The organism is Mucilaginibacter puniceus (genome assembly GCF_054783175.1).
On record NZ_BAAGRB010000001.1, the window covers coordinates 403,701 to 461,371 of the forward strand.

A 57,671-nucleotide genomic window follows, 5' to 3' on the forward strand; every position below is an offset into this window, starting at 1 on the left:
TAATGTTTTGCTGCTGCCGCCGGTAGTGTTTTGGGGCATTAACAAGGCGATGGTTTCGGCCAGATCACCAACTACATGGTAGCTTTCTTCAAATAACCATATAGGTATATTGGTTACCTCGGTTGCCCAGGTGCGTACTTGTGTGGCATTGATCACCCGCTTAGGTTTGCGCCCGGTAAACAGGGCCAGCATGTGCATTTTATCGGTATCTGGCACACTGGTAAAATACTCTTTTAATACCCTAACCTTTTCATTGGTTTTGTTGGTTTCGTCCAGCGAGAGGAAGAGTTGGGCAAATGCTCTCATATCGATTCCTCCGTATTAGTTACTGCTGTTTCTTCGGGGGCACCATCCGCTTCATCATTGCCATATAAAGTATGTACTTCGTGCGCATCAAAGCCAATCTCTTTTAGGTAGCGGGTAAATGTGGCGGTATAGCCATGCGTAAGGTAAACGCTTTCACATCCGGTTGCATCTATGGCACTTACTAGACCATCCCAATCAGCATGGTCTGACATGATGAATCCACGGTCTGCCGCACGTCTTCTTTTCGCTCCGCGGATAGCCATCCAACCTGAGCAATAGCCAAAGCTATAAGGATTAAACTTGCGCATCCAAGGTGTGCCGACGGATGATGGCGGTGCTATAATTATACCTTTACGGACTTCTTCTTTTGAAGTTTCGGGTGTAATTCTGGTGGTCGGGTTAAGTATTATGCCATTACGACGCAAAGCCTCGTTGGTGTTTTCAATTACGCCATGGGTATAAACTTTGCCGATGGATAAGTCCAGGTTTTGTAAAATGCGTTGCGCCTTACCTAACGAATAACCTACAATAACCGTAGCCAATCCGTTGCTCACATTGCTGCGCCACCAGTTATTTATCTCATCAAAAATTTGCACCTGTGGCTTCCATTGGTAAACCGGCATGCCAAACGTACACTCGGATATAAAGTGATGGCATTTTACCGGTTCAAATGGGGTTGATATACCATCATCTTCAGTTTTATAGTCGCCGGATACTACCCAAACTTCGCCCTGGTATTCTACCCGTATTTGTGCCGAACCAATTACATGTCCGGCAGGAAATAAAGAAATAGCTACGCCATTTTTTATAACGGTTTCACCATATGCTACCGTTTGCAGTTGTATATCGCCTAAGCGATACAATAATACCTCTTTGGATAAATGGTGGGCCAGGTAACGCTTATGCCCCCAGTAAGCATGATCTGAATGGGCGTGGGTTATTACCGCATCATCAACCGGTTTCCAGGGATCGATATAAAAATTGCCCTTTGCACAGTATATGCCCCTGTCGGTAAATTCAAGCAACGGTTGTTTAGCCATACTTAATAAACCGTTATAAAATGAATTGGTTTTAAATGCAAAAATCCCGGACTAAGCCGGGATTTTTTTGCTATATTAATTTAATATTTAAAACGAACGTTTAACAGGATTGTCCACTAAAGGCGCCTTTTCAATACGGGTATATTTATCACCCAAATTCATGTAATCTATCAATATTTGTCCTGCTTCAACCTTTAAAAAGTCAAGATCTTTTTTGGTCTTTACCTTTACATTTTTGGGCGGTACATCAAAACCAGAAGCTGCAAGTTTTAATTTTTCACGTTCAGAAGATTTTTTTTCATCTGCTTCGCGTTGTTTTTTTAGTTGTTGTTCGTTTAAGGTGACACTGGTTTCATTCTCGCTCTTTTTATAATCAGCAATATCCTGAAGCAAAAGTTTATAGTTGGTGCTTTCATTCATGCGTTGCTGATGCATTTTGGTTAGCTGAGGAATAGCCGCCGAAAGATCACCAACTTTTACAAAGTCGCTTTTTGGAATAACGTCATATGGCAAAGCTGATGGTTCCGTGTCCTCTCCATATTTATCCAAAGGTATAACTGATGGAAACTGGATATCAGGTATAACCCCTTTATGCTGGGTTGAGCCACCGTTAACGCGGTAAAATTTTGCTATGGTTAAGTTTAATTGACCATAAATACTTTCGCCATTACCTACTCTTACACTTGGGCCTCCACTTCCACCGCCTGCAATTGAAGCGATCTTGTCGACTAGTGAGCGTTGAACCACACGGTCCAGAGCAATAGGGCTTTGAACAGTGCCTTTGCCATAAGTTTGGGTACCAACCACAATACCACGGCCATAATCTTGTATGGCCCCGGCAAATATTTCGGATGCTGAAGCGCTAAAACGATCAGTTAATACAGCTAATGGGCCACTATAATAAACAGTAGGGTCGTCATCGGTATCAACTTCTATGCGCCCCCTGTCATCACGTACCTGCACAACCGGGCCTGATTTAATGAATAAGCCGGTCAATGAAATAGCTTCTGATAATGAGCCGCCTCCGTTTTCGCGCAGGTCAACTACAATGCCGTCTACATTTTCGCGCCTTAATGAATCTAATACCATTTTCATATCACGTGTTGTGCTATGATAATTAGCTTCACCTGCTCTTGAAGCGGCTATATCAGTATAAAAAGCAGGCACATTAATAATACCTATTTTATAGGTTTTGCCATTGCTGTTATAAGTACGGGTTTCCTTTTTTACTAACTGATCTTGCAATACAATTTTCTCGCGTATAATTTCAACTATGTTAGGTTTGTCTGCGGCAGTTTTATTTTGTGGTAAAAGTTTTAGTCGTACTAAAGTGCCTTTAGCACCACGTATTAATTTAATAGCATTATCAGTTCGCCAGCCTACAATATCTTGAAACTCTCCTTCTTTACCCTGTGCAACACCAATTATCCGGTCGCCAACATTAACCTGGTGGCTCTTATCAGCCGGACCTCCAGGTACTAAAGATAAAATACTTATATATTCATTTTTTGATGTCAAAGTTGCACCAATACCTTCCAACGCACGCGACATTTCAATGTTAAATTGTGCCGCGTTTGATGAATTCAGGTATGCAGTATGTGGGTCAATAGCCTCGGTAAATGCACTCATGAATAACTGAAATACATCATCATTTTGTGTCTGGTTGATCTGTTGTAAACGGGTTTGGTAGCGTTTGCTTAATGTTTCCTTGTTTTTAGCCATATCAGGAGTGGCCAGTTTTAAATTAAGCAATTCATACTTCACGCGTTTGGTCCAATCAGTATTTAACTCGTCAACCGTTTTTGACCAGGGTAAATTTTTACGGTCATAAGTAAAAGTTTCGTTCTTGGTAAAATCAAAAGCGTTATTTATTTGCGATACGGCATAATTTGTTCTTTCCAGTTGTCTTTTTTGAAAAACATTGAAAATGTAAAACACATTATTCAGGTTGCCATTTTTAATGTCATCATCTAAAGTGGTTTTGTATTTTTCAAAATCAGCAATATCTGATGCTAATAAATAATTGCGGTTTTCGTCCAGGCTTTTGATAAAACGATCGTAAATTACCACTGATAATGAATCATTAAGCGGAACTCTTTTATAGTTACTCGATAAAATTAAAGTGGCTACCGCTTTACAAGCGGTGCTTTGTTGTTCGGTAGGTACCAGGTTGGTTACGCCATCAACTAAAATGGGTTTTGACGGGGCAGCGCTGCAGGCAAGTGCGGCACCAAGTACCAACACAAAATAAAATCGCTTAAACATATTTTTAACTGTCTTTAAATCAGGGGTGAAAATAAACATCAATTTTGGGTATACAATAATCTACTAATGTAATAAAAACAACACGCAAAAAGCTTGCCTTATTGTTTAGAAATAATAATATTACAATAATATTTCATTGTTTAATGGTAAATTATTGTGCTTTTGCCTTTTTGTCTGCTTCGATAGCCGCGGCGTATTTTACCTCGGTTTTTGCAAAAGATGCGCTACCGTTTTTTAACTCTATCTCGCGGGTCAATTTCTCAATTTCAGCCAGGTCGGTACTCATGCCTTTTAAACTGGCCAGGTCATGTGCTTCCTTCAGGTCGGTGCGTGCTAAAGCCAATTCGCCTATGGCGGCTTTAATGGTAGCCAGGTCCAATAAGTTAGTTATGGTTAATTGATCGTTGCTTTCGCGTTTGGATATGGCGTTGCTTTGCAATAAAAACCATTGAGCTTCTGAGAAGCGTTTGGCTACCGTGTATAATTTAGCCAGCGTATTAAAATCAGTACTGGCTGTAGTATATTGCCTGTAACGCATATGGTGCTTGGCCTCTTTAAGTAATAAGGCTTCGGCTATATCAAGCGAGTAGGCGCGCTGGTTTAATACAGCCGCTACAACATTAGGCAAATATACTTTGGTAGCTGCCGAAATAGTGGTAGCTGATGTATGATTAGCCTCATCTAATTGCGGATAGCGTGTTTTATTCTTTTTTTGCCAAAACTGGGCAGATGCTGTAATACTTAAGGTACAAAAAGCAAGTAATAGTATAAATCTCATTTAATGTATTTACGGTAAAGTTAATTTAGTAGCAAATGTAAATATATGTTTTTGAAGTATATGTATCAAATTGGATGGGCTTAACACGCATAATGAACGTAATAAGTTGCTGAATAATATACAACGCGGAAAATACTACACTCATGTTGTTAAACATGGTTTACACAACTTAACACATTTTTGATAATTTTTTACGTAAAATATTGATAATTAATTAGTTATAAAAATTACACCCTAAAAAGTGTAAACCATGATTTTGATTGGTAGGATATATGAAGTAATACGTTGATTTTAAGGTGCTTGTTGGTAACAACAACAGGGGCAATGGGCATAAGTAGCCTTGCCCACATGCCGCCCGACATACTTGCGCCAGCGAGGGGAGTATTGCGACGCTACGTAGGTTTGGCTAAAGCCGTGCCTGTTTAATTTTTTATTCCGCCCCATAAATGGGACGGCAATGAATTGATGCAGCAATTGGAATGGATGTGATTAACATAGCAAAAATTAAAACTTATTGCCGTTGGTTTTAACCAACGGACCATAAGCATAACATTGAGTGGCTTTAGCCAAATTAATAGTAGGCACAAGTAGCATTTACCCACATGCCCGCCCCATATACTTGCGCCAACGGGGGGTAGTCGCCAAACGGGGGGGTAGTCCCCGCAGGGTCTCTCGTAGAGGACCCTGCGGAGTAATCGAAACGAAGTTATATATTTATGCATGATCAGAACCCGTCACGATTTAACCTGTAAAATTTGGTTTATAACCTTTACTTGTTATAAGTGGTTACCCTTGTTTGAAAAAACCGGTTCGTATAGTTTAGTATATAACTGGCTCAACCTCATAAATGAGCAATATCAAATCGAAACGATTGCCTTTGTTATCATGCCCAATCATGTTCACTTGATTTTACAACTTCCGGAATCGGTTAATAATTTAAATACCATTATAAGTAACGGCAAGCGGTTTATGGCGTATGCGTTAGTCAAAAAACTAACGGCGCAAAAAGAACAATCCATTTTACATTTGCTTGCAAGCGGATGTTCAGACAAAGAAAAGGCCAAGGGACAAAGGCATAAAGTTTTTGAGCCTTCCTTTGATGCTAAGCCGATTTACACTGTTGAGTTTCTAAATCAAAAGTTAGATTATATCCATCATAATCCCGTAACGGGCAAATGGAATTTATGTATGCAGTTTACCGATTACCCACATAGTAGTGCTGCATTTTACTATGATAATAAACCCCACTTGTTTATTAATATCACAAATTATAGTGAAGTCTTCGGTGCATCGCAGGGTCCTCTATGAGAGACCCTGCGGGGACGGGAAAGCATAACATTGAGTGGCTTTAGCCAAATTATAGTAGGCACAAGTAGCCTTGCGCACATGCCCGCCCGACATACTTGCGCCAACGGAGGAGATATATTAGTCTATTTATTATTGATTATATTAATTAGTTTCCAAAGTTTTCGAGATTTGATTTATAAACTTTAATAGCCTTTTTGTCAGCAATCTTAAAATCGAATATCTGATGTATATGGACTATCATAGAAGCCATTAGTTCATGTATAGATAAGTTTTCACCATCCTGTTCTTGACGTTCAGCTATCATTTGATTAGCCTGATCTAAAGTGATTTCATTTATTTCGATTTTTAAATTCTTATTGTAGTTGTTTTCCTCTTGCCTTTGCTGCATTAGTAAAGCTTGAGGTAGCGATACTACCGCTACCAACTTATTAAAATCAAAACTTCTTAGAACTACAATAGGTATTTCATTATCATAAAATCCAGCGATTTCAAATGGGTACGGATTATTATGGTTTACAGAAGAACTATACCTACCTGTAGCAGATAAAGCAAGTTCATTTGCATAAAATAGCCCCATATCAATGATTATTAGATTTGCCTTATGTCCATTAGTACTAAGTTCTTGAATGCCCTTTTCAAAAATTTTGTCAAGGCTTGTTTCAGTACTTTCCTTAGCTATTTCTTTGATAACTTCCGCAAATCGACTATCAACCCCCCTATTCACAGATTTCCCCCATTCTATTCCATAAATGAATTGATACAGCTCCCCATCAACAAACATTGTCCTACCTTTATTCATTTTTATATTAGGACCAGTATCTTTCAAAATTGTCTCAGGATTCGTTTCTACAGCACCAAAATGTTCAAATATTTTTGAGAGATCCCTCGTTGCTTCCCATTGTTGGGCAATTAAGTGTCTAAATGCTGAAACTTTTGTATCGGATAACGCTGTCGCAGCTAGACGCTGAGAAAAGTCATTTTCAATATTTTCGTCTACACGGTCAATATTTGCTAAAACATTGTCAATCCTAACTAAAAACGACTCATTATCCCAGTCAAAAAAGTGTGGCCATGCTCCAGGATTTAAACGTACTCTTTGCAAATTTGTCTTTACGCGATTAAGCAAGTATTTTAAATTCTGAAAATCGCTGACAGCATGATGGCTGAGATTTATTTCTGGGTGTTTCAATAAAGTTATGGCAAATCCAACCCCGAACATATCCAAGGCAGTTGCCACTGTATAAACTTTGCCGTCTAGTCGTTCTTCTCCATGCCAAATCCATTCTTCCCATCCCCAACGTTCATCTTCTCTGATAAATATGTCAACTATAACTTGAAGTGATTCGTTATAGTCGATTTGTGTATCTAAGGTAGTTAAGACTTCCTTTAAGTGAGGGAATTCCGCCGATTGTAAATTGCCATTAAATTGTTGAAACAATAACCAATAGAGATTACCTATCACAATTAAGTTAGTGTCATTTATAGCCTTTTTTAAAATCAGATAGTTGGCGTATTCATTCTGACCAAATCCAGTATCTACTGGTTGTTGCCTTGCAAGATTATTAGCGATAATATTGGTATTTCTGCGATAATGCTTTAATTTAAAAGTTTCACGTATTTGCGAAACCCTATTGGTAACGATTAGTAATGTTTTTAAATCACCATTCTGAGCAACATGCTTTATTAGTTCACTAATTTCAATATAAATACTAATCAAATTCTCAAAACTGGCACCGGTTTTAAGATGCTCATTTTCCATAGCCATGTATACACTTTTTTGTGCTATTTCTTTAAGCCGTAAAGCAAAAGCGTCTGCGATCGCTGTTCTGGCACTCGTGTCTTTTTCTGCCATACGGTATGCCAATAAAGGAACACGATCTATATTACTAAAAGCAAAAGTCATTTTACCCTCGATTTTAATGGTTAGATGTGTACGCCAAAATTCAATAAATGCGCCAAACATAACGTTTGAGGTACCACGCATGCTGGCTAATGTCCAACGCGCTAAACTTTTATTAAAATCTGTTATATAATTCGAAGAAGGATTTAGGGTTAAGGTGTGCGCAAAAGACTTTAAGTACTTTAAAACTATAATTGTGTCATCTTTCCGGATAGCATCAGCAATTTCAGAGTAAACTTCTTTACTTTTTTGACGAAGACTTTGAGCATCAAAAGTAGGATTTCCTTTTTTTTCTTTATTGAGCTGCCCATAAATATCAATAATAAAATCGTCGGTGATATATGTATAATCGAGGTATCTGAAGCAACGAAATAATGTGAATAATAATCCAGCTACTAAGACTATTAAGTTATAAGAAAGACAAACTAGTAACCGAATGATATTGTAGGAACTAAAAGTGTCAGAAACAAGCTGTATGATAACTAATAAGATAATATTGATTAAAGACCAATAGACAAGCGGGATTATATAGCTATTTTGAAAAACCATTTCAATAATTGTTATTTTTCTGTTTGAAACCTGTAATATGGCAAACAAAATAGCTGATATAGCTAGTACGGTGCTTGGAATAGCAATGAAACCAGTTAATATATTCGATAAAATTCTATTCTGTGCATCTGGTTGATAATCAAAAAACTCGAAACATTGTGGCGTAAAAAAGCCAGCGAGTATCAAAATAACAAACAGTGGAATTAAGAAGATATAAGAGTGTTTGGATTTAATAAGTTCCTTAAAGGTTAGGTCTTTCATTTTGTTTAACACTTGTGTGTCAAACAAATATACTAAAGGTTCACATACAAAATGTTCTTAACAATTCAGCTTTCAGTAAAATAAGAAACACGCGTGCCATAGAATCTTATAAACAAAATAGCCGCCCTGAAATTCAGCGCGGCTATTAACTTTATACTCCCCCTTTAGGGGGTTGGAGGTCTTAATAATTCAAATTCGGCCCTAACCACCTTTCAGCAGTTTCAACCGACATGTTTTTACGTTTGGCGTAATCTTCTATCTGGTCCTTGCTTATTTTATTCAAACCAAAATAGCGCGATTGCTTGTGCGCAAAGTAAAAGCCACTAACGGATGCGGCAGGCATCATGGCCAGGCTTTCGGTAAGGTGCATGTGCGCGTTATCCTCTGCTTTTAATAGGTTAAACAAAGTTGTCTTTTCGGTATGTTCCGGGCAGGCAGGGTAGCCCGGTGCCGGGCGTATACCATCGTATTCTTCTTTAACCAGTTCTTCAACAGTTAGGTGCTCCTCTTGTGCATAACCCCAGTATTCTTTACGTACCAGTTCGTGCATTTTTTCGGCAAAAGCCTCGGCTAACCTATCCGCAATGGCTTTGGCCATAATGCTGTTATAGTCGTCATGATCTTTTTCAAACTCGGCAACCAATTCATCGCAACCAATACCGGTTGTAACGGCAAACCCGCCAAAGTAATCGGCCACGCCGCTTTCTTTTGGCGCTATAAAATCTGACAAGGCATAATAAGGCTCACCTTTTACTTTTTCTGATTGCTGGCGAAGGGTATGTATACGGCTCAGTACCTGCGTACGGGTTTCATCGGTATACAATTCAATATCATCACCAACCGCGTTAGCCGGCCAAAAACCGATTACGCCGTTTGCCTGTAGCAAATTCTCTTTAACCACTTTATTTAATAATGCCTGGGCATCATCAAACAGCTTTTTAGCCTCAACACCCACAAACTTATCATCAAATATTTTTGGATAGCTGCCACGCAACTCCCAGGTATGGAAGAAAGGTGTCCAGTCGATATAAGGCACTAAATCTGCCAGCGGATAGGCCGAAAATACTTTAGTGCCTGTAAATGCAGGCTTTGGTGCTACCTGTGTTAAATCAATCTGGAATTTTTGCGCACGCGCTTCTTCCAGCGTTACATAACGCTTATCTGATTTTTTGTTGGCGTGCGCTTCGGCTGCTTTTGCATACTCGTCTTTAATGCCTTGTATGTAGGCATCACGGGTATCGCGGTTCATCAGGTTACTGCAGACGGTAACACTACGCGATGCATCCAGCACGTGTATAGCCGCCCCCGAATAATTTGGCGCAACTTTTACCGCTGCGTGAATACGCGAAGTAGTAGCACCACCAATCAATAACGGAATAGTAAAGCCTTCGCGCTCCATCTCTTTAGCAAAATGCACCATCTCATCTAATGATGGGGTGATCAATCCGCTTAAGCCAATGATATCTACGTTTTGTTTTTTAGCTTCTTCAATAATACGCTGTGCAGGCACCATCACCCCAAGGTCAATCACCTCGAAGTTATTACACGCCAATACCACGCCTACAATGTTTTTACCGATATCGTGCACATCACCTTTTACGGTGGCCATTAATACCTTACCGGCATTGGCACGGCTATTACTGCTGTCTTCGCCTGCATCAATAACGCGTTGTTTTTCCAGCTCGATAAATGGCAATAAATAAGCTACGGCCTTTTTCATTACACGGGCAGATTTTACTACCTGTGGTAAAAACATTTTACCCGCGCCAAACAAGTCGCCCACTACGTTCATGCCGTCCATTAGCGGGCCCTCAATAACCTCTAATGGTTTAGCATAGGCCTGCCTGGCTTCCTCCACATCATCATCCAGGTATTCAACAATACCCTTTACCAGCGCGTGCGATAAACGCTCGGCAACAGGCGCTTTGCGCCATTCTTCATCGCGCACTACCTCTTTGCCCTTGCTTTTTATATTGTCGGCAAATTCAACCAGGCGTTCCGTAGCATCATCACGGCGGTTAAGCAGTACATCTTCTACCAGTTCTAATAATTCTTTGTCAATCTCTTCGTAAACCTCCAGCATACCGGCGTTAACAATACCCATATCCATACCGGCTTTAATAGCATGGTAAAGGAAGGCCGAGTGCATAGCCTCGCGCACCACGTTGTTACCCCTAAAGGAGAACGATATATTACTTACCCCACCGCTAACCTTGGCTAATGGCAGGTTTTGTTTTATCCAGCGGGTAGCTTCAATAAAATCTACCGCGTAGTTATTATGCTCTTCAAGCCCGGTGGCTACGGTTAATATGTTAGGGTCAAAGATGATGTCCTGCGGCGGGAAACCCACCTCATTAACCAAAATATTGTATGAACGCTGGCATATCTCTTTACGGCGCTCTAACGAGTCGGCCTGGCCTGTCTCGTCAAATGCCATTACTACGGTAGCGGCACCATAGCTCATGATCTTACGGGCGTATTCCTTAAACTTCTCTTCGCCTTCTTTTAGCGAGATAGAGTTTACTATACCTTTACCTTGTATACATTTTAACCCCGCCTCAATAACCGTCCATTTAGACGAATCGATCATGATAGGCAATTTGGATATATCAGGCTCAGAAGCAATTAGGTTTAAAAACTTCACCATCACCGCTTCCGAATCGATCATACCCTCATCCATGTTGATGTCGATCACCTGCGCGCCACCTTCTACCTGTTGGGCAGCAACTGAAAGTGCTTCTTCGTAATTCTCCGCCAATATCAGCTTGGAGAACTTTGGAGAGCCTGTAATGTTGGTGCGCTCGCCCACGTTCACAAAAATACTTTCGGGGGTTATGGTAACTGCTTCCAGGCCACTTAACCTCATGTGCGGCTCAGTTACCGGCACCAATCTCGGTGAGTATTTTGCGGCTTTATCGGCAATGCATTTGATATGCTCGGGTGTAGTACCGCAGCATCCGCCTACAATGTTTACAAAACCACTTGCCATAAAATCCTCAACCAAATGCGCGGTTTCGTGGGCGGTTTCGTCATACTGGCCAAACTCATTAGGTAACCCTGCATTTGGATAAGCCGAAATATAGCAAGCCGCTTTTTCAGAAAGCTCCTCAATATGCGGCCTCATTTCCTTAGCCCCTAAAGCACAGTTTAACCCGATACTTAACGGGTCGGCATGACGCAATGAGTTATAAAATGCCTCAACAGTTTGGCCGGATAGTGTACGACCTGATGCATCGGTAATTGTACCCGATATCATGATCTCTATCTTGCGGCCAATTTCTGCTTCGTATCGTTTTACGGCAAATATCCCTGCTTTGGTAATCAGGGTATCGGTTATGGTTTCAAATAAAAGCACATCGGCACCACCATCTACCAAACCACGCACCTGCTCGTAAAATGCTTCTTCCAGTTCATCAAACGTTACTGCACGGTAGCCCGGGTCATTCACATCCGGCGACATAGAAGCCATTTTGGTTGTAGGGCCCAAAGCACCTGCAACAAAACGCGGTTTATCAGGATTTTTAGCCGTATACTCCGCGGCTACTTCTTTGGCAATACGGGCGCCTTCAAAACTCATTTCGTACGACAGGTCCTCCATGCCATAATCGGCCATAGAAATACGTTGCGTACTGAAAGTGTTGGTTTCAATGATATCCGCACCTGCTTCCAGGTATTCGGCGTGTATAGCCTTAATAATATCCGGGCGGGTAATGTTTAACAAGTCATTATTACCCTTTATATCACTGGGATGATCTTTAAAGCGTTCGCCCCTAAAATCCTCTTCGGTAAGGCCATAACGCTGTATCATGGTACCCATTGCACCATCAATTACCAGAATGCGTTTTTGTAGTTCTTGTCTAATATCCATTTTGTCAGTTAGCAGTTAGCAGCGGGCAGTTTTCAGTGGCAGCGGGTCAATAAAAATGACAGCGGGCTGCAAACTCAAAACTGCAAACTGAAAGTGGCTTATTTCGAAAAGTCGGGTATTTGTTGACTTTCACTTATCTGTCTCAAATCTTCTTTTGACGTGAGTAGAATTTAGCACCTTGTTGAAGGTAACAGGTTGCTAAGACATCGCAGGGTCTAATCCCTCCGTCTTTCTCTATAAGCAGTGCAAAGATGCTTAATAAAGTTGTAAAGTGCAATAGATTTGTTACTCCGAAATCTGTTATGATTGTAATTTTTGATGGTATAAAAAAAGCCGCCTGTTTGAGGCGGCTTTTTAGGATTTCTTAATTATTTCTTCGGCCAAATACTCTTAGCAGCATCAGGAACAGGTTGATAAAATCAAGGTATAAAGTTAATGCACCCATTATGGCCATTTTTTTGGCTGATGCATCACCATACTCCAAACCTGCGCCAATGCGTTTTAGCTTTTGTACATCATAAGCGGTTAGGCCTACAAATACTGCTACACCAATGTAGCTAATGATCATATCCAAACCACTGCTGCGTAAAAACATATTTACCAGGCTGGCTATAACAATACCTATTAAAAACATAATTAGTATAGAACCAAACTTGGTTAGATCCTGTTGCGTAGTGTAACCGGCAACTGCCATCACCCCAAACAATACCGATGTGGTTATAAACACACCCAATACCGAACTTGCTGTATAGGCCAGTAAAATGTAGCTTAAACTCATGCCCATAACTATTGCAAAAGCAATAAATGCTATTAGCAGCACACCATAGGATAATCGGTTAAAACCGAAAGAAATCAATAAAACAAAAGCCAGGGGTGCAAACATTACTATAGTACCCAGGCCTGTATTTCCGCCTGTTTCCGGGTCGCGAAGCATAGATAGCAAAGTTGTGTCGGTTGCAAAGTAGAAGGCGCATAACGCTGAAAGACCCAGAGCCACAAACATCCATAAAAAAACGTTTGCTATGAATTTTTTTGATGAGTCAGCTTCATTAATTTGTATTACGTTTTCGTAAACGTAGTCAGTTGATCTATTTTCCATTTTTTATAAATTATTATACGAATATATAGTAAAGATTAGTAATTGAAGATTAAAGATTAGTGGAATTGAAATTGTTTACACGCTTTAACTAATCTTTAATAACCAATCTTTAATCTTTTTAATTCAGTCTCTTGGTCAACTGCTCCTCCACATTTTTATAAAGTTGCAAAGGCTTTAACGATCGCCAGTTCAATTCGTCCAGCTGACCGCCAAAGTTGATGTAGTAGTCGATGTTATTTCGTTTAAACTCCTCTATCACATGCTCGCGGAAGTTGACACCCGCTATCCAGCCATCCTCTACATCCTCAAACCATTCTTCGTAATAACTATCATCTGATGAATGAAAGTTCAAAACATTTTCGCCGATAAGGATAAAGTGGTTAATGCCGTTATCCATCATCAGCTCTAATATCTCGCGCTTCATCAACATGATGTCATTATTTATGGCGTCGTTCCACTCGCCAATAAACTCTATTATAGCATATGAACGTTCATAATCGGCAAATAATACTTTCATGTACAAAGTATTTGAGCCGAAAGAATCCCATTGCGGGTGTAACAGGTAATTATATATCTGCTTATCAAACTCAAATTCATTATACTGCGTAGCGTAAAAAGGCGAATACTCATCTTCGGCTGCTATGTAGTCATCCCTCCATTTATAATATGGCTCTATTTCGTGCATTTAGCCCCGGCCCCCTCTAAATCTCCCCCGGTAGGGGAGACTTTTTGTTTTTATTGTTAAAAAAAGTCTCATTGTGAATTATATATTTAAAGCCCTCCCTACCGGGGAGGGTTTGGGTGGGGCTTATAATTTTCAACTGCTTTTCTCACACTACCGTATTCTTTTAATAAGTCAGCAGCGGTTTCTTCATCTACTCCTGTTTCGCTCATGATCATTCGGGTACCGCGGTCAACCAGTTTATTGTTGGTTAACTGCATATCCACCATTTTATTCCCTTTTACCCTGCCTAATTGTATCATAACCGATGTGCTTAGCATATTTAACACCAGCTTTTGCGCGGTGCCGGCTTTCATGCGGGTGCTGCCTGTAACAAACTCGGGGCCGGTAACTACTTCAACGGGGTAATTGGCCTCGGCAGCAACAGGGCTACCACTATTGCAAACAACGCAACCCGTTGCTATTTTATTTTGGTTAGCAGCCTTTAATCCACCAATAACATACGGCGTTGTGCCCGATGCGGCAATACCTACCACTACGTCTTTTTCATTTATATTAAACTCCTGCAGATCTTTCCAGGCCTGGTTAATATCATCTTCGGCAAACTCCACTGCTTTGCGTATGGCACCATCGCCACCGGCAATAATACCCACCACCCAATCAAACGGAACGCCAAACGTTGGGGGGCACTCTGAAGCGTCCACCACGCCTAAACGGCCACTGGTACCCGCACCTATATAAAACAGGCGGCCACCGGCTTTCATCCGGGCAGTTATAACTGCAGCTAACTGCTCAATTTGGGGCAAAGCTTTTTCAACCGCAAGGGGTACAGTTTTATCTTCATTGTTAATGCTTTGAAGTATTTCGCCCATGCTCATGTGCTCCAGGTTGTTATAGTGCGAGTCCCTTTCGGTTGTAGTTTGCATTGAATTGGATTTGATTTGACAAAATTCGGTAAAATTTCCTGAATTGGTATGATTATTAGGCTTACTAAATAATCTGCAATGCCAACAATTACGTAACTTTGTATACTACAATGAAAAGAACTGCAGCCATAATTTTCAGGTCAACTATATTAGTATTGGTGGGCATTGCTATTGGCCTGTTAATTAGCGATAACGTATACCAAAATCCCAAACTGGGCTTTTCATTTAGCGATAGGGATAAAGTATCAAAAACACTGCAGTTGGTACGTGATACCTATGTAGATTCGGTTGATGCGGATAGTATAGAAGGTATTACCGTTAACAACCTATTGCAAAATTTAGATCCTCATTCACTTTATTTACCACCAAGACAAGCCACCAGAATCAATGAAGGGCTTGATGGAGGCTACAATGGATTTGGCATAAGTTATATTTTGCTGCGCGATACTTTGTTTATCACCCAGGTTTATCCCGATGGCCCGGCAGCAAAGGCTGGCTTAACTGTTGGCGATAAAGTTATCACTATAGCTAATCAAAACTTCTCGGGTACCAACCTTACTATTGATAAAGTTGAGCAAGCATTTAGAGATAAAAAAAGCGATATGCTACAACTTACCGCACTATCTGTCGGTAAAAAAACCGAACAGCCTTTTACGCTTAAACGCGAACGTATTGAATTAAGCAGTTTAGATGCCGCTTACCTAATTGCTCCTTTAACCGGTTATATTAAGATCAGCAAATTTGCATCAGCCACTGATATTGATTTTCGTAACGCGTTAGCCAGGCTTAAAAAGCAGGGCATGCAAAAACTGATATTAGATATTCGGGGTAACGGTGGGGGATATTTAAATACGGCTACTGCCTTGGCCGATGAATTTTTAACCAAAGGTAAATTAATAGTTTACACCAAAGGACAGCACGAGCCACGTACCGATTATTTCGCTACTGATTCGGGTAATTTTGAGCAGGGTAATTTAGCCGTGCTTATTGATGAAAATTCGGCTTCGGCAAGCGAGATATTGGCAGGAGCTTTACAAGATCTTGATCGCGCTACTATTATTGGCCGCCGATCTTTTGGTAAAGGTTTGGTGCAGCAGCAATTTCCATTTGGTGACGGCTCCGCAATTAATTTAACAGTGTCCAGGTATTATACGCCATCCGGCAGATCCATACAAAAATCATATAAAGGCGGCACGGACGTTTACCATAACGAACTGGCCGACCGGATGCGTAAAGGCGAGCTGTTCTCTGAACAAAGCAATTATAACGACACTTTATTTAGCAGGCAATCAACTTACCGTACACGTAAAGGGCGCAAGGTTTTTAGTGGTGGGGGCATAATGCCTGATGTTTTTGTGCCGGCAGATACTACACAAAACACTTTGGTGGTAAGAGAGTTAATGGGACGACAATTATTTACCGCTTATGTGGTTGACAATATGCAGGGCCTGTTAAGTAATTATCCATCTGCTGATGCCTATTTAAAGCAATATGTAGTTAGTGATAAGGATTTTACTGATTTTATAAAATACGTTTCGCCAACCTTAGAGAGTAACGATCCACGAGAGATATTAATATCTGCACCCTATATCAAAACCCTGCTTAAGGCAAACGCGGCCCGTTTTAAATGGGGCGACGAAGCTTACGTAAAAGCCATTAATACTAATGATGTGGTTTTGAAAAAAGCTATTGAAGCGGTAAGATAAATGTGCAGATATGCAGATGCGAGGATGTGCAGATGCTAAGCACTAGATCAAATCATCTGCACATTTGCATATCCGCACATTTGCACATCAAATCTACTTCTGCCTAAACCAAACCTGTATAGGTGCCCCGCTAAAATCAAAATTTTCGCGCAGCTTATTTTCTATAAAGCGATAGTATGGTTCTTTAACATACTGCGGCAGATTACAAAAAAACGCGAACATGGGCGATGAACCGGCTATTTGCGTAATGTATTTAATTTTAACGTATTTACCTTTTAATGAAGGCGGTGGGTAATGCTCAATAATAGGCAGCATCACCTCGTTTAGTTTGGAGGTAGATATTTTACGCGCACGGTTATCATAAACCTGCCGGGCAACATCCAGCACTTTTAAAACACGCTGTTTTTCGGTAACTGAAGTGAAGACAATAGGCACATCGGTAAACGGTGCGGTTTTTTGCCTGATCATATCCTCAAAAACCTTAATGGTTTTATTATTTTTTTCGATCAGGTCCCACTTGTTTACTACTACCATGATGCCTTTTTTATTCTTTTCGGCCAAATGGAAAATATTGATGTCCTGCGATTCAATTCCCTCTACGGCATCAATCATCAGGATGATCACATCAGCTTCTTCAAGCGCTTTAATGGTACGCATGACCGAGTAAAATTCGATATTCTCCTTCACCTTGGTTTTTTTACGCATCCCGGCAGTATCTATCAGCATAAAATCATGCCCATACTGGTTGTAGTGGATGTGTATCGAGTCGCGGGTTGTGCCGGCTATTGGTGTAACTATATTACGGTCCTTACCAATTAATGAGTTGATGATGGATGATTTACCCACATTTGGCCTGCCCACAATGGCAAACTTAGGGCGGGTATTTTCTTCTAATACTTCATCCTCAAAATGTTTAACCACCTCATCCAGTAACTCGCCTGTTCCCGAGCCCGTCATGGATGATATGCTGTATATCTCGCCTAAACCTAAACTATAGAATACAGTAGCGTCAGACAGTTGCGCGTTATTATCCAGTTTGTTTACTACTACAAAAACCGGTTTTTTGCTGCGGCGCAGCAAAGATGCGATCTCATCGTCCAGGTCGGTTATACCGGTAGTAACATCTACCAAAAATAATATGACGCTGGCCTCTTCAATGGCAATAATAACCTGCTCGCGTATGGCGGCTTCAAACACATCGTGCGAGTTGGCTACATAACCACCGGTATCAATCAGGGTAAATTGGTGGTTCAACCACTCGGCAGTGCCGTAATGCCTGTCGCGGGTTACGCCGCTAAAATCGTCCACAATTGCTTTGCGGGTTTCGGTTAAACGGTTATATAAAGTGGATTTACCTACGTTGGGCCTGCCAACTATGGCTACTATGTTACTCATTTTTGATTTCAGATTTTAGATTTACGAGTTACGATTGCCCGTAACCTTAAATCAATGCAAATTTACAAACCCGACAAGCATAATCTAAAATCGTAATTCGTAAATCGTAATTCACTCTATTCGTACCCAAATTTTTTAAGGTAATTTTTTTTGCTGCGCCAGTCGGGTATTACTTTAACAAACATCTCCAGGAATACTTTCTTTTGAAAAAACTCTTCCATATCGCGGCGGGCGTAGGTGCCTACTATTTTCAGCATTTTACCGCCCTCGCCAATAATGATGTTTTTTTGCGAATCGCGCTCCACAATAATCTCGGCACTGATGCGGTGCAGCTTTTCGCCCTCCACAAACGCGGTTACAATAACCTCGGCGCTGTAGGGTATTTCTTTTTTGTATTGCTTTAATATTTGTGCCCGTATCATTTCCGACGCGAAGAAGCGGTCGTTCCTGTCGGTTAGTAAATCTTTATCATAATAAGCCGGATGCTCAGGCAGATGCTCAATTACAAAGTTCATCACCGATATGACGTTATGATCGTGCAGGGCCGATATGGCAAATACGGCAACCGGGTTCAGTTTTTCCTGCCAAAACTCAACCTTAGCTTTTACGGTTTCTTCGTCGCTTCTGTCTATCTTATTGATCAAAACCGCAACGGGAGCATTGCTGCCTGCCAGTTTTTTAAGCACATCGGTTTCGTCATACTCCTCGTAAATGTCGGTAACCAATAGTATCAGGTCGGCATCAACTATTGATCCATCCACCTGGTGCATCATGCGCTCATGCAGTTCATAATGCGGTTTGATAACGCCGGGAGTGTCCGAAAAAACTATCTGGTAATCATCCGTATTAACAATACCCAAAATACGGTGACGGGTGGTTTGGGCCTTAGGGGTGATGATAGACATTTTTTCGCCAACAAGCGCGTTCATCAACGTTGATTTACCCGCGTTTGGCTTACCTATTATGCTTACAAAACCTGCCTTATGACTCATTTAAAAATAATTAAAATATTATTTGGACTGCAAAGAAACGAATTATATCTTTGCAGTCCAATTTAAACGGAATGTAAAATGCATTTTTAGCTTAATTGGAACACATTTTGTAGTTATGAACAAAGTGTAATACCATTAAAAAAACAGTGCGGGATGGAGCAGTTGGTAGCTCGTCGGGCTCATAACCCGAAGGTCGTAGGTTCGAGTCCTGCTCCCGCTACCCAGAAAGTTAAAAGCCTCAAGTCGAAAGATTTGAGGCTTTTTTGTTTTGATAATTTGTAAGTTAGTGGTGCGGTGATAACACCGACCATAGGTTGAAATAAATCATACCTTTAAAAACAATTATTACCAACATGCCTAATTTTAAAATCATGGTTAAGATAGCCATAGTGGCTGTTAACTTTTTGTTTGTTAATTCATTTGTTAAGGCCCAAACGCTGGTGGCCCCGCCCCTTAATGATCCCAAATGGTATTACCCCTATGAGCCATTCCGTATTGCGGGTAATCTTTATTATGTAGGTAATTATGACCTGGCTTGCTATCTAATTACTACACCGCAGGGAAATATTTTGATAAATACAGGCCTGGCACCACAAACTGAAATGATACGTGAGCATATCGAAAAATTAGGCTTTAAGTTTAGTGATATTAAGATATTGTTAGCCACCCATGCCCATTGGGATCATGTTGCAGGCATGGCTGACATTAAAAAAGAAACCAATGCCAAAATTTGGATAAACGAACATGATGCCCCTGTATTGGCTGATGGTGGTGCATCCGACTATGTTTTTGGTAGTAAAGGGCCTACTTTTAAAGCAGTTAAAGCGGATGAAATATTACATGAGCACGATACCATAAAATTGGGTGGCATGAAAATAGTTGCTTTGCGTACTCCCGGGCATACCCTGGGTGCTACCAGCTATTTGTTTGATGTAAAGGATGATAAGCGCACTTACCGGGTTTTTATAGCCAATATGCCCACCATTTATGATGATGCCAATCCACATGGAATGGCTACTTATCCTAATATTGATAAAGACTATAAGTACACTTTTGATCTGTTAAAAAAGCAACAGTTTGATCTGTTTCTTTCCTCGCATGCGGCACAGTTTAAAATGCATAGTAAACGCAAACCCGGCGATGCTTATAACCCCGATGTTTTTATTGACCGTAAAGGATATGATGATGTTATAGATAATTTTTACCGGCTTTATCAACAAAAACTTGGGCAAAAATGAAAAACGACATGTACTAAAGAAAATCCAACCGCGTTAAAAACACCACTGCTAAGTCCAGATTATATAATGCACTTTGATGTAAAGGATGGCAAAGATATTTTGGTGTATACCGTTGGTAAACTATGTTGGTGGTAACACCGCCATAGGCTATCAAAAAAGCCCGAATAACCATTGCAGCGCCAGGTACGATACATAGATAGTAGCCGCCAGGAAAATTACCACTACTATTAATATGAAGGCAATAATACTTTTACCGCTGCCCTGGTGCTTACCCTCCTGGTAATGCTCTTTTAGCAGCTTAATGTTGCGGGTATTGGCTTTAAAATAAAAATCGGTGATGTTGCCCAGCAGGGGGATGGCACCAATAAGTGCATCCACGCAAATGTTAACCGTCATCAAAATCAATACTTTCCGGCTCACACCGCCGTTTTTTGCAATTACATACAACAGCGCTGCCGATACCGCAAAGCCCGAAACATCCCCGGCAAAGGGGATGAAATTCAAAATAGGATCTAACCCGAAGCGAAAATTTGTACCGGGGAAACGGAATTTGTCGTCCATAACGCGGGCTATCCGCTCAACCCATTTTAACTGCCCGGTTAGCGCTGTGTTTTTTGGTAATTGTTTCATTGCTATTATAGGAATGAAAAGCATACAGATTTGTTTTGTGAATTTTAGGCGTAAGCTTCGGCCAGAGGCTGATTGTTGGTGATTAACATCAATAAGGCGGAGTATTTCATACTTGAACATCTTTGTGATATGATATGCGTTATAATGATTAAAACCATATATTTATAATCTTATCCAATTTCATGAGACCTATTTTGCTACTTTGCACGCTGTTTTTATTAATGGCTTTTTTTAGCCTTCCAATAGGATATTACACCTTTTTGAGAATAGTCATTTGCATTGTATCTGTAATGGTAGTTTTAAAAGAATATAATGACGAACTTACAGGATGGGTTATCAGTTTTGGCTTATGCGCATTACTTTTTAACCCAATTATACCTGTGCATTTACAGGATAAGGCTGTATGGAATGTGATTGACTTCTGTGTCGCCGTATTATTCTTTGCAAAAGCATTATCAACTAAACCTGTATAAATATGAAAGCTCTTTTTCTAAGTTTCTATTCAATCTTTGCAGTAACCGCAATAATAACACACATTTGGACAGTGGTCATAGCATTTAGTGTGGGTGGTTTTTTTGCAGGAGTAATATGTCTCTTCTTGCCTTTTTTAAGTGAGTTGTATTGGATGTTTAAAATGTTTGGCGAAAACGATCTTTATGCTTGGATTGCGTTAATTCATTTAGTCCTTGCGATTCCGATGGGAATTTTTAAAAGCAACTAACACATTTGTGCCTTTGTTGGTGTTGTCAGGTGACTATATTCGTGTTAGACCAAACTATTTAAAAAAAATATCAGCCAGTTTAGTACCCAATACACCGAGAGCCGCCCCTGCTATTAACAAAAAGGCTTGAAACCATCTATCTGCTTGTTTTTCTTTTTGCCTACGTATGTGGTCAGCCATCAGCTCTTTCGCCCGCTCGTCTTTAAACGCTTGAAATTTAGTTTCCAAATATTGAAGCCTTTTGGTTTGGTCTCTTTGTAGGGCTAAAGATTCTTTTTCACGCACAATTCTTTGTTCGGACTCGAGAATTTCCTTTGCTTGTTTAGAATGTTGAGCAATTTGAGATTCTATACCATAAAACCTTTCCATACCATTACTTTTTTATAAAAGTATACAAATTAAGCAATATTCAACCACGAGTTGCAAACTCGCGGGAGCGGGGGCAATGTCGTTAATAACTGCAGGCCGTATACACTTATGCCTTAGCGGCGGGTCTGACTACAGAGTTACGGCAAGTAATGAAGAAGCAAATCCCTCACTTCAAATAAATTTAAACCAGATTTCTCAACATCTGCAGGATGAACGACTATTGTTAGTTTGTTTGAAAATATCTGATCTTCAGATGCAGCTATAAATGATTCGGCAATCACAGCAATAAGGTTCTTGCTTTTCATAGGAAGCCTACCTAAGCCAGATCCCATTACAGGGATAACAGTATCGAGTTTTTCACCCTTATCAATAACATAGTCCCACAGCCCTTCCAAAGCCTGCTTTACATACTTTAATTTAGTAACTGCGTTATTGCTTGCATTTAAGTCTGACATAGCAACCCAGTAAAAATATTGATCAACAAGCTTTATTTTGACTGTAGTGCCAAATGCATATTTTTTTATTTTGCCTGCCACCTTCTCGACAATTTTATGTGGAAGGCTTTTTATCTGTGCATCAATTTCAGCGTCAAGTTTTGCTAACTCGCCTGGAAAATAGCGTTGAGTGAATTGCCCTTGCAAACTATTTATTGATATAATCCCATTTGCTATGTCAGTATCAAATGTAGTGTTAGTACTAATTATTTTTTGCCCAGATATACTAAAAAGGTCGCCTATCCTTACCTCAATAGTGAGATCTTGGGTTGGATGCTTGTATTTAATTCTTCTAACGGGTCTTCTAGTAATTATAACAACCACTAAGCCTGTTAGAAAAAGGGGGATAAGCCAATATGTAGACAAACTATTTTTATCTAAGTAGTGAAAACTGTCAAGCACATCTACAAACATCCAAATTCCTCCAATGGAAGCAATAAAAGTTTTGAAAGTATCGGTGGACCATAGAGCGTATAACCAATATGATTTGGTTTTAAAAGAGCGGAAATAATAGTTCATTTTAAATTCCTAAGTCTTTATAAACAGAATCGATATAATAACGCGGGCCTGTAGTACCGCCTCTGGAATGCGCCCTATGTGTTCCGGGCCAGTTTTTTATAGCATAATCAACTATCTTATGCATGAAAGGTATATGTATAGCTAACTCATCTCGTAGAATTGGCGGGCATAAATTGTCATCCATATAACGTCGACCATTTAGGTTAACAGCAATTATAGGCATATTTTTCTCAAGGGCCACTTCTATCTCCCACCGTACAAATTTATATAAGTTCTTAGTACTCTCACCAATTAGCACGATAAAAACGTCGCTTGCATTCATTCTTAGTCTTAAACTACGTTTGATGGTTTCTTCAGTACTTGAGTCTCTTGATTGCGTAATATCATGGGCGTTTACAAAAGTGAAATCAAATCGATCGTTAGCATGCCAGGCTTGCATAAGTCGATAATAATTAATGTCATTATCGCCGTCAAAACAGGCGTAGGAAGTATGAGGCATAATTGTAATAATGTTTATAACAAATATAATATTATCAAATTAAATTGCAGTATATTGATTATCATGCTGTTCTATTGGTGTGGTCACTAATAAACGTAGGAAAAATTTTATTGAGTTAAGAGCGTAGGTACTTATTTGGAATGACAATCCAACTAGTGACAATAAGGGTAATATTTTCTAATCATTGACCTATTAATTTCATAAATTTTTCCAGTAAATGTGGCGCTTGAATTGTCAATAATGCGATTATTTGCGGTCTTAATTGAGCAAATATTTCATCTGCAATTTTGTTACCTGCATAACTACTAATTGTTCCCAATGTTATTTTTAAGAACCGTTTTTTTCCTAAAGGCGGATCTGATTTCAGGGATTCAAAATCGGCTTTTATTTGATTTTTTATTTCTTCAAACTCATTATACAGTACTTCCTGCCCTGCTTTTAGTTCTTTAAGTTGGTATGTAATATCATCTAATTTTTGGGTAATGTCAACAAATTCATCTGTAGTGAATGTGTTTTTATCAAATTCATAATCAGGGCGTGCTAGTCTATAAAGAAAAACTTGCAGGTCCTCAATTGTTTCATAATAATCGTCATCTCGCACTTTTTCTGGTGGCACCTTACTAACATTCGAGTAACCTATATATTTGAATTTTTCTTTGCTTTTTAGTTCAGTTAAATGCATTAAAAACTCAGTAATAAAAATTACTTTTTCACTTGAATCGTAATCATAGGATTTCATTTGAATCTCGTCTTTTGTAATTTTCAAATTTTCCTCATATCCTTTTGACACTGCTAGTAAGTTACCTTCTTGCAAATAAGTGTGAATGATTGTTTTTGCTTCCTTCTTAATGTGATTACTAAAGCTAAAATCAGGTAATGGGATTTTTATATAATCAGTTTCCATATCTAAATATACTGAAATTTCTACGCCTTTGTTGGTATTATAACCAACAAACGAATGCAAGCTTTTATTGAGTTAAAATATAATGGTACTTGTTGGCGGCAACACCAATAAGGTAGCGAAATTATAATGCTATGGGCTTTGCTTGGAAGTAGGAAAATAGTAATTGATAACACGGACAAGAATAGTCCCTATTAGGATTGAGTCCGTCCCAAGCAGTACTTTCAATCCGAGCGAGTTTAACAGCGTTGGATTAGAAAAGAAAAGGATGTATACATTTATGACAGCAAGCTTAAGCGTTGCAATTATAATAATCCATATTGTTATGAGCCTTCTGTTTCTTGGCTCCAAGTCGTTTAAACTCTTGGATGCGCGTTGAGTTGTTGCATTCATGGGATTAATAATTAATAAAAAATCAATTACCGAATGCACTCCGTTTTAAAAGTAGCAAATCATTGGTTTAAAAAAAATTATTTTTTTAGTTTTTCGAAAAATATATTTACCTCAATTAAGGTTAAAATATTTTGATATCTAACTTATTTTGCATATAAATAAAGGTGATATTATTTGCAATCCATCGCAAAATAGAGGTTAACCCTCTTTAACGCACGTCAGCGATTTACACCACCCGCCACACATCAATCAAAACCTGCTTTGGCTTACGTGTGCCGGTGGCTATAAAAACAGAGCTGTTAAGCCAGGCGTATCTGGGGTTACCGGTTTCAAACAGGGGTATGGAGCGGAAATAATATTCAGCAGCATCTACCTCTTCGCCTTTGGCTAACCGTTGCATTACATCGGGCGGGCCATGGCGCAGGCCGGTATTGGTTATGGTAATCAGGTCGCCATCATCGGTTTGCAGCAGGTAGCGGGCATCAATTTCTACTACCCCATCAGTGCGCAGCAGCTGCCAGTCGTAGCCACCTGCTACTACCTTGCCCTTTATATTTGGCCCTTCAAAAGTTCCGCCGGTTATGGGTATTATTTTACGTATACCTTTACCGGTGTTGCCTATTTCCTGTACGCCACCGGTTAGGTCAACACTGATACGAAAAGCAAATTCCAATTGGGGCTGCTGCATATTTATTAAATGAGTTCTTCTTTAAATGTAACTTTTTCCAGCTTGGGTGATAGCAGGTGAAACAATACCGTCGCGGTTAAAAACAACGCGCCGCAGCAAATAAAAATCATATTATAACCACCGGGCAAATTGTTAGCCGCTTTATAGCCATCCAATAACATACCTACGCCCTGCGCTGCCAGCATACCGCCTATAGCGCCGCCAAAACCACCAATACCCGAAACCGAGCCTACTACCGCTTTAGGGAACTGGTCCGACACGGTGGTTAGCAAAACACCCTTCCAAACGGTTTGGGCGCCTGCTGCAAAAGCAACTATATAAACGCTTATCCATATATCATGGCTAAACTGTATCAATATTACCGGCAGCACCAATGCTACGCAAATAAACATGGTGGTTTTGCGGCTGCTGTTCACCGTCCACCCCCGTTTAATGAAATAGGACGACAACCACCCACCCGAAATAGAGAGCAAAGCGGTAATAGCATATACAATAGTAATTGGGAACGCGATCTCTGTTTTTGAAAGGCCGTTACTGGTTAAATAGGATGGCAGCCAAAAAAGGTAAAACCAAAAAATGGCGTCGGTTAAAAAGTTGGCTAAAAAAAATCCCCAGGTAGCTTTTTTGGTGAGCAATACGGGCATGGGCACTTTTACAGCTACCTCGGTTAAGGCGGCTGATTGGTCGGAAGTTATAAACGCCAGTTCTTCGCTGCTTACCCTTTTGCTTTGTTGCGGTTTACTGTATAAAAAATACCAGGCCACCACCCATACCAAACCCAAAGCCCCGGTAACTAAAAAAGCCATGCGCCAGCCATGGTTGTTGGCTATCCAAAGTACCCCGGCAGGGGCTATTAGCGGACCAAAAGTACAACCGCTTACCATGATGCCACTGGCCAATGATCGTTCTTTTACCGGGAACCACTCGGCAATGGCTTTATTGGATGCGGGAAAACTGCCGGCCTCGGCAAAACCTAAAGCACCCCTTGCCAATAAAAAGCCTGTGGTGCTTTTGACCAAACCATTTAACATGGCGGCGGTACTCCAGGCAAAAACGGCCAGCGCGTAACCTATTTTAGCCCCCACTTTATCCATAAACCTGCCCGACAATACAAAGCCGATGGCATACATCAACTGAAACCAGAATACAATATTGGCGTAATCTTTCTCGGTCCATTTAAACTCAACCTCCAGTATGGGCTTTAACAGGCCGATGATCTGCCTGTCGATATAATTGATGGTGGTTGCCAAAAAAAGCAATCCCATAATGGTGTAACGGTAATTGGTGCGCATTGATGCTTAGGTTTTAATATTGGGTTTAGTGTTTTTGATTCAATGCTTCCAGCTCAAATCCGGCTATTTTTTTATACCGTGCCGATATGGCATCCAGTTCCTCCTGCGAGATAACATCATATAAATTATCAAAACCGTTTGGTGCCCGTTCTTCTACAATTTGCATAGCTTCCTCCGGACCCATCTTGCGGTTTTGTAATACGATGTTGCCGGTAGCCGGCAATCTTATGGCTTCATACGCTTTTAAAGCCGCTACAACGTCATCATTATCCTCCAAACATTCTGTTAGGCACTCGGCGTCCAAAATAGCCTGTGAGGCTCCATTTGAGCCAATAGGGTACATGGGATGTGCCGCATCTCCCAGCAAAGTTATACGGTCATAGGTCCATTGCGGTAATGGGTCACGGTCCGACATCGGGAACTCATAAATAGCTTCGGAGTTATCAATTAAAGCCGGTACATCCAACCAATCAAATTCCCACGTCTGAAACTGCTTTAGCAACTTTTCTTTATCTGCCCTGCGGTTCCAATCGCGTACCATAATGTTTTCCTCTTCGCTTACTTGTAGGTCGGCTATCCAATTGATGAGCTGATTTCCGTCTTCATCCGGCTGTGTTATGGGGTAAGCTACAAATTTTTTACTGCGGCTGCCCGCCATGATCATGGATGAACCAGACAGAAACGGCTTAGCAATCGTAGTTCCCCGGTGCAGGATAATGCCCGAAAATTTAGGGATGCCTTCAACCGGATAAAACTGTTTACGCACTACCGAATGGATACCGTCGGCACCTATCAAAATATTGCTTTCAACAGTTACCTGCCTGTCAGTTTTTTTGTCGATAAAAGTGGCAGATACGCCATCGCCTTTATTCTCGCAGGATAGCAAATGATGGCCTGTAAGTACTTTTTCAACACCGAGTATTTCCCTTGCCTTCTCCAACAAAAGCATATGAAAAGTACCCCGATGTACCGAAAATTGCGGCCAGTGATAACCGGCAAACATACCCCGTGGTTCGCCCCATATTTGTTGGCCAAATTTGTTGAAGTAGATCAATTCGCGGGTAGCAACGGCAACATCGGCCATAGCCTCCTGCAAACCTAAATTGGTCAACACACGCACGGCATGGGGTAGTAAATTGATGCCTACGCCAAGCGGTTTTATTTCGGGTGCCGATTCATATACCCAAACATCAAACCCGGCTTTATGCAAACTTAAAGCAGCGGTTAATCCGCCGATGCCGCCACCGGCGATCAGTATTTTAGCACGATTCATATTAATATTTTAAAATCGTACTTATTAATTTTTTATCAATTTAAAATCAGGAAGCTTACTGATGTATGATGAAGCATTTTCAACCGGCCCGCTTACATATTGCGGATAGCTTGGATAAGAGCAAAGCAAATATCCCTTCACATTTTTATCTGTGCCTATATGTCCCTTATCATCTATAACCAAAGTTTTAGCCGGTGCCTGTTTTTTCTCCACCCATGACATTAATAACTCTAGGTTATCGTCGCCATTAGGTCCTGCAATGCTTTTTGGGGTCACCGGGTTTCCCTCGCCGTTGATGCTATAACCTTTGCCGCTTAAACCGTGTCCGCCATGCGGCACCACAAAAAACCTGGCAAATTCATCTACCTTTTCTCTGCCCATCTTATCAATCACCGATTGATAATAATCCAACTGCGCACCGTCTGAAGCTAAATTATCCATTAAGCCACTGGTTACGATCATTTTTCCGCCGCGTTTATAAAATGCAGAAAGGTCGGGGTTGGTGGCATCCAGCCAGTTTGATATTTCCTGCCTGCGTTTGGTCCATTTGCCATCCTCTACATACTCCAACGAATTGGCTTTAATATCCTGCATCAAAAATCCGGTAACGCCGGCAATACCCAGGTGGGTAAATAGACGCGCGTTATCAGCAGCACCTTCCTGACCTTTAAAACGGGTGTTGGCAATCAACCCCATATCGGCAGGTGCGGTATTTGGCAACCACATTCCAAATGATTTAACACCGTTTGCCAAAGGTGATTTCCAGGTATATGGGCTGTAAACAAACTCCAACGTTTTTATTTGCCCATCGGTCAGCTTCGCGTTTTCAGATGCATCTGCCGGGTCCGGATCAACCCCATTTGGTGCCCTTAAAGCTTTCCATGGGTCTTTAGGGCCAATGCCATCTTTTACATTAAAAATAGCACGGGCAGCCATGTAGTTATTGATCATACCGTCTGCAATTCCGTCAAGCGCATCAGCCTGCCTGATAAACTCTTTGGTAATGGCTTTTACTTTTGCAGGAGTTACCCAGTTGGCTAATTCTTTTTCCTGAATACGAATCAGCACAGGGGCAAGCATTAGGGTTGAGTTATTCAAAATTGGGACATTGGCTATAATACCATCATAATCTGCAGGGTAGCGCTGTGCAACAGTTAGCGCTTCGCGGCCGCCTTGTGAGCTGCCTACATAATAATTGTAAGTTGGTTTTTTGCCATAAACCTTTTGCATAATGTATACAGCGGCATCATGCGTTTTTTTCATTTGCATGTAGCCCAGGTTTTTTATGGCTTCGTCATTCATGGCCCAATCATCGCCGCCTGAAGGTCCGCTTGCCAACGGCTTGGCACCGGGGCCACCCATACCACCGGCCTGGTGGCCACTATCGCTGCCATAAAGTACGAACCCTTTAGCCAAGGCAGAGCCACGTGCGCTTACGCCAAGTGAACCATTCATACCGCCGCCGCCTTGTTGCATACCTCTTTGCGACCAGATTGACGGAAGGATCACCCTGAAATTAATGGGCCAGCCTTTAGGGTCAACCGGCATAATGGAGCCCTCAACAATGCCATGGGCAGGGGTTGTTCCAGCAGCTTCAACCCAACGGGGTTCATATAATACTACCGAGCCAACAGGCTCGCCAATTGCTGAAGCAGGGATGGAACGCCCGGCCTTTTCAATATCAGCCTTGCTGATAGTAATGTTATTTGTTTGTGCGCATAATGAGCTGCTTAATAACGTAAAGCAGATTACTTTAAGTAGAGTAATTGATCTTATCATAATAATAGGGGGTGGTTTACAGACACAAGGTAGTAATGTTGCAGATTTTTACAAAATATATTTTTAGCTCCTCCTAATAAGAAACTATTTATAATCAATTCCTTACAAAATATTTTTCCGGCATCTTCTTATTTTAATAGGTTTAAAGGTATCAAAAAGGCGTTTTTTGTTTGGTTGTTTGCTTTAAACATTCGTACCTTAAAAGAAGTTTAACGCCCGTCGGCGTTTACAACCTAACTACTATGACTGATAAAGATCTGACCAATTTGATCTCAAATGATAAATTTGATGTAGATCATTTTATTCAGCAATCGCCAGATATGATCTGCATTGCAGGGTATGATGGCTATTTCAGAAAGATCAATCCCGCGGTATCAAAAACATTGGGGTATACAGACGAAGAATTATTCTCGAAACCGATAAATGATTTTGTTTATTCTGAGGACAAGATTGCCACTATTGAAAGCCGGGAATCTGTAAAAAGGTCTATCCCGCTTATTAATTTTGAGAACAGGTATGTAACTAAAGCGGGTGATACAGTATGGCTATCATGGACCTCGATAGGAATTGAGGAAGAACAGGTAGTATTTGCCATTGCAAAAAATATCACCCATAAAAAGCGGTTAGAAGAGGATAGAAATTTAATACTCACCAATCTTACCAAAGCAAACAACGAACTTAAACAGTTGGCTTATACTTCTACACATGATCTGCGTTCGCCGGTAAATAGTTTATTGTCCACACTTAAAATGATGGAGGATAAAAATATTGCTAATGAAGAAGTTGTTGAATTATTTGATGTATTAAAACAGTCAACAGAGAACCTTAGCGATACTTTAAATAAGTATGTAGATGTGTTGATACAGAAAAATAGTTTGAATATAGCCGTAAGCGAGGTGAGTTTTACAGAAGCCTTAAATACAATACAGCGGTCATTAAGGTCATTAATAATTGATACCAAAACTAATTTAGTTGCAGATTTTACAGAGGTGGATGTAATAACCTTTAATAAGGGCTATTTGGAAAGTATATTCCTTAACTTAATTTCAAACTCCATTAAATACGCTAAGCCTAATACTTATCCTCAAATATCTATAAAAAGCCAAAAAACAGATGGGGTAATAAGCCTGATATTTAAAGACGATGGGCTTGGGTTTGATATGGAAAAAGACAAAGACCGGATATTTGGTTTTAACCAAACCTTTCATGAAAATAAAGACAGTAAAGGCATTGGTTTATACCTGGTGCATAACCATTTAACCAACCTTGGCGGCCATATAGCTGTTGAAAGCCGTGTTAACGAAGGTGCAGCGTTTACCATTACGTTCAAAAACTAAGTTCAAAATCGCTTTTCGGCTACAAAAACAATAATTATCATAATGGGGAATTTTACCCAGGAAGCGGGAAAAAAATCCCCATTTGTAAAGCTTATTTTCTCTATATCCCCTTTAATTGTAGTTGGATTGTTTTTTGCGTAGCAATTAATACTTATCACAAGGTGAGTTTAATATGCGATCAATCTACTTTATACTTTTAGCTTCTATACTATTAACCGGTTGTTTAAAGGCCGAGATTGCTCCCACGCCTATAGTGCCATCCACATCTGAAAAAAGCAATTCTGTAGCTAATACAACTGCTAAAACAGATACTGTAAAAAATGTTAGCTACAGCCCGGATACGGATACCTCAAATCCTGATTATTGGTATAACGGAACGAAGGGAACTGCTTTAATACAAGTTACCTGTAAAGACTGCGATGCTATTGCCACTATTGGGACTACAACTATACCGTTTTTATTTAATGCAGCAGGGGTAGGCAAACTTAAATATACACCGGCTCCCGGCCTGTTAATTCATATTGCTGTTTGTCCCGGAAGCGCCAAGCCTATTAAAGCCGAAATATCAGACAGCAAAAATATGGCTCTATATTCCTATTCAGGAGTTATTACCGGCAATTGGAGCGGCACATATACTATTAAATAACTACAAAAATATTGGCCTATCCAGTTTGGTAGCAATTTTATAGGCTGCATTCATTAAGCCAACATGACTATATGCTTGCGGAAAATTTCCCCATTGGCTACCATCTTTTTCATCCACATCTTCACTAAACAACAGTAAATGGTTTGAAAACTTGATCAGGTTTTCAAATTCACGTATAGCATCCTCTGTTCGCCCTACAGCGGCCAGGGCCTCTACGTACCAAAATGCACAAATCAGGAAAGTGGTTTTTGGTTTGCCAAAATCATCCTTATATAAATACCTGTAGAACAAGCCATTGCTGACCTTTAATTCTTTTTCCAGAGCAATTAAATGGTCCCTTGCCTTTTGCGATGCAGGATCGAGGTAATTCATAACGATCAACTGAAGGGTACTTGCATCCAGGTTGGGGTTTCCGGCTGCATTGGTATAAACTTTTCTAACCGGGTCATAGCAACTCTCAATATGAGCCGCTGCCTTTTCCTTTAATGATACTGCTTTTTTCTCTAATTGCTCGTCGCCTATGGTTTTGGCCATTTTTTCGGCGGCTGATGCACCTGCCCACTGAAATAAATTGCTGTAGCAATGGATGTTGGCAAAATTCCTAAACTCCCATATACCCGCATCTTTTTCGTCAATAGTACGTTCAATTTTATTCAATAAGTAGTTTAGCCATTTTGCTGAGTCTTTACGTTCGCTATATATAAAACGACGATCGGTATACAATGGGAGCATTGAAATTAATACCTGCCCATAAATATCATTTTGTATATGCTCTGAAGCTTGATTGCCTATACGTACTGGCTTGTTTCCTAAGTATCCGTCAAGGTCATCTAAAATAAACTCTTCAATATCTTTTTTACCTGTAATACCATAAAGTGGTTGGTACCTTAACTCGTCAGAAAAAGAAATATCGGTTACGTAGCTAAAATACTTCTCCATTTCCTCAAAGTGGCCTATGTGGTTAAGTGCGGTAATAACATAGTAGGTATCACGCAGCCAACAATAACGATAATCCCAATTTCGGCCACTTCCGGGCGACTCAGGCAAACTGGTTGTACTGGCAGCTATGATAGCACCGGTATCTTCAAACTGATGTATTTTTAAAGCCAGGGCCGAGCGGATTACAAACTGCTGGTAAAAGGAAGCAATAGATGAATGTTTGATCCACAAGCGCCAGTAGGAGATAGTTTCCGTTAAAAATCGTTCAACAGTAGACATTAATGGTGCTTCCAAAGGCTCGCCATAGGTCATTACCAAATATTTAGGTTCATTTAGCACAAAAGGCTGCTCGTCAAAAACATAACTTACCGGAATATTGGTTGTTAGGCGGATATTTTCGTCGCCCCCTAAAAACTGGATATGATTACTGCCCCGGTTAACGGTGAGTTTCTTTGCACCATAATCGCTTACCGGCTGGCATTTTACGGTAATGCGCGGCGAACCTTCAAGTGCTTCTACCTTCCTTACCAGCATCAACGGTTTGTAATAACGTTCATGCGCCCTAAAACGTGGGGCAAAATCTGTTACCCGGTATTTTCCTTCGGCGCAGGTAATTTCTGTAATTAATACATTAGTATTTTCAGAATAATATTGACTTGATGAGTAATCACCCTGGGGCAATATGGAAAATGTTCCGCCCTTTTGCTTATCCAGCAGTTGCCCAAAAATAAAGGTACTGTCAAATCTGGGCCAGCATAGCCAATCTATATTTGTGTTTTTGTTAACATGGGCCAAAAAGGCGCAATTGCCAATAATACCGGTTTGATATAAATGTTTTTCCATTTAGGCGTTTTTTGGTTGTGTAGAGCTATAAGTATCCAGGCTTTGCAACAGAGATTTAACCTCGCCGGGATTTGACACTTTATAGTTTGCAAATGATTCATCATTACCCACCTTTATTGTAAAAGCTCCGGGTTTATGGGCAATCTTTTTAAACATATCTTCATCCGTTTTATCGTCGCCAATGCAAAGTATAAAATCATACTCTTTCTTTTTCAAAAGCTTACTAACAGCAACGCCTTTGTTTATCCCTTTGTTTCGCACTTCAATTACTTTATTCCCGTTAAGTATATCCAAATCTAATAAAGCTGTTGTTTTTGACAATTCTTCAAATAACTCTTTCGCACTTATTACACCATCTGAATTATCGGCTGTTCTGTAATGCCAGGCCAGCGAAAAGCGCTTATGTTCTACGAATGTACCGGGGCATCGTTCAGTATAGGCATTCATCACACTTTCTATTTTGGGTTTCCAATCTAAAATATCAGCCGCGTTTTCAGAAAGCCAATCGCCGGCTAACGGCCTGGTTACCGCACCATGCTCGGCTATTATGCCAATAGGTAATGCCCCCAACCATTGTTGTAGCGTATTGCTATTACGCCCGCTAATGATATAAACATCGTTTTTGGGATCAGCGGCAATTGTTTCAAGCAATTCGATCAACTCATTTCCGGGAGTGGCATGCAATGGATCTTTAGTGAAGCCAACCAGCGTGCCGTCATAATCAAGCAATATTAATCTTTGTTTTGCCAAATTATAAGCCGATAAAAGCTTTGCCTTTAACGCGTCGTCCAAAACCTTAATTTTAAAATCCAGTTGTATATCTTTCACATGTTTAAGCTTTTCAAAAAAATCCTTAGCCCAGGTATTAATATTGTATTTTTTTATTCTTTGTTGCATAGCGTCAATACGGATAGCTTGTTCCCTATCGGGCATTTCAAGGCTTTTTTTAATGGTATCAGCAATCTCATCCATATCATTAGGATTAATAAGTAACGCGCCACTTAATTCTCTTGCAGCACCTGCCATTTCACTTAATATCAGTACCCCGTGCTGATCTTTACGGCTGGCAACAAACTCTTTTGCCACCAAATTCATTCCGTCTCTAAGCGGCGTAATTAAAGCCACATCGCAACTGGTATATAAACCAACAAGTTCTGAAAAATCTAAATGCCCGTACTTATAAATCACAGGCTGCCAGCTAATACTGCCTAAACTGCTGTTTAAGTTCCCTATATATTCATCAATGATCTTTTTCCTTTCCGCATATTTTTTAACTGAGTCCCTGGATGGTACTACAACCAATACAAACACTACATTTCCTTTAAATTCAGGGTTTTGTAAAAGAAATTTATGATACCCTTTTAAACGGTTAAGTACACCTTTGGTATAGTCCAACCTATCTACTGAAAAAATCAAGCGTTGATCTCCTTTAATGGATAAGTATTCATTTCGTAACCTTACAACTTCGCTATTATCATAGGCTTCATTAAACTTATCAAAATCAATACTTATCGGAAATATATCCGCTTTGATTTGACGGTCATTCCAGGATATCAAGGAATCCTCCCGTTCTGCTTTAAGAACTGTTTCAGCACAGGAAAGAAAATGCGATGCATAGTCAACCGTATGAAAACCAATCAAATCAGCACCTAACATGCCTGTTAACAACTGATGTTGCCATTGTTTGGGTATTACCCTAAACAATTCGTACGAAGGAAACGGAATATGTAAAAATAGGCCAATAGTAAGTGTCGGAACAGCCTCGCGAAGCATTTGCGCAAGGGGTAATAAATGGTAATCATGTATCCATACCGTATCGTCCTGTTTAACCTGCTTTAATAGGGCATCGGCAAAAAGACGATTTACCGTTATATAATCCTCAAAATGGGCTGTACTATAATCTGCGTATGATGGAAAATAGTGAAATAGCGGCCAAAGCAGCGAATTAGAAAATCCGTTATAGTAAGATTCGTAAGTTTTTGCTTTTACAAATACCGGAGAATATGCATACTCTCCGGGTTCCATGGTGGCAATAGCATTCGCCCATGTTTTTTCTGTATTTGTGGGTACACCTACCCAAATTTTATCGGTAAAACTGTCGGCACCATCGCTTTTTAAATACGCACTAACTGCCGAAACTAACCCACCTGAAGATTGGCGGCAAATGTACTGACCATTGTTTTGTTCAATAGTAATAGGTAAACGATTAGACACGACAAATAATTTGTGCTGCATAATTTGAAAGGGTTAAGGAGCATAATTGTTTATCTTGTTTGTATTACAAGATTACCTTAAAGATGTTTGGGTATTAAAGAAATTTTTACCCGATGGGAACAATTTTGTCCTGTGATATTTTTTCAAAGGTACGAAAAAATCTTCTTTCTGCCTTTCAATGCCTCTTACCCCTGCTCAAATTCGGCAATTATTGTGCCTGATGACCGTATTTATTTTTATTGAATTAGGTTGCTTTTTTTGACCTTGAAACATATAAAAGGCCTCATAATTCAACATCCAAGCTATACCCTTAATCCCCTGTCTTTCAACATCTTTCCAATATTCTTAGTCATAGCAACTGAAGCTTCAATCTCTTCTTTACGAATAGCTACGCTTTCAATATTAAAACCGAAGGGGATAGAGCGCTCCATGCAAAATGCAATTAATTCTGCAGCAATGTCCAAACATACCTTTACTGATTTTTCAAGAATGTTGTCAGAGTTTTTTAATTCTTCCTTCAACTCGGCCGGTACATGTATACCCAGCCATTCCATAAAATGTAACGTTTTAGTCGAGCCACATGCCGTTAAGGTAAAAATAACTGTTGGGAATTTTATACTTCGCTTATTACAAGTATTAGTAAGGTCGGCTATTACTTGCTTGGCATAATCAATATTAAAAACACATTGCGAAATAAAGTAAGATACCCCACAGCTCATTTTGTCCAGCATACGCACATCTTCGTCTTTCAATACCGCATGCCTTTCCGGAATGGTTACAGCGCCTATGACAGAGGTGTCCCGGTGCTTGCTCCAAATTTTATACGCTTCGGGCAAGTTTGTTTTAACAGGATAGTCGGGAGCCGGTACACCTACAAAAACCGGGTAAAATTTATTTTGGTGCAAATTTTCCAACCATGCAGATAATTCTTCGCCCGAAAACTTGCCGGCAGGACGATATATAATTTTAGGAATGTTTAAAGCACCCAGGTAGCCCGATGCAAAATCAAAAGGATCAAGTGCGTTCAGAAAGGGGAAGGGCCTTTCCTCATTGGTACGGGCCGACTCATCCTGCACATCATATACTATAAGCGCGTCAATATCTAAGCTGGTAAGCCGCTCAATTGTTTTTTCGGCGATCTCAGCAACTCTATCTGGAAGTGTTTGCGCTTTTGGCGGGGTTATACCGTAAATTAAAACACCTGATTCTCCGGACCGGATCTTTTCTAAAAACATAATGATATTGAACTATATATAGCTTTTGTAAAATTTTGTTAGTTGGCCCGCAAACTTAATAAATATCATGATACGTAGGTTCATCATAATATTAATTTGATATTTACCTGCTACTACAAAGCCATTGGGACATTCACTCAAATTTTTAATATGTTTGAGGCTATGAACCAGCCTACTATCGCCAAAAATTCTGTAACCCGTATACTTACTGCAAGCCTTATAGGTACCACTATTGAGTTTTTTGATTTTTATATTTATGCTACAGCCGCGGTGCTGGTATTCCCTAAACTGTTTTTTTCAGCGTCTGATCCTACTTCAGCAACCCTTGAGTCATTTGCAACATTTGCCCTCGCATTTTTCGCCAGGCCAATAGGCGCAGCCTTATTTGGTCATTTTGGCGATAGAAAAGGGCGTAAGGCTACATTGGTTGCCGCATTAATGACCATGGGGCCTTCTACTGTTGCTATTGGGTTGTTACCGGGCTATAACACAATAGGTATTGCGGCCCCAATATTATTATGCATATTCAGATTTGGGCAAGGCCTGGGTCTGGGCGGCGAATGGGGTGGGGCGGTATTATTAGCTACCGAAAATGCCCCGCCGGGTAAAAAGGCATGGTATGGTATGTTCCCCCAATTAGGCGCACCTATCGGGTTTCTTTTATCAAGCGGTACGTTTACAGTATTAAGTAAAGTAATGAATGACGCTGACTTTGTAAATTACGGTTGGCGTATCCCTTTTATTGCAAGCGCGCTTTTAGTTTGGCTGGGTTTGTATATCCGGTTAAAAATTGCCGAAACCCCGGAATTTAATAAGGTAATGGATAATGACGAGCGTTCAAAAGTTCCTTTTGCTGATGTTTTTATTAAACACACTAAGGCTATAACGCTGGGTACATTAGCTACTATAACCACATTCCTGATATTTTACCTAATGACGGTGTTTACCTTAAGTTATGGCACCACGGTATTAAAATATAATAAAAGTGATTTTCTGATCATACAAATGATATCAATGCTGTTCTTCGGCTTAGGCATCCCATTGTCGGCAGTGATAGCTGATAAATGCGGGCGCAACAAAATGCTTGTGGTTGCAACTTTATGTATAATTACATTTGGACTGTTTTTTGCGCCGTTGTTTACTACCGGCAGCTTAGTTATAACCGCCTTATTTTTATCTATAGGAATGTTTTTAATGGGCCTTACCTATGGGCCTATAGGCACCGCGCTGGCCGGTATTTTTCCGGCATCGGTACGTTATACAGGTTCTTCGCTGGCTTTTACACTGGCCGGTATTTTTGGTGCCTCGCTTACACCCTATCTGGCAACTACATTGGCACACCGTTACGGCCTGGCGTATGTTGGGTATTATTTAACAATCGCTGCATCAGTTTCATTACTGGCTTTGCTTGGTGCCAAAAAAATCATGGCTGACCAATCTGCATAGTTTAACGTGATTTGATATTTAATATTAACAAGCCTTAAAACCAGGAAAATAGGTATTAATTGTACTATAACTAATTTTATAATTTTTATTTGCAGATAAGCAAATCATATTATTATATTGCGTTAAATATCCAATCAAATAGTTACGCATTGATAGGCTATCCTAATAAACCTATAAGGCGTTATTATCACAATTTTCATGAATATATATAGTATAAGGCTTTTTATTTTATTATGCGGGTTTGCCTATGCCTGCCCGGTAATGGGCCAGGAAACCGCCGATAACCGGGCGGTAATTGAAAATACAGTAACCGCATACCAAAAAGCTATCGGCTTACATTCTCAATTATATCGTGGGGCCATATATGAGTTTTATGATGTACGTAGTGTATCGGGCCCGTATTTTAAAGACTCTATTCAATTAGTAAATGGCAGTGTTACTTATTATGGCATATCTTATAAAAATATTCCTTTAATATATGACCTTAACTTACAGCAAGTAGTAACCTTTTTATATGATAACAGCACAAAGTTTGCTTTTTTGAGCGAAGGCCTATCTGCATTTGATCTATATGGGCACCATTTTATCAACTTTGTACCAGACGAACAGAATAAAAAAATGGATGCCGGATTTTATGACGAATTGTATAATAACAAACTACAACTCCTGGTAAAGCGATCTAAATCAGGCCAGTTCGAGAGTCTTACAGGCAAAAGAGTTTATTACAGTAAAAATATCTACTACATAAAAAAGGGCGCAACTTATTATAACGTAAGCACTAAGGGCCAGGTATTAAAACTGCTTGGTGATAAAAGGAAGGAGCTTAAAAAATATTTAAAGGAAACCGGGATAGATTACGCAGACAATAAAGAACAGGCAATGGTAATGTTACTTACTTATTATGACCGTATTACCAACTAATATGAGATACTTATACTTAAGTGTACTATTCTTTTTATTAAGTAAAGTATCATTGGCCCAGGGTGTTGATGGCCCGCAGGTTAGTGTTAATTTTCAACAGTCTAATATTGAAAATGTAGTGAGCGACCTGGAAAGCAAAACGGGTTACCATTTTTATTATGACCCTATTGTGTTTGATAGCTTACGGGTAACGCTGCAACTAAATCAACAGCCATTAAGGCGTGTTTTGGATGAAGCATTTAAAGACACCCGTTTCCGCTACGCTATAACAACGCAACAAGAGGTGTTTTTAACTAAAGACCGTACTATACAAACCAACCTGGCCGGTGGCCTTTTTGATGTTAAACCTATAGTGGCCAAAGCACCCACAGATCAAAAGCCAGTTGAGCTGCAGGGGTTTGCAACCAATGAAAAGGAGGCTAAAATACCCGAAGCAACTGTTGAAAATAAGATTTATGAGATAGGTATAAAAACCAACCAGATAGGAACCGGCACTGCAACTATGGCTGGATATGTAAAAGAAGCTAAATCCGGCGAACCCATAACGGGTGCAAGTTTATATTTACCTAATCTAAAAACAGGAGTAAACTCAGATGAGTTTGGTTTTTATTCGATAACGTTACCAAAAGGCAAGCACACTATTAATATAAGGTCGCTTGGCAGCCGTGATACTTACCGGCAAATATTATTGTACAGTGATGGTAAACTAAATATTGATTTGCAGGAACAGATACAGAGTTTAAAAGAAGTAAAAATATCTGAAACGAAAATAGCTAACGTTAGGGGCATGCAAATGGGTACGGTGAAGCTGGATATAAAAAGCATAAGAGAAATACCTTCTGTATTCGGTGAAGCCGATGTTTTAAGAGCTATGCTGGCATTGCCGGGTGTGCAGTCTGTTGGCGAAGCAACTACCGGATTTAACGTGCGGGGTGGGGCGGCAGATCAAAACCTGGTATTGCTTAACGGGTTGACGATTTATAACCCTGCTCACTTTTTTGGCTTCTTTTCGGCATTTAATCCGGATATAGTTAAGGATGTTGAATTATATAAAAGCACTATACCTGAACGTCTTGGTGGGCGCTTAGCATCAGTGCTTGATGTTAATAACCGCGAGGGCAATCAAAAGAAATTTACCGGAACGGCAGGTATTGGGTTATTGACCAGCAGGTTAAGTGTTGAGGGGCCAATAATTAAGGACAGGACCTCATTTATATTTGGCGGGCGCACAACATACTCTAACTGGTTGCTTGATTTGTTGCCTAAATCCTATAAAAATAGCAGGGCCGCATTTTATGACTTTAACCTGGATGTAAGCCATCGGATTAACGATAAAAACACGCTTTATTTATATACTTATCTAAGTAATGATAATTTTAAATTAAACAGCGATACCACCTATAGTTATAGCAATAAAAATGCGGCCATTAAATGGAAGCACAATTTTAATAATAAACTATATAGTGTTGTAGGCGCAGGCTTTGACCGCTATCAATACGGCGTTGGCAGCACAGTTAACCCTATAAATGCGTACCAGCTTAATTTTGATATCAATCAATCTAATTTAAAGGTTGATTTTAATTATTACCCTAACAACAAGCATAGCATAACTTTTGGACTAAGCTCAATTTACTACAAATTACATCCGGGTAACATACAACCCATAGGAAAAGATGCACTTACCGCACCCAAAACAATAGCTACGCAATACGGCCTTGAAAGCGCACTGTATGCGGGTGACAAATTTGATGTTACTGATAAACTCTCCGTTTCAGGAGGTATACGTATACCAATGTATAATGTGCTGGGTCCAACGGAAGCACGTTATTATGCCGCCGGTTTACCAAAGTCAAGCGTAAATTTGGTAAGTACTACTAATTACGGTAACAATCAAATCGTAAAAACTTATATAAATCCAGAGGTTAGGGTATCTGCCAGGTACAGCATAACCGGCGATCTATCAGTTAAAGCGGCGTATAATACGATGCATCAATATTTACACCTGCTTTCAAACAGCACGGCTATTTCGCCAACTGATGTTTACCAGTTAAGTGATCATAATATCAGGCCACAATCGGGCAGCCAGGTATCATTAGGGTTGTATAAAAACCTAAAGTCAAACACTATTGAAACATCAATAGAAGGATATTATAAAACCATTAATAACTACCTGGATTACAAAAGCGGCGCATCACTGATACTTAACGAAACAATTGAGACAGATGTGATAAATACCCGTGGTAAAGCTTATGGTATTGAGTTTATGATACGTAAAACCGCAGGCAAACTAACCGGAATTATGAGTTACACCTATGCCCGCACACTTTTAAAACAAGATGACCCTATCGTTTTGCCGTTAATAAACCAGGGTGCTTATTATCCCGCTAATTATGACAAACCCGATAACTTTACTTTCACGGGCAGCTATCATATTTCGCACCGTTACAGTTTCTCTTTTAACGTCATGTACAGCACGGGCAGGCCAATAACTTTACCTATTGCTAAATTTAATTACCAGGGATCGCAAAGAGTTTATTACTCTGACCGTAACCAGTACCGTATACCTGATTATTTCAGGGCCGACCTTGCTTTAAATATTGAAGGCAACCATAAGATAAAGCAATTAACCCATAACTCATGGACCATTGGGGTTTATAACATCACCGGGCGGCAAAACGCTTATTCTACCTTCTTTACCCAACAAGGCGGAGTAATTGGAGGCTACCAGCTTTCTATTTTTGCTGCACCTATCCCGTTTGTTAATTACAATATAAGATTTTAGGCAGAATGAGAAAGATGAAGTTTTATATTGGTTCAATAGTGGGAATTGCCGCTTTTTATAGTTGCCAAAAACCAATAAACTTAACAACCACAACTACTAATTATAATATTTTAGTGGTAGAAGGCTTGATAAACGTTACAGACTCTACCAAAATCAACTTAAGCAGAACTGTTATTATCGGAAACAAAACTACTGCCAACCCAGAACAGGGGGCAACAGTAACTATTGAAACCGCCCAGGCAACAGTTGCTACGTTAACAGAAAAAGTAAAAGGCACCTATGTTACTCCGGTTTTAAATTTAGATAAAACACAACAGTACCGCTTGCGCGTAAAACTGGCTAATGGAAAAATTTATTTGTCAGATCTGGTGGATGTTAAAGTAACGCAGCCTATTGATTCGGTTGGTTATACTGTTAAAAGTGATGGCATACAGGTATATGCCAATACCCATGACGACACCAATAACAGCCGGTATTATTTATACAATTTTTCTGAAACATGGAAATTCAATACAATGTATCGTTCTTTACTAATATTTGATAAGGGCTTGAGGGAGAGAAAAACAGCAGAAGATGTATATACATGTTTTGCCGCCTCGCCTTCAAATAATATTGTGCTTTATTCAACAGCCGCTTTAACACAGGATGTTGCTTATCAAGCACCCATAACATTTATTGAAAGCACATCAGAAAGAATTTCTATCAGGTACACTATATTACTTACCCAAACCGCTTTAACTAAGCAGGCATATCAATTTTGGGACAATTTACGACGGAACACCGAATCGTTAGGTAGCATATTTGACGCGCAGCCTTCACAGCTTGCGGGCAACGTACATAATATTGCCAACCCTTCTGAACCGGTTATTGGATATATAAGTGCAGGCACGACACAATCTAAGCGAATTTTTATTGATAAAAAAGAACTGCCATCGGGTTTTAAGACCCAGTACCCTTACGGATGTTCACTGTTACAATCGCCGCTGGATGGGGGGATATTTGCAACTAACCCAAATGCTGTCCCTTTGTATGAAATGTTAACTGAAGTCCCGCCGTATATCGCGTATTCTGACAGGCAATGTTCAGATTGTACATTTAGAGGAACTGTTAAACAACCTGCTTTTTGGAAATAATATTATGAAAAACAAATTGTCATACACGTTAAAATCATCCCTGTGTTGCTTACTAGTTGTTTTTGCAGCCGCCAATGGCAATGCACAGGTATTAGATGCACTAAAAAGCAATTTTAAGCAATATAATGACCACGTATTGCAGGAAAAAATGTATCTGCATACCGATAAAAATTTTTACCTGACAGGAGAGATATTATGGTTAAAAATATATAATGTTGACGCGGGATTAAATACGCCGCTAAATATTAGCAAGGTTGCCTATGTAGATGTTTTGGACGAAGCTAACAATGCCGTACTGCAAGCAAAAATATCATTAGACAAGGGCACAGGGAATGGCTCATTTTATATACCGGTAACTTTAAAAAATGGTAATTATAAGCTACGGGCCTACACCAACTGGATGAAAAATTTTGGCCCGGATGTATTCTTTGAAAAAGTAATTACACTGGTAAACCCGTTAACTGAACTTGCTGAAACTCCAAAAGAAACAGCCAAACCTGCCAGCATCCAGTTTTTTGCCGAGAGCGGAACTCTGCTTGCAGGCGTAACCAGCACCGTTGGTTTTAAAGCTTTGGGCAGTGATGGCAAAGGGGCCGAAATTAATGGTGTGGTTATAAATCAGCGTAATGATACTGTTATACGCTTTCAATCATTAAAATTTGGAATGGGCAGCTTCACGTTTACTCCTGAAGCCAATAGCACTTACAAAGCAGTGGTTCGTATTGGCCGCGATAATGCGCTTATAAATGATCTGCCCGCCGTTTTATCAAAAGGATACACCATACATGTAGCGGATGCTGATAAGCCACAGCCCGAATTAAAAATAAGTGCGCGCGGTAATAATAGCGAGCCATTATATCTATTTGTACACAGCGGGCACCAGGTAGTGCTGGCGCAAAGCATAATAACCAATACCAATGGCGATGCTTCTATATCCATTGATAAAGCAAAATTGGGCCAGGGCATTAACCATATCACCATATTTAACAGTGCCCGGCAGCCTGTTTGCGAACGGCTTATTTTTAACCGGCCCAAATTGCTAAACTTGCTTGGCCAGGTACAAACGCAATATAAAACCCGTAGCCAGGTAGATATTAATGTATCAACTAATAATACCGAGGGCAAGGCTACAGCGGCCAACATGTCTGTTTCAGTATTTAAATTAGACTCGTTAAATAACATGGATGATGCGGACATAGCCAGCTACATGTGGTTAGGGTCTGAGTTAAAAGGGTATATTGAATCTCCACGCTATTATTTTGATATAGTGACATCTGAAACAGATAAAGCGCTGGATAACCTATTGCTGATACAAGGGTGGAGCCGGTTTAAATGGAACGATGTTTTAGATAGCAAACAAAAATTTACTTACCTACCCGAGTACGACGGACATTTGATTACCGGGCAACTAAACAATGCCACCGAACAACCTGCCCCGGGTGTAAAGGCATATTTGGGGGTTATCGGTAAACGGCTTCAATTATATGGTTCGGTTGCCGACTCGACAGGAAAGCTGCTATTTAATACCCGCCAGTTATTTGGTCCCGGCGAAATAGTTGTACAAACCAATACCGAAAAAGATAGCAGTAAATACAATATAACTATAAAAAGTCCATTTGCTGAACAGTATGGCACCTCAAAATTACCACCTTTTGGTTTAGATAAAAGATGGCAAAAAGCACTTGAGAACACCAGCCTTAATATGCAGGTGCAAAATATATATGTACCCGATAAATTAAAACAGTATATAGACCCCATGGTGGATAGTTCGGGATACTTTGGCAGTAATGGTAAACCATACTTGTTAGATGATTATACAAGATTTATTACCATGGAGGAGGTTTTGCGGGAGTATATACTGGAAGTTTTGGTAAGCGTAAGGAAAAATAGAGTGCATTTTAATCTGCTAAGCCCTATTGAGTTGTATAAGGACGAAGACCCGATGGCCATACTGGATGGCGTACCTATTTTTAACCTGGATAAACTTTTTACCGTAGACCCATTAAAGATCCGGAAACTGGATATGGTTGATCGTGAGTTTTACTGGGGACCTATCAGGACAAATGGTGTAATAAATCTTACATCGTACAAAGGCGACATGGCTGGGTTTGAAATTGACCCCAGGGCCGTAGTGCTTGATTATGAGGGCATGCAACTGCAACGCGAGTTTTACTCGCCGGTTTATGAAACAGCGCAGCAACAAAAAAGCCGTGTGCCCGATTTTAGAAACGTTTTATATTGGGCTCCTGATGTAAATACAGATGCTGAAGGCAAGGCAAAAGTTTCATTTTACACATCAGATAAGTCCGGTAAATATGCAGTAATTTTACAAGGGTTAACAGTCGATGGACAAGTGGGTAGCTATAACTCAACTTTTGAAGTATCAAAGTGATTTGTCTTTTAATAATATCATAAATTCAGCTATATGAGGCATATCAAATTTTGGTTTAGTTTAACAATTGTAAGTATAGCTTTTTATAGCTGTCAAAAGCCAATAGATTTAAAAGCTACATCTACCAATGCTAATATTTTGGTGGTTGAAGGGTTAATAAATGTTGCAGATTCTACTAAAATCAACTTAAGCAGAACAGTAATCATTGGCAATAAAACTACGGCAAATCCAGAGGCGAGGGCGACAGTTACTATTGAAAATGCCCAGGCAACAGTTGCTACATTAACAGAAATAGCAAAAGGAAAGTACGCTTCGCCGGTTTTAAATTTAGATAAAACCAAGCAGTACCGGTTGCGCATAAAGTTGGCCAATGGGAAAACTTATTTATCTGACCTAACTGATGCCAAAGTAACCCCGCCTATAGATTCAGTTGGCTATACAGTTAAAAATAATGGCATACAATTATATGTTAATACGCATGATGATACGAATAATAGCCGCTATTACCTATATAATTATGCTGAAACCTGGCGTTTTAACTCAAAATATATTTCCTCTTATATATCAAACGGTAATGCCTTAGTGCCACGTACACCAGCACAATATATACACGAATGTTATGGGAATTTAGGGTCAGCAAACATTTTGCTTAATTCAACTGCGGCTTTAACTCAGGATGTGGCATACCAATTTCCCTTAACTTTTATAGATGGTACATCAGAGAAAATATCCATCAAATACAGTACATTAGTTACTCAAATTGCGTTAACAAAGGAAGCTTATGCTTTTTGGGAAAACCTTAAAAAGAGCACCGAATCGTTAGGTAGTATATTTGATGCACAGCCCTCACAGCTTATTGGCAATATACATAATGCTGCCGATGCTTCTGAACCGGTTATTGGTTATATAAGTGCCGGTACTATCCAAACTAAACGCATATTTATTAATAAGCTGGATTTGCCTCCAAGTTTTAAGACAGAATATCCATTTGTTTGTAGAATTGATACGGCAAAAGGGGGTGATATCAGAAGTAAGCTTATCTTATCTGGCGGTCCTTCCTATATTACGTTATGGGATGTCGATCTTCCCCCAGTGGTATATATATATTCTGACAAGCCTTGTTCAGATTGTACAATAAGAGGAACTGTTACACAACCTGCTTTTTGGAAATAGTGTTAAAACACTTGCCAAATGTGATATAAACTGCAGCGATGAAAAAGGTAAAAATTTATATTGGCCTAATTACATTAGCTGTAGCTTTTTATAGTTGCCAAAAACCAATAGATTTAAAAGCTACCACTACCAATGCTAATATTTTAGTGGTAGAAGGTTTAATAAACACTGGTACCGATTTAACCACAATTAAACTTAGCAGAACGGTAACTATTGCTAATAAAACTATTGCCAACCCTGAAGGAGGCGCTGTTATAACTATTGAAAACGCACAAGCTACGGTAGCGACTTTAAAAGAGATATCAAAGGGCAATTACTCGTCTTCGCCAAATGTTTTAAATTTAGACAGAACTAAACAATATCGCCTACGTGTAAAAACATCAAACGGCCAAACCTATTTATCCGACCTGGTTGATGTTAAAATAACACCGCCGATAGATTCTGTTGGTTATACTTATAAAAATAATGGCATACAGATATACGCTAATGCGCATGATGATACTAATAATAGCCGTTACTATTTATACGATTACGCGGAAGCATGGATCTTTAACACCAGATATTATTCCAGTTATTATTCAACCGGGTCTGGTATATTGGCACGAACACCTACACAAGTAGTAAGTTCATGCTTTTCCGAAACAGCCACAGCTAATATTTTTCTCAATTCAACTGCGGCACTAAGCCAGGATATTTCTTATCAGTTTCCATTGATATTTATTGAAGGCACATCTGAAAGAATATCCGTAAAATACAGTATTTTAATCAATCAAACTGTTTTAACAAAAGAGGCATATGCGTTTTGGGAGAATCTTAAAAAAAACACTGAATCATTAGGAAGTATATTTGATGTACAACCATCGCAACTAATAGGCAATATTCATAATATTGCTGACCCTGCCGAACCTGTTATAGGTTATATAAGTGCGGGTACAACACAAAGTAAACGTATATATATCAATAAGCGAGATTTGCCATCAAGTTTTATAACTAAATACCCCTATAGTTGTAGGGTAGATACTGCGAAGTCCTCCGGTGACATAGCGACGTATGTTATATCGTTAACTGCAGGCACCACTCCCTTAAACCCCAACCCCGATGGTCCCGGCTATTTATTCACGGATAGAACTTGTGCTGATTGCACCACTAGGGGAAAGGTTCAAAAACCTGCTTTTTGGCAATAAGATTATAATAGCGAATGATCAAACAAATAAAATTTTATATAGGTTTAATAACCTTAATAATAACCTTTTACAGTTGCCAAAAGCCCATAAATTTAAAGGCCACAACTACCAATGCTAATATTCTGGTGGTAGAGGGACTGATAAATGTTACAGATTCTACAAAAATCAAGTTGAGCAGAACAGTAGTAATTGGCGATAAAAATACAGTCAACCCTGAGGGTAGCGCAACTATAAGTATTGAAACAGCCCAGGCCACAGTTGCAACGTTGCAAGAACGGGCAAAAGGTACCTACGTTACACCTGTTTTAAATTTAGATAAGACGAAGCAATACCGGTTACGTATAACAACTGCCAATGGAAAAACCTATTTGTCTGACCTGATAAATGTGAAAATAACACCACCCATTGATTCGGTAGGTTATTATATTAAAAATAACGGCGTGCAAGTATATGTTAACACGCATGATGACACCAATAATAGCCGGTATTATTTATATAACTACGCAGAAACATGGACATTCGCTACATTTTTTTATTCCTTCTATTATTCAAACGGCAGCACCCTATTACCAAGAACACTCGCGCAAGAAATAGGTTCATGCTTTACCGGGACAACAACAGCTAATATCTTTCTTAATTCAACTGCTTCGTTAACCCAGGATATTGCTTATCAATTTCCATTGACATTTATTGAAGGTACATCCGAAAGAATATCTATTAGATACAGTATTTTGGTTACACAAACTGTTCTAACAAAAGAGGCATATGCTTTTTGGGAGAATCTTCAAAAAAACACCGAAGCTTTGGGAAGTATATTTGATGCACAGCCTTCGCAACTTATTGGCAATATCCAAAATATTGCTGACCCTGCTGAACGTGTTATAGGATATATAAGTGCCGGTACAACACAAAGCAAACGTCTATATATCAATAAAAGAGATCTACCATCAAGTTTTATAACCAAATATCCTTATAGCTGTAGGATAGATACTGCTAAAACACCTCAGGATCGAGTAAATCTTCTTATTCCATTAAATAGCGCATATACTCCTTTAGAGCCGCTGCCCGCCCCCCCTTTTCCACCTGGTTGGTTTTTATACACAGATAAAACTTGCGCTGATTGCACAGTAAGGGGCACTGTTAAAAAACCTGCTTTTTGGCAATAAAGCAATAAACAACAAAGCCTCAATTTTCAATCGAGGCTTTGTTAGTTTAATAAGTAATAATTATTATTCTGCTACAAAAGCGTTTACAGAATACACCAATAAAAAGTCGGCTTGCGTATGATCAGGATATAGCTGTTGCATTTTTTGCATAGCATCTTCCCTACTGGTCGCGTTGGCTACCACATCTTCAAAATCGATGATATATTTTAACTGCTTATCAAAAACAGAAACATCAGCAGGTTTACCGTGCCCGCCATATACCTTAGGTTGACTTTGAGCAAAAGTGCTTTTAAATTCTTGCAGTTGTTTTTTCCAATTTTCAATATTCTCCTGAGATATTGCTAACCATGGGTGCACGCCATTATAAATAAAGTCGTTTGCAAAAAAAGCGTTAAGGTCCTTGCTGAAAATAGTGGTCAGGTGCTCACACTCAGCAGCGCTATAATCGCTGTTCAATTCTAATACCGCGCCTTCAGCCAATTGCAATTGCTTACTGTTTAAAACCGATATCTGGTTTTCATAATCAAATCCGTTAGGATTAGCAGCAGTCAATGGCTTTAAAGCAGGTTCTTTTTCTAACCAGCCTACGCTTTCCATCCAGGTTGAAAAATTAATAATATCCTTTTTGATATCATCGGTAGTTACTACTATCTGTACATCAGGAAATTCATTTTTCATCAAGTTCATCCCGGTGTAATGATCAGGGTGGCCATGGGTAATTAGCATATGCGTAAGGGGCTTACCCTCTGCCTTTATTTGCTTAGCTAATTGGGTAGCCTCTTCGCTGTTGCGAAGCCCGTCTACCAATACCATGCTTTTATTGTCAGAAAAGATATACGCGTTTACCGTTGCCTCAACACCATGGTAAACCTTTAATTTAATATTACTTGCCATTTATATTTGTTTTGGCGCAAAAGTAAACATGAATAGCTTATTCGGCGTAAAAAGTTACTATTTAATATATCGGGCAGTCTGGTCTTTAAAATAAAGCGTATAATCACTCACTTCTTTTTGGGCCAAATGCAGTCCATCCCGGGTTTTAAACGTAAAGGATGGTATAGGAATAAATGGATGATGAGGGAAGTTTTTGGTAACCAATTCTCTTATTAAAGTTGCTTTAGGCGATTGCTGTATAACGGGGTTTACAGGCATTTCAAAAAGAATAACTTGGGTACCCCTCTCTTCAATTTTTTGCACCAATTGCTTTAATGATACAAGGGCTATATTGGCCAAAGTGGTATCGCGCTTACTGTAATCTTTTATTTGAATTGCCAACAAAGGTTTAAATAACCTGTCTGGCAAGTAAATATTTTTGGCAGCCATTTTATTGCGGGGCTTTGGTGTAGGTTTAGGGCGTAGGGACGCTTTTATTTGATCGATAGCCTTTTTTATTAAAATAACCGGTTGATTTTCTGTCCTCAACGCGGGAAATATCCGCTTAAAAAAAGCATATACCGGTGATTCAAACTCTTGCGAAAAAGATTCAGACTTTGGCCTTTGGATAACATTGATCTCAATAAATACAGTTTTAGGTAATGTTTTACGGCTCAGCAAAACCGCCCCGCCATCGTACACAGACATCCCAGATAGGGCCAGGTTGTAAAATCCGGGAAGCGAATCGGTTGGCATTCTATAGGCAAGCGATGAGCCCAATATCACAGCCTTGTAATCCATGTTACTATAGATATATTTATCAGCATTGATCACATTTCGCACAAAATCAGACTCCGCATACTTAACATCAGGTTGCGTATAAGTAGCTGCAATATTGAATAGCGCGAAAAGGATAGCAAATATGATAAAGCTCTTTTTTATCATTACTAAAACTGGAAATAAATAAATGTGCCTTTAGGGCCGCTGTTTAACGCTATCATGGCCATTAAAAAACCGTAACCCAAGTAACTGTACCGGCTTATCCAGGCTGAAAAAACCGCGTACTGTTTGAGCAAATAAATAGCGTGATATATAATTACCGGCAGGCTGTAAATTAATATCATAACTATACCATCGGTATTTACAGAGACATTGGTATTTATATGTACAGTTTTAAAATATTCCACCACCTGCACAAACGGAAGTTTAAACAATAGCCATAAAACAGATACGAGTATAAAAACAATAAAAACCTTAATTATACGGGCAACCAATTTCGCTTTATCTGGCCGGAAACTATCATTATAAAATCTTTCCATACTCAAAAGAATACCATGGCACAATCCCCATACGCCGTAACTCCACGCGGCGCCATGCCATATACCACCCAGTATCATGGTTATGAGCAGGTTTAAATAAGTGCGTATTTTGCCTTTACGATTACCGCCTAATGGGATGTATAAATACTCTTTTAAAAAGCTTGAGAGCGATATATGCCATCTGCGCCAAAACTCTGTAATAGATGCGGAAATATAAGGGAAGTTGAAATTTTGCATTATATCATAACCAAATAATTTGGCCAGGCCCACAGCTATTAGCGAATACCCTGCAAAATCGGCAAATATTTGAAACGAGTACCCAAATAGCATAGCGACCAACTCGGCAGAAGAGCAGGTTTTTAAATAGGGAAAAGCCAATTTTTGAGTCAATACCGATAGATTATCAGCAATAACCATTTTTAAAAAATATCCCGTTACCAGGTTTTTAAATGCCGAAACAGTATCGATATCTTTGAGTGATTTTTGTTTAATCTGCGGGTAAAACTCATAGGCTTTTAAAATAGGACCGGCAATTAAGTGCGGAAAGAAGGATACAAAAAACAGCGTTTTACTAAAGTGTTTTTGCAGCGACTTATCGACCAATAATTTATCATGATGTTTATCAGTATATACATCAACCAGTAAGCTTATGCCCTCAAATGTATAAAATGATATACCAATAGGCAGGGGCATTAAAATTAAAAACTGCCCAATACTGGTATTGGTATTTAAAAACGTGTTAGCAAACAATGGCGAGTATTTAAAAACCGCCAGGATTAAAAGGTTAAGTGTAATGCCAACCACTGCATAAGTTTTGCGCAGATGCGGCTTACCATACGCCACACGATAGCTGGTTAAAATATTTATTACTGCCGAGCACAGTAGCAGTAATACCAAAGCTGGGGCCTCATAAGCATAAAATACCAGGCTGGAAACAATTAAAACCAGTACTTGAAACCTGGAGAAAATGGGTAAATAATATAAAAACAGCGTTATTGCCAGCAGCGCAATAAAAATAAAACTGTTGAAAAGCATTTACTATAAAGTGAGGATTAGTATGTAAAATACAAGTTTACTACAAAAAACAACAAAATTGTTGCATAGCCGTCAAACAACGCATATTTCACTAAATATCGACTATACGAGTATGATTTAAGTATATATGCTATATAATTATACTTAACTTAAAGTAAGTTTCACAGGTAAATCGACATTTAATTTTATTAGCTATTTATAGTCAGAAAAAGTTTTCGCATATTTACCCATTACCATTATAACCATTTATATATTTATTCTTAATAGTTAAACCAACCCATCATGAGAACCATGAATAAATTACTTTTATTATTATTTACTGTTTTTACAGTTTCGGCTTCGGCGCAAGCTCCGGCAACAAAAAGCCGGGTAGTTCATAACGATCCTTCAAAATTAGGAAAACAAACAGGTGTACACCGTGGGGCAGGTTCCATGGCTTTCGGGCAACTGGTAGGCACACGGGATGTAAGCACCAACCTGGCTTACTTACACGCTGGATTATTAAACGGAAAATCAAGCATCGGGCATCATTTCCATAACAATATGGAAGAAATGTTTGTGATTTTAACCGGTGAAGCAGAATTTACCATTAATGGCCGCACATCATTAATAAAAGCACCTGCTTTGGTGCCTTGCCGTTTGAACAATTCACACGCTGTTTATAATCCCGGTACCGAACCTGTTAAATGGATGAACTTTGGTGTAACTATGGTTAGGGGCCATAATGATAACTTTGATCTGGGTGATACCCGCGTAGGTGCTGCATTGGATCCTATCCCCACATTTATATCAGGCAGATTGGAGAAAGATAAAGCCAGACCCAATGCCGCATACGGTACAGGTGTTTTACAACGCCGTATTTTTAATACCGACGTTTTTAAAACCAATTGGGACCATGTTGACCATATTATAATTCCTGCTGGCGTTACTACCGCTTCACGTACCATGGATGGTATGGAAGAAATTTACTACGTAGTAAAAGGTTCAGGTACAGTTGATATTAATGGCACTAAAACTCCATTTGGAGCTGATGATGCTACCTATGCTTTAGTAAATGAAAAAATAACATTTGCTAATACCGGCACTGATGATGTAGAACTATTAGTTGTTGGTATCGGAACGTCTAAAGTTCTGGCTGCCGCTGGTCCACGTGGTGGTGGTCCTGGTGGCCCGGGTGCTGCTTTTGGGGCTGCCGGTGGTCCAGGCCGTCCGGGTGCTGCAACTGCTGCGGCTCCTGCGACAAAAGGCATGAGCCTTCAAATGGACTTTATCGTATCGCCTGAAAAAGCTGACGCATTTGAAAAAATGTACACTAACATTTATGTGCCTGCTTTGAAAGTTCAAAAAGGATATCTTTCATCTAAACTACTTCGTTTATTTCCGGAGGCAGCTTCAAAAAAAATACAGGCAGAACAAACCACTTATAACTACCAGATACAATTATTTTTTGATAGCGAAGAAAACCGGGTGGCATGGACACGCAGCAGCCAGCATAATATAGCATGGCCCGCCGCAACAAAAGTTGCCGATGAGCGCTTCAAATGGCGTGGCTATGATGTAGTTGATGATAACGATAATAAATAAATTTAACATACAAGGTGGATAAATATTTATCCGCGCTAAACCCGTGCGATAATCCTTATTCACGGGTTTATTCATTTTATAACCAACAAATTATGAGAGTTAAAACTTACACAATTGCCGCGCTGATGTTATGCTTCGGTGCTCAACTATCAAATGCCCAAAATAAGGACATCTTACCTTCTACATCATTGGTGTACCCAGGAGTTGATGGAAAACTGGTTTACGTTGCTGACAGCCTTGGCAATAAAATTCCTGATTTTTCAAACGCGGGTTATAAAGGTGGCGGCGTAGCCATTCCTTATATTCCTAATAAAGTTACTGTTTGGCCTGTTGTTGGCGATAACTCGGCAGTTATACAAGCGGCTATTGATAAAGTATCAGAAATGCCATTAGATGCATCGGGATTTCGTGGCGCGGTATTGTTAAAAATGGGCGAGTATCCTTTGGATAAACCACTTTACATCAGGGCATCGGGCGTCATATTGCGTGGCGAAGGTATGAGTGATATTGGTACCATACTATTTGGCCGCACCGTTAAACCGGTTACACGTGCTGCCTTGATCAATATAACAGGAAGTAAAGGAATTACCATACAAGAAGATACCAAGCAAAGCGTTACGGATAAATATGTACCTGTTGGTGCACGTTCATTTAACGTGGCATCAGGTAAGGGTTTTAAAGTTGGTGATAAAGTATCTGTACGCCGCTATGGCAACCAGGATTGGATAACAGCGATAGGTTTAGACAGCGCTACCGTTAACAGAAACAGGTGGAGGCCATTTGTTACCACTTATGATCGCGTAATAACCGATGTTAAAGGCAATACCATTACCGTAGACGCACCTATATTTACTGCAATTGAAACCAAATGGGGCGGAGGTGATGTAGTAAAATATACCGACGATCGTATCGAAAACGTTGCTGTTGAGAATCTGCGAGGTATATCAGAATATGACCCTACAGTGCGTACCACCAAGTACGGCAATATGGACAGGCCGGATAACAAACCAACCGCTACTTATAACGGAGAGGAATATTTTTCAGATGAGAGCCATTACGCCAACTTCATCAACTTTAGTAATGCTAAAAACGGATGGGTGCGCAACATGACGGCAATGCACTTTGTAAATAGTGTTGTACAGGTTAACGCCGGGTCAAAATGGATCACCATACAAGATTGTGAATCATGGGAGCCGGTATCGCAACGTATGGGTGCCCGACGCTTTATTTATCACCTGCAAGGACAACTTACTTTAGTACAACGTTGCTTTTCTCAAAAAGGAAGACATTCATTTGTTTTACAGGGACAGGAAGCAAGCGGTAACGTATTTTTAGATTGCAAGGCTGTTAATCCATATTCAACCAGCGAACCACATAACCACTGGGTTAACGGTGTATTATATGATAACGTAAAAGCACCTTTAACTGCACGTTTTTGGGATTATATCATCGGTTGGGCAGGTGCCAATATTGTAATGTGGAACTGCGAGGGCGATTTCCTGATACAAAGCCCGCCTACCGCTACAAACTATTCGTTTGGGCACATTGGTACGGCATCAGTTATTTATAACGCTCAGTTGCAGGATCTGACCAAACCACGTGGTTATATCGAATCGTTAGATCAGCACGTTAGTCCGCGAAGCTTATATTTAACCCAGTTAAAAGAACGTTTGGGTATTGAGGCCGTTAAAATTAATTTACAAGGCGCGGCAGCTACTCCTGATTATTAATAATTAAATAATTAAAATTTACAATAATCTTGGTTATTTTTGGTTTTAAAACCATATCAATAACCAAGATTTTTTATTTTATATATGAAACTGAGAAATACTTTTTTACTATTGGCATTAGCGGGTGTATGTTTTGTTAATTCGTTATCCGCACAAACCATTTCAAAAGACGAAATGATGTTTTTGACCTCTGAATGGAAAGGCGAGCGTTTTGCTGACGGCAGGCCAAAAATTCCGGACGATTTGTTGGAGCGGGCAAAACATATCATGATTGATGATGCCTGGACCGTTTTAAAAAACGCGGGTTATTTAAACCAATATGAAGGCAACTGGAAACTGGTTAACGACGAAGCTATGACCGGACGTGCAGTTACCGCAATGTACCTGCCAAGCCGCCCGGACCTGGAAAAAAACATCAAAGACAGGGGAGCCAAACAAGGCCGAAAAGGTAATACCAATTCATGGCCAATAGATATATTGGTTAAAGGCGACCTGTATGTGGCTGATGCGTTTGGTAAGATTGCCGATGGCTCTATCATGGGATCAACTTTGGCCAATTCTATCTATAGCAAATCAGGCAATGGGGTTGTTTTTGATGGCGCGGCCAGGGATTTGCAGGAGTTAAGATTGATAAAAGGCTTTAATGCTATGGTACGTGATTTCCACCCTTCATTTACTGCCGAAATGGTATTGATGGGATTGAATACGCCTATCCATATAGGAGGGGCTGTAGTATTGCCCGGCGACCTGGTAATTGTACAAAAAGAGGGGGTATTATTTGTACCTGCTCACTTAGCCGAAGAAGTAGTAAGTACCGGCGAGTTTGTGGTACGTAAAGACAAATTTGGTTATGAAATGGTACGTACCGGCAAATACAGCACAGGCGAAATTGACAGCCAGTGGAGCGACCCCATAAAAGTTGACTTCTTAAAATGGCTGGATCAACACCCTGAAAATGGTAAAATGACCCGCGCTGAATTAGATAAAGTGATGAGTAAAAGAACCTGGTAATATTATCATCGATAACATAAGTAAAAGGCTCCGCGTAACGGAGCCTTTTTTATGGCTATTTATGGTTAACAAAGGTTAACACATTTTGCAATATAATTAAGTTAAATATCTGATAATCAATTAATTATATAAATTTAAGTTAAAAATGTGTTAACCATGATTTTTCGCCCATTTTTAACATGCACCGCCAAGTCGCAATAATTAATTTCCATTAATTAACAACGCAAAATCCAACATGAATATTTCCGGTTTCTCTATCCACAAATAATTCTCTTTCCTTAACTGTGCCGTGACAAGTTGTTTTTGAACAAAATAATGATCCACCTGCAAGCCTGACTGAATTGTTCTTTTCGATTTCTGTAATATCCCATACATTCCCTACTATATTGACCTCATCAACTTTAGAAATTGGCAATTTATTATCAGATACAATAACCCGCGAGTCATTTTTTACCAACTCCCAATATTCATCATAACTCGGAAGTCTTTTTTTTGCCCATTTACAATATGCCAAAGCATCATTATAGCTTACTTGTGTAACCGGGAGATCTTTTGAAGAAGGCTTATGTATCCCATCAGGAATTTTCCAATTGGCATTTTTTACTGTTTTGTAGTGATCAACATCAGTTTGAACTATTGACCAGCCATATTTTTCAGCGTCTGTAATATAACCCGTTTTCTTAACAAATAATTCAAATTGATTATAGGAAACGGGTGTTAAACTATTTTTCTTTGTACAACTACTTAAAAATACAACAGATATAAAAAGTAAACTCCAAATCTTTAACTTGTTATTTGCTTTAAATCCACTACAAATTTTATTGTCAATTAAATATT

General features: G+C 39.6%; 45 protein-coding genes, 1 tRNA gene and 1 riboswitch (2 of these 47 cut by a window edge). Of the genes, 19 read left to right on the forward strand and 27 right to left on the reverse strand.

Annotated features, from left to right (window positions below; translation table 11 throughout):
* The 4 genes from ACYVJ6_RS01850 to ACYVJ6_RS01865 form a co-directional block, all read right to left on the reverse strand.
* A protein-coding gene (locus ACYVJ6_RS01850; protein ID WP_460692325.1) for an ATP-dependent DNA ligase crosses the window boundary here: on the reverse strand, positions 1–306 show its 5' portion. It extends 1,314 nt beyond the left edge of the window; only the first 306 of its 1,620 coding nucleotides appear in the window; it begins with the start codon at positions 304–306; its stop codon lies beyond the left edge, outside the window.
* Positions 303–1,346, reverse strand: a complete 1,044-nt coding sequence (locus ACYVJ6_RS01855; RefSeq protein ID WP_460692326.1) for a ligase-associated DNA damage response exonuclease — start codon at positions 1,344–1,346, stop codon at positions 303–305. Before ACYVJ6_RS01855 ends, ACYVJ6_RS01850 begins: the two co-directional genes overlap by 4 nt.
* An 87-nt stretch (positions 1,347–1,433) precedes the next feature.
* Positions 1,434–3,611, reverse strand: a complete 2,178-nt coding sequence (locus ACYVJ6_RS01860; RefSeq protein WP_460692327.1) for a carboxy terminal-processing peptidase — start codon at positions 3,609–3,611, stop codon at positions 1,434–1,436.
* Positions 3,612–3,762: 151 nt separating this feature from the next.
* Positions 3,763–4,389: a hypothetical protein gene (locus ACYVJ6_RS01865; protein ID WP_460692328.1), complete on the reverse strand. Its 627-nt coding sequence runs from the start codon at positions 4,387–4,389 to the stop codon at positions 3,763–3,765.
* A gap of 720 nt (positions 4,390–5,109) precedes the next feature.
* Between ACYVJ6_RS01865 and ACYVJ6_RS01870 the strand changes: the two genes are divergently transcribed.
* Complete coding sequence (locus ACYVJ6_RS01870) at positions 5,110–5,697, forward strand: REP-associated tyrosine transposase (protein ID WP_460692329.1); 588 nt, start codon at positions 5,110–5,112, stop codon at positions 5,695–5,697.
* A 145-nt stretch (positions 5,698–5,842) separates the two neighbouring features.
* Here ACYVJ6_RS01870 and ACYVJ6_RS01875 read toward each other — a convergent pair whose 3' ends face one another.
* The 5 genes from ACYVJ6_RS01875 to murQ form a co-directional block, all read right to left on the reverse strand.
* Entirely contained in the window at positions 5,843–8,407 is a 2,565-nt protein-coding gene (locus tag ACYVJ6_RS01875; RefSeq protein ID WP_460692330.1) for a hypothetical protein, read from the reverse strand.
* Positions 8,408–8,588: 181 nt separating this feature from the next.
* Entirely contained in the window at positions 8,589–12,275 is a 3,687-nt protein-coding gene (gene metH, locus ACYVJ6_RS01880) for a methionine synthase (RefSeq protein ID WP_460692331.1), read from the reverse strand.
* A 130-nt stretch (positions 12,276–12,405) separates the two neighbouring features.
* Positions 12,406–12,518, reverse strand: a riboswitch (SAM riboswitch).
* Positions 12,519–12,639: 121 nt separating this feature from the next.
* Complete coding sequence (locus ACYVJ6_RS01885) at positions 12,640–13,374, reverse strand: Bax inhibitor-1/YccA family protein (protein ID WP_460692332.1); 735 nt, start codon at positions 13,372–13,374, stop codon at positions 12,640–12,642.
* A 118-nt stretch (positions 13,375–13,492) separates the two neighbouring features.
* Positions 13,493–14,059 carry a hypothetical protein gene (locus tag ACYVJ6_RS01890; RefSeq protein ID WP_460692333.1) on the reverse strand — a complete coding sequence of 189 codons (567 nt, stop codon included), beginning with the start codon at positions 14,057–14,059 and terminating at the stop codon, positions 13,493–13,495.
* A gap of 98 nt (positions 14,060–14,157) precedes the next feature.
* The gene (gene murQ / locus ACYVJ6_RS01895; RefSeq protein ID WP_460692334.1) at positions 14,158–14,982 is read right to left on the reverse strand and encodes an N-acetylmuramic acid 6-phosphate etherase; all 825 of its coding nucleotides are present in this window, start codon (positions 14,980–14,982) and stop codon (positions 14,158–14,160) included.
* 110 nt (positions 14,983–15,092) lie between these two features.
* Between murQ and ACYVJ6_RS01900 the strand changes: the two genes are divergently transcribed.
* A complete protein-coding gene (locus ACYVJ6_RS01900; protein ID WP_460692335.1) occupies positions 15,093–16,688 on the forward strand; it encodes a S41 family peptidase in 1,596 nt (531 codons plus the stop codon).
* A gap of 93 nt (positions 16,689–16,781) precedes the next feature.
* Here ACYVJ6_RS01900 and der read toward each other — a convergent pair whose 3' ends face one another.
* Positions 16,782–18,083, reverse strand: a complete 1,302-nt coding sequence (der, locus tag ACYVJ6_RS01905; RefSeq protein ID WP_460692336.1) for a ribosome biogenesis GTPase Der — start codon at positions 18,081–18,083, stop codon at positions 16,782–16,784.
* Positions 18,084–18,199: 116 nt separating this feature from the next.
* Positions 18,200–19,075, reverse strand: coding sequence for a GTPase Era (era, locus tag ACYVJ6_RS01910; protein ID WP_460692337.1), 876 nt, complete (start codon positions 19,073–19,075; stop codon positions 18,200–18,202).
* A 147-nt stretch (positions 19,076–19,222) separates the two neighbouring features.
* On the opposite strand from era, the gene ACYVJ6_RS01915 reads away from it, so the two are divergent.
* Positions 19,223–19,299 (forward strand) — tRNA-Met (locus ACYVJ6_RS01915).
* A gap of 129 nt (positions 19,300–19,428) precedes the next feature.
* Entirely contained in the window at positions 19,429–20,313 is an 885-nt protein-coding gene (gene bla / locus ACYVJ6_RS01920) for a subclass B3 metallo-beta-lactamase (RefSeq protein ID WP_460692338.1), read from the forward strand.
* Positions 20,314–20,463: 150 nt separating this feature from the next.
* On the opposite strand, the gene ACYVJ6_RS01925 is transcribed toward bla, so the two are convergent.
* On the reverse strand, positions 20,464–20,943 hold the full coding sequence (locus ACYVJ6_RS01925; protein WP_460692339.1) for a DUF4112 domain-containing protein: 480 nt from the start codon (positions 20,941–20,943) through the stop codon (positions 20,464–20,466).
* A gap of 182 nt (positions 20,944–21,125) precedes the next feature.
* Here ACYVJ6_RS01925 and ACYVJ6_RS01930 point away from each other — a divergent pair, with 182 nt between their 5' ends.
* Both ACYVJ6_RS01930 and ACYVJ6_RS01935 read left to right on the forward strand, forming a co-directional pair.
* A complete protein-coding gene (locus tag ACYVJ6_RS01930; protein ID WP_460692340.1) occupies positions 21,126–21,416 on the forward strand; it encodes a DUF6804 family protein in 291 nt (96 codons plus the stop codon).
* A 2-nt stretch (positions 21,417–21,418) separates the two neighbouring features.
* Positions 21,419–21,664 (forward strand): hypothetical protein, encoded by a 246-nt coding sequence (locus ACYVJ6_RS01935; RefSeq protein ID WP_460692341.1) that lies wholly within the window; start codon positions 21,419–21,421, stop codon positions 21,662–21,664.
* Positions 21,665–21,718: 54 nt separating this feature from the next.
* On the opposite strand, the gene ACYVJ6_RS01940 is transcribed toward ACYVJ6_RS01935, so the two are convergent.
* The 8 genes from ACYVJ6_RS01940 to ACYVJ6_RS01975 all read right to left on the reverse strand — a co-directional run bounded on the left by ACYVJ6_RS01940 (position 21,719) and on the right by ACYVJ6_RS01975 (position 29,871).
* On the reverse strand, positions 21,719–22,033 hold the full coding sequence (locus tag ACYVJ6_RS01940; RefSeq protein ID WP_460692342.1) for a hypothetical protein: 315 nt from the start codon (positions 22,031–22,033) through the stop codon (positions 21,719–21,721).
* Between the two features lie 137 nt (positions 22,034–22,170).
* Complete coding sequence (locus tag ACYVJ6_RS01945; RefSeq protein ID WP_460692343.1) at positions 22,171–23,046, reverse strand: macro domain-containing protein; 876 nt, start codon at positions 23,044–23,046, stop codon at positions 22,171–22,173.
* Position 23,047: 1 nt separating this feature from the next.
* Positions 23,048–23,545 carry a TIR domain-containing protein gene (locus ACYVJ6_RS01950; RefSeq protein WP_460692344.1) on the reverse strand — a complete coding sequence of 166 codons (498 nt, stop codon included), beginning with the start codon at positions 23,543–23,545 and terminating at the stop codon, positions 23,048–23,050.
* A 181-nt stretch (positions 23,546–23,726) separates the two neighbouring features.
* Positions 23,727–24,449, reverse strand: a complete 723-nt coding sequence (locus tag ACYVJ6_RS01955; protein WP_460692345.1) for a hypothetical protein — start codon at positions 24,447–24,449, stop codon at positions 23,727–23,729.
* A 616-nt stretch (positions 24,450–25,065) separates the two neighbouring features.
* Positions 25,066–25,527 carry a DUF3237 domain-containing protein gene (locus ACYVJ6_RS01960; RefSeq protein ID WP_460692346.1) on the reverse strand — a complete coding sequence of 154 codons (462 nt, stop codon included), beginning with the start codon at positions 25,525–25,527 and terminating at the stop codon, positions 25,066–25,068.
* 5 nt (positions 25,528–25,532) lie between these two features.
* Positions 25,533–26,819: an MFS transporter gene (locus ACYVJ6_RS01965; protein ID WP_460692347.1), complete on the reverse strand. Its 1,287-nt coding sequence runs from the start codon at positions 26,817–26,819 to the stop codon at positions 25,533–25,535.
* A gap of 25 nt (positions 26,820–26,844) precedes the next feature.
* The gene (locus ACYVJ6_RS01970) at positions 26,845–28,092 is read right to left on the reverse strand and encodes a flavin-dependent oxidoreductase (protein WP_460692348.1); all 1,248 of its coding nucleotides are present in this window, start codon (positions 28,090–28,092) and stop codon (positions 26,845–26,847) included.
* Between the two features lie 24 nt (positions 28,093–28,116).
* The gene (locus ACYVJ6_RS01975; RefSeq protein WP_460692349.1) at positions 28,117–29,871 is read right to left on the reverse strand and encodes a tannase/feruloyl esterase family alpha/beta hydrolase; all 1,755 of its coding nucleotides are present in this window, start codon (positions 29,869–29,871) and stop codon (positions 28,117–28,119) included.
* A 242-nt stretch (positions 29,872–30,113) separates the two neighbouring features.
* Between ACYVJ6_RS01975 and ACYVJ6_RS01980 the strand changes: the two genes are divergently transcribed.
* Positions 30,114–31,208 (forward strand): sensor histidine kinase, encoded by a 1,095-nt coding sequence (locus ACYVJ6_RS01980; RefSeq protein WP_460692350.1) that lies wholly within the window; start codon positions 30,114–30,116, stop codon positions 31,206–31,208.
* 172 nt (positions 31,209–31,380) lie between these two features.
* Entirely contained in the window at positions 31,381–31,854 is a 474-nt protein-coding gene (locus ACYVJ6_RS01985; protein ID WP_460692351.1) for a hypothetical protein, read from the forward strand.
* Here ACYVJ6_RS01985 and ACYVJ6_RS01990 read toward each other — a convergent pair whose 3' ends face one another.
* The 3 genes from ACYVJ6_RS01990 to ACYVJ6_RS02000 all read right to left on the reverse strand — a co-directional run bounded on the left by ACYVJ6_RS01990 (position 31,855) and on the right by ACYVJ6_RS02000 (position 37,085).
* Positions 31,855–33,636, reverse strand: coding sequence for a glycoside hydrolase family 15 protein (locus ACYVJ6_RS01990; protein WP_460692352.1), 1,782 nt, complete (start codon positions 33,634–33,636; stop codon positions 31,855–31,857).
* Positions 33,637–35,871, reverse strand: a complete 2,235-nt coding sequence (locus ACYVJ6_RS01995; protein WP_460692353.1) for a bifunctional alpha,alpha-trehalose-phosphate synthase (UDP-forming)/trehalose-phosphatase — start codon at positions 35,869–35,871, stop codon at positions 33,637–33,639.
* A gap of 281 nt (positions 35,872–36,152) precedes the next feature.
* Positions 36,153–37,085 (reverse strand): methylenetetrahydrofolate reductase, encoded by a 933-nt coding sequence (locus ACYVJ6_RS02000; protein ID WP_460692354.1) that lies wholly within the window; start codon positions 37,083–37,085, stop codon positions 36,153–36,155.
* A gap of 162 nt (positions 37,086–37,247) precedes the next feature.
* Here ACYVJ6_RS02000 and ACYVJ6_RS02005 point away from each other — a divergent pair, with 162 nt between their 5' ends.
* From ACYVJ6_RS02005 to ACYVJ6_RS02040, 8 genes are all read left to right on the forward strand, one after another.
* On the forward strand, positions 37,248–38,531 hold the full coding sequence (locus ACYVJ6_RS02005; protein ID WP_460692355.1) for an MFS transporter: 1,284 nt from the start codon (positions 37,248–37,250) through the stop codon (positions 38,529–38,531).
* 198 nt (positions 38,532–38,729) lie between these two features.
* Positions 38,730–39,452 (forward strand): hypothetical protein, encoded by a 723-nt coding sequence (locus ACYVJ6_RS02010; RefSeq protein ID WP_460692356.1) that lies wholly within the window; start codon positions 38,730–38,732, stop codon positions 39,450–39,452.
* Position 39,453: 1 nt separating this feature from the next.
* Positions 39,454–42,234 carry a TonB-dependent receptor gene (locus ACYVJ6_RS02015; RefSeq protein ID WP_460692357.1) on the forward strand — a complete coding sequence of 927 codons (2,781 nt, stop codon included), beginning with the start codon at positions 39,454–39,456 and terminating at the stop codon, positions 42,232–42,234.
* Positions 42,235–42,239: 5 nt separating this feature from the next.
* Positions 42,240–43,367, forward strand: a complete 1,128-nt coding sequence (locus tag ACYVJ6_RS02020) for a DUF4249 domain-containing protein (protein WP_460692358.1) — start codon at positions 42,240–42,242, stop codon at positions 43,365–43,367.
* Positions 43,368–43,371: 4 nt separating this feature from the next.
* Entirely contained in the window at positions 43,372–45,759 is a 2,388-nt protein-coding gene (locus ACYVJ6_RS02025; RefSeq protein ID WP_460692359.1) for a hypothetical protein, read from the forward strand.
* Between the two features lie 33 nt (positions 45,760–45,792).
* Positions 45,793–46,932 carry a DUF4249 domain-containing protein gene (locus ACYVJ6_RS02030; protein WP_460692360.1) on the forward strand — a complete coding sequence of 380 codons (1,140 nt, stop codon included), beginning with the start codon at positions 45,793–45,795 and terminating at the stop codon, positions 46,930–46,932.
* A gap of 38 nt (positions 46,933–46,970) precedes the next feature.
* A complete protein-coding gene (locus ACYVJ6_RS02035; protein ID WP_460692361.1) occupies positions 46,971–48,116 on the forward strand; it encodes a DUF4249 domain-containing protein in 1,146 nt (381 codons plus the stop codon).
* Between the two features lie 14 nt (positions 48,117–48,130).
* On the forward strand, positions 48,131–49,282 hold the full coding sequence (locus ACYVJ6_RS02040) for a DUF4249 domain-containing protein (protein ID WP_460692362.1): 1,152 nt from the start codon (positions 48,131–48,133) through the stop codon (positions 49,280–49,282).
* A gap of 63 nt (positions 49,283–49,345) precedes the next feature.
* Here the strand turns inward: ACYVJ6_RS02040 and ACYVJ6_RS02045 are convergent, their stop codons facing one another.
* Genes ACYVJ6_RS02045 through ACYVJ6_RS02055 form a run of 3 tightly spaced genes read right to left on the reverse strand, consistent with a single transcriptional unit; the run spans position 49,346 to position 52,509 of the window.
* The gene (locus ACYVJ6_RS02045) at positions 49,346–50,176 is read right to left on the reverse strand and encodes an MBL fold metallo-hydrolase (protein ID WP_460692363.1); all 831 of its coding nucleotides are present in this window, start codon (positions 50,174–50,176) and stop codon (positions 49,346–49,348) included.
* 57 nt (positions 50,177–50,233) lie between these two features.
* Positions 50,234–51,100 carry a hypothetical protein gene (locus ACYVJ6_RS02050; protein WP_460692364.1) on the reverse strand — a complete coding sequence of 289 codons (867 nt, stop codon included), beginning with the start codon at positions 51,098–51,100 and terminating at the stop codon, positions 50,234–50,236.
* 2 nt (positions 51,101–51,102) lie between these two features.
* Positions 51,103–52,509: an MBOAT family O-acyltransferase gene (locus ACYVJ6_RS02055; RefSeq protein WP_460692365.1), complete on the reverse strand. Its 1,407-nt coding sequence runs from the start codon at positions 52,507–52,509 to the stop codon at positions 51,103–51,105.
* 291 nt (positions 52,510–52,800) lie between these two features.
* Between ACYVJ6_RS02055 and ACYVJ6_RS02060 the strand changes: the two genes are divergently transcribed.
* From ACYVJ6_RS02060 to ACYVJ6_RS02070, 3 genes are all read left to right on the forward strand, one after another.
* Positions 52,801–54,093, forward strand: a complete 1,293-nt coding sequence (locus ACYVJ6_RS02060) for a cupin domain-containing protein (RefSeq protein WP_460692366.1) — start codon at positions 52,801–52,803, stop codon at positions 54,091–54,093.
* A 92-nt stretch (positions 54,094–54,185) separates the two neighbouring features.
* Complete coding sequence (locus ACYVJ6_RS02065; protein ID WP_460692367.1) at positions 54,186–55,823, forward strand: hypothetical protein; 1,638 nt, start codon at positions 54,186–54,188, stop codon at positions 55,821–55,823.
* Between the two features lie 84 nt (positions 55,824–55,907).
* Positions 55,908–56,834 carry an RraA family protein gene (locus ACYVJ6_RS02070; RefSeq protein WP_460692368.1) on the forward strand — a complete coding sequence of 309 codons (927 nt, stop codon included), beginning with the start codon at positions 55,908–55,910 and terminating at the stop codon, positions 56,832–56,834.
* Between the two features lie 211 nt (positions 56,835–57,045).
* Here the strand turns inward: ACYVJ6_RS02070 and ACYVJ6_RS02075 are convergent, their stop codons facing one another.
* Positions 57,046–57,671 carry the 3' portion of an SUMF1/EgtB/PvdO family nonheme iron enzyme gene (locus tag ACYVJ6_RS02075; protein WP_460692369.1) on the reverse strand. It continues 7 nt past the right edge of the window, so the window shows 626 of its 633 coding nt (coding positions 8–633); its start codon lies off the right edge, out of view; it ends in the stop codon at positions 57,046–57,048.

Excerpts from the sequence above, each read along its gene's own strand:
- ACYVJ6_RS01860 (WP_460692327.1), bottom strand. The coding sequence starts at position 3,611 with ATGTTTAAGCGATTTTATTTTGTGTTGGTACTTGGTGCCGCACTTGCC.
- der (WP_460692336.1), bottom strand. The coding sequence starts at position 18,083 with ATGAGTAACATAGTAGCCATAGTTGGCAGGCCCAACGTAGGTAAATCC.
- ACYVJ6_RS01990 (WP_460692352.1), bottom strand. The coding sequence starts at position 33,636 with ATGGAAAAACATTTATATCAAACCGGTATTATTGGCAATTGCGCCTTT.
- ACYVJ6_RS01925 (WP_460692339.1), bottom strand. The coding sequence starts at position 20,943 with ATGAAACAATTACCAAAAAACACAGCGCTAACCGGGCAGTTAAAATGG.
- ACYVJ6_RS01935 (WP_460692341.1), top strand. The coding sequence starts at position 21,419 with ATGAAAGCTCTTTTTCTAAGTTTCTATTCAATCTTTGCAGTAACCGCA.
- murQ (WP_460692334.1), bottom strand. The coding sequence starts at position 14,982 with ATGCAAACTACAACCGAAAGGGACTCGCACTATAACAACCTGGAGCAC.
- ACYVJ6_RS01955 (WP_460692345.1), bottom strand. The coding sequence starts at position 24,449 with ATGGAAACTGATTATATAAAAATCCCATTACCTGATTTTAGCTTTAGT.
- ACYVJ6_RS02070 (WP_460692368.1), top strand. The coding sequence starts at position 55,908 with ATGAAACTGAGAAATACTTTTTTACTATTGGCATTAGCGGGTGTATGT.
- ACYVJ6_RS02060 (WP_460692366.1), top strand. The coding sequence starts at position 52,801 with ATGAATAAATTACTTTTATTATTATTTACTGTTTTTACAGTTTCGGCT.
- ACYVJ6_RS02055 (WP_460692365.1), bottom strand. The coding sequence starts at position 52,509 with ATGCTTTTCAACAGTTTTATTTTTATTGCGCTGCTGGCAATAACGCTG.
- ACYVJ6_RS02015 (WP_460692357.1), top strand. The coding sequence starts at position 39,454 with ATGAGATACTTATACTTAAGTGTACTATTCTTTTTATTAAGTAAAGTA.
- ACYVJ6_RS01890 (WP_460692333.1), bottom strand. The coding sequence starts at position 14,059 with ATGCACGAAATAGAGCCATATTATAAATGGAGGGATGACTACATAGCA.
- ACYVJ6_RS02010 (WP_460692356.1), top strand. The coding sequence starts at position 38,730 with ATGAATATATATAGTATAAGGCTTTTTATTTTATTATGCGGGTTTGCC.
- ACYVJ6_RS01865 (WP_460692328.1), bottom strand. The coding sequence starts at position 4,389 with ATGAGATTTATACTATTACTTGCTTTTTGTACCTTAAGTATTACAGCA.
- ACYVJ6_RS02040 (WP_460692362.1), top strand. The coding sequence starts at position 48,131 with ATGATCAAACAAATAAAATTTTATATAGGTTTAATAACCTTAATAATA.
- ACYVJ6_RS01950 (WP_460692344.1), bottom strand. The coding sequence starts at position 23,545 with ATGCCTCATACTTCCTACGCCTGTTTTGACGGCGATAATGACATTAAT.
- ACYVJ6_RS02025 (WP_460692359.1), top strand. The coding sequence starts at position 43,372 with ATGAAAAACAAATTGTCATACACGTTAAAATCATCCCTGTGTTGCTTA.
- ACYVJ6_RS01930 (WP_460692340.1), top strand. The coding sequence starts at position 21,126 with ATGAGACCTATTTTGCTACTTTGCACGCTGTTTTTATTAATGGCTTTT.
- ACYVJ6_RS01855 (WP_460692326.1), bottom strand. The coding sequence starts at position 1,346 with ATGGCTAAACAACCGTTGCTTGAATTTACCGACAGGGGCATATACTGT.
- ACYVJ6_RS01995 (WP_460692353.1), bottom strand. The coding sequence starts at position 35,871 with ATGCAGCACAAATTATTTGTCGTGTCTAATCGTTTACCTATTACTATT.
- ACYVJ6_RS01885 (WP_460692332.1), bottom strand. The coding sequence starts at position 13,374 with ATGGAAAATAGATCAACTGACTACGTTTACGAAAACGTAATACAAATT.
- ACYVJ6_RS02035 (WP_460692361.1), top strand. The coding sequence starts at position 46,971 with ATGAAAAAGGTAAAAATTTATATTGGCCTAATTACATTAGCTGTAGCT.
- ACYVJ6_RS01965 (WP_460692347.1), bottom strand. The coding sequence starts at position 26,819 with ATGCGCACCAATTACCGTTACACCATTATGGGATTGCTTTTTTTGGCA.
- ACYVJ6_RS01985 (WP_460692351.1), top strand. The coding sequence starts at position 31,381 with ATGCGATCAATCTACTTTATACTTTTAGCTTCTATACTATTAACCGGT.
- ACYVJ6_RS01940 (WP_460692342.1), bottom strand. The coding sequence starts at position 22,033 with ATGGAAAGGTTTTATGGTATAGAATCTCAAATTGCTCAACATTCTAAA.
- ACYVJ6_RS01945 (WP_460692343.1), bottom strand. The coding sequence starts at position 23,046 with ATGAACTATTATTTCCGCTCTTTTAAAACCAAATCATATTGGTTATAC.
- ACYVJ6_RS01900 (WP_460692335.1), top strand. The coding sequence starts at position 15,093 with ATGAAAAGAACTGCAGCCATAATTTTCAGGTCAACTATATTAGTATTG.
- ACYVJ6_RS02030 (WP_460692360.1), top strand. The coding sequence starts at position 45,793 with ATGAGGCATATCAAATTTTGGTTTAGTTTAACAATTGTAAGTATAGCT.
- ACYVJ6_RS01960 (WP_460692346.1), bottom strand. The coding sequence starts at position 25,527 with ATGCAGCAGCCCCAATTGGAATTTGCTTTTCGTATCAGTGTTGACCTA.
- ACYVJ6_RS02045 (WP_460692363.1), bottom strand. The coding sequence starts at position 50,176 with ATGGCAAGTAATATTAAATTAAAGGTTTACCATGGTGTTGAGGCAACG.
- ACYVJ6_RS02005 (WP_460692355.1), top strand. The coding sequence starts at position 37,248 with ATGAACCAGCCTACTATCGCCAAAAATTCTGTAACCCGTATACTTACT.
- era (WP_460692337.1), bottom strand. The coding sequence starts at position 19,075 with ATGAGTCATAAGGCAGGTTTTGTAAGCATAATAGGTAAGCCAAACGCG.
- ACYVJ6_RS02000 (WP_460692354.1), bottom strand. The coding sequence starts at position 37,085 with ATGTTTTTAGAAAAGATCCGGTCCGGAGAATCAGGTGTTTTAATTTAC.
- metH (WP_460692331.1), bottom strand. The coding sequence starts at position 12,275 with ATGGATATTAGACAAGAACTACAAAAACGCATTCTGGTAATTGATGGT.
- ACYVJ6_RS02050 (WP_460692364.1), bottom strand. The coding sequence starts at position 51,100 with ATGATAAAAAAGAGCTTTATCATATTTGCTATCCTTTTCGCGCTATTC.
- ACYVJ6_RS02020 (WP_460692358.1), top strand. The coding sequence starts at position 42,240 with ATGAGAAAGATGAAGTTTTATATTGGTTCAATAGTGGGAATTGCCGCT.
- bla (WP_460692338.1), top strand. The coding sequence starts at position 19,429 with ATGCCTAATTTTAAAATCATGGTTAAGATAGCCATAGTGGCTGTTAAC.
- ACYVJ6_RS01875 (WP_460692330.1), bottom strand. The coding sequence starts at position 8,407 with ATGAAAGACCTAACCTTTAAGGAACTTATTAAATCCAAACACTCTTAT.
- ACYVJ6_RS01970 (WP_460692348.1), bottom strand. The coding sequence starts at position 28,092 with ATGAATCGTGCTAAAATACTGATCGCCGGTGGCGGCATCGGCGGATTA.
- ACYVJ6_RS01980 (WP_460692350.1), top strand. The coding sequence starts at position 30,114 with ATGACTGATAAAGATCTGACCAATTTGATCTCAAATGATAAATTTGAT.
- ACYVJ6_RS01870 (WP_460692329.1), top strand. The coding sequence starts at position 5,110 with ATGATCAGAACCCGTCACGATTTAACCTGTAAAATTTGGTTTATAACC.
- ACYVJ6_RS01975 (WP_460692349.1), bottom strand. The coding sequence starts at position 29,871 with ATGATAAGATCAATTACTCTACTTAAAGTAATCTGCTTTACGTTATTA.
- ACYVJ6_RS02065 (WP_460692367.1), top strand. The coding sequence starts at position 54,186 with ATGAGAGTTAAAACTTACACAATTGCCGCGCTGATGTTATGCTTCGGT.